Genomic DNA, 57671 nt, shown 5'->3' on the forward strand with positions numbered 1-57671 from the left:
CGAGCAGGTGGTGGAGTCGGGTAAGAACCTGGCGTTCATGGCGCACTTCACCCATCCGCGGGAGTTGGAGCCGCTGATGGTGACCGAGGCGTGCCGCCGGATCCGCGACACCGGCGCGGTGATCCGGACCCAAGCGCCGCTGATCCGCACGATCAACGATGATCCGGCGGTGTGGGAGGGCATGTGGCGGACCCAGACCCGGCTGGGGCTGGTGCCGTACTACATGTTCGTCGAGCGTGACACCGGCCCGCAGGACTACTTCGCGGTACCGCTGGCGCGGGCGTATGAGATCTTCCGGGACGCCTACAAGAACGTCTCGGGGCTGGCGCGGACGGTGCGAGGCCCGTCGATGTCGGCCACCCCCGGCAAGGTCTGCGTGGACGGGGTGGTGGAGGTGATGGGCCACAAGGTGTTGGCGTTGCACTTCATCCAGTGCCGCGACGCCGACCTGGTCGGCAAGCCCTTCTTCGCCCACTACGACCCCGACGCGGTCTGGCTGGACGACCTCAAACCCGCCTTCACCGACCGCTTCCCCTGGGAGAAGTAGCCGTCGCACAGGTGGCGTGTCGCCCTCCCGGGAGGGCGACACGCCACCCGCCCGTCAGCGGAGATGGCGGGCCAGGAGCAGGCAGGCGATCAGCGTGGCGGCGCCGCAGAGCACCATGACGCCGCCGGGCGCCAGGAACTCGCCGAGGGCGCCCGCCGCGCCGATCCCGGCGGCCTGGCCGGTCATCAGGCCGCTTCCGTACAGGCCGATCGCCTGCCCGCGGATCGCCTCCGGCGCCGCGTCCACGAGGCGGCGCTGCACGGCCAGCTCGTAGCCCAGCCCGACCGTCCCCGCGGCCATCAGCGCGCACGCCGCCGCCAGCCCCGGAGTGAAGGCGAACAGCAGGAGCGGCGCGCCGGTCAGCGCGGCCAGCGGCAGCGTGAGGCGCTCGCGCAGGTCCGGGCGGACCCAGCGGCCCACCACGAGGTTGCCCGCGAACATCCCGGCCGCGGCGGCCGACAGCAGCAGGCCGGCCCCGTCCGGGTCGCCCAGGCCGCCCGCGTACGGAACGGCCACGCCCTCGGAGCCGACCGACAACGAGATCGGCAGCCAGCCGGCCAGCAGGAGACCGCGCGTGGTCCGGTCGCCCAGCAGGCGCCGGTTGACCCGCCACGTGGTCCGCGCCGTCCCCGAGGACGGGGCCCGGGACGCCGCGGGGGTCTCCGGGAGGCGGAACCGCGCCAGCCCGGCGGCGACCGCGGCGCCCGCCGCCGCGAGCCACAGCGCCCCGGACGGCGTCACCAGCGACAGCAGCAGCCCGCCCGCCGCCTGCCCGGCGATCTGGGCGCCCGCGCTGGTCATCGTGAACAGCGACCGGCCGAGGACGTAGCCGTCCCCCGGCAGCAGGGCGGGCAGCCGGGCCTGGACGGCCGCGCCGCCCACCGGGGCGAACAGCCCGACCGCGACCAGCAGCGCCATGACCGCCGGCACCGGGAGCCCGCCGGCCGCCAGGACGGCCGTGACCGCGAGCCGCAGCAGGTGGTAGCCGGTGAGGAGCCGCCGGACCGGGACGCGGTCGGCGAGCGACAGCAGCAGCGCGCCGCCCACCACGTACGGGAGCATCCCGGCGGCGAACACGAGCGCCGCCGCGGCGGGCGAGCCCGTCCGCTCGAACGTCTGCACCGACAGCGCGATCGTGCGGACCGAGTCGCCGCCCACCTGGAGCGTCTGGAGGGAGAACAGGGTCCGGAACTCGGCGACGCCGAACACGTCGCGGTAGCGCGCGGAAGCGGCGGGAGGAGCGATCATGACGGCGACTCTGGGGCCGCCGCCCCCGTGCCGGACAATGTTTCGGGGAGGAGCGAAACATGTACCGCATCGAGGTGGGGCCGGGCGACCTCGCGGCCAGCCGGTTCGGGATCGCGCCCCTGATCGAGGTGCACGGCGCGCTCGGGCTGCTCGCCGGCCGGATGCCCGTCGGGCCGCTCGGCCCGTGGGTGGAGCGCACCCGCCCCGCGTACCGGTGCATCGCCGGCGACCCGGCGATACGCGCGCTGGCCTTCCTGCGCCGCCCGCACGGGTACATGGCCGACTTCGTCGTCCCGCCGCCCGCCCGGCCGAACCTGACCGTCCCCGACCAGCTCGCGGTCGTGCGGGCGACGCCGCTCGACCAGGCGCGCCGGGAGATCGCCCGCAACCTCACGGGCCTGCCGGAACCGGACGCCGCCGTCCGGGACGTGCTGGACGCCCCCGACGTGGTCGACCGCCTCGCGACCGGGCTGGAGACCGCCTGGCGCGTCCTGCTGGAGCCCGACTGGCCGGTGCTGCGGTCGATCCTCGAACGCGACATCGTGCACCGCGCCGGGCGCCTGGCGGCCTACGGCTGGGCGGAGGCGCTGGACGGCCTGTCCCGGCAGGTGCGGTGGCGGGACGGGGTCATCGAGGCGGACATCCGCGCCGACGCCACCTTCCGCCTCGGCGGCGCCGGGCTGACGTTCGTGCCCGTGATCTTCTCTGACCTGGGCGCCGCGCTCGAACAGGACTGGCCTTACACGCTCATGTACCGCGCCAGGGGAGTGGCGGCGCTCTGGGAGACCCGTCCGCCGCACGACTCCGACGCGCTCGCGAAGCTGGTGGGGCGCACCCGCGCCGACCTGCTCCGCCTCCTCGCCGACCCGGCGACGACCACCTGGCTGAGCGCGCGGCTGCGGATGAGCCTCGGCGGGATCGGCGACCACCTCGCGGTGCTGCGCGCGGCCGGGCTCGTCACGCGGGAGCGCAGCGGCCGGTCCGTCCTCTACCGGCGGACCGCCGTCGGCGACGTCCTCGCCGGAACGCCCCCGGAGACGCCGGAGGCCGCCCCGGCGCTCCGGGACGGCCCCTGAAACGGTCGGCGGCTCAGGTGCCGTACACGGGGACGATCGTGGCGCGGGCCAGAGTGTGGGCGGTGATGTTGAAGCCCACGACCGCCGGGGACGTGTCGGAGTCCAGGCCCAGCGACTCCACGTCCAGCGCGTGCACGGTGAACACGTAGCGGTGCGGGTCGCCGGGCGGAGGCGCGGCGCCGCCGAACGCCTTGGTCCCGTAGTCGGTGCGGGCGTGCACGCCGATCTTCGAGTCCGCGGTGCCGGCGCCGGTGGGCAGCTCGGTCACCGTCGCGGGGATGTCGAAGAGCGACCAGTGCCAGAAGCCGCTGCCGGTCGGCGCGTCCGGGTCGAAGCAGGTCACCGCGAAGCTCTTGGTCTCGGCGGGGAAGCCCGACCAGCTCAGGTGCGGGGACTCGTTGCCGCCGCTGAAACCCCAGTCATCGAACACATGCGTGTCAGGGAGCCGCTCGCCGTCGGCGATGTCGTCGCTGGTGACGGTGAACGACGGGACCTCGGGCAGGTACTCGTGCGGAAGCGGCGGCTTGCCGGGCATGGCGACCTCCTACATCAGATCTTCGTGTCCCTCCATCTCTATCAGGCCCCCTAGGTCTTGACGGCTCCCATGGTGAAGCCGGTGACGAAGCGGTCCAGGAACAGGTTGAACAGGAACGCGATCGGCACCGCCGTGATCACGGTGGACGCCTGGAGCGACTGCCAGAAGAACACGTCCCCGCGGACCAGCTGGGTGGGCACGCCGGTGCTGACCACCATCTCCGGGCTCGCCGACACGAACGCCAGCGCGTACACGAACTCGCTGGACGTGAGCGTGAAGCTGAACACGACGACCGCCACGATGCCGGGGAACACCAGCGGCAGGACGGTCCGCAGGAACGCGCCCAGGCGGCTGTAGCCGTCCACCATCGCCTGCTCCTCGACGTCCTTCGGGACGGCCTTGAGGAACCCGATCAGCAGCCACACCGACACCGGGACCGTGATCGTCGGATACACGACGATCATCGACCAGAGCGTGTCCTCCAGGTGCAGCGCCACCACCACGCGGGTCAGCGACAGGAACAGCAGCGACGGCGGCACCAGGTAGACCATGAAGATCGCGATGCCCATCGGCGTTCCCCACGGCCGGTCCAGGCGCGCCAGCGAGTACGCGGCCGGCAGCGCGAGCAGCAGCGTGATCGCCACCACCGCCGCGCCGACGATCAGCGTGTTCACCACGAACGTCAGGAACGGCGTGTCGGAGAACAGGAACGTCACGTGGTCGGGCGTCGCGGGCTCGTTGAAGTAGAACGGGTTGCTCTCGGGGTTGTAGAGGTCCTGGTTCATCTTGAACGCGCTGACCACGCTCCACAGGAACGGCAGCGCGCACACCAGCGCCGCCAGGAACGCCGCCGTGTAGACGCCGGCCCGGGCCGCCGCGTGCCGCCGCGCGTACTTGCGCCGAAGCGCGGCCGTCTCCCGCGCGGTGGTGGTCGCCGCCGTCTCGCTGCGTTCCGTTATCCGATCACCTTGTGGGGGGCGACCCCCCACACCCCCCGGCGACCGCCGCCGGATGCCCTCACTTCGCTCGCTGCGCTCGCTGCGTTCCGTCATCCGGCCTCCAGCCTTCGGACCGCGCGCAGGATCGCGACCGCGCCCGCGAGCAGCAGCGGGAACAGGAACAGCGCGATCGCCGCGCCCTGCCCGACGTCGCCGCCCTCGATGCCGCGGAAGTACGCCCACGACGCGAGGACGTCCGTCGAGTGCGTCGGCCCGCCCCGGGTCAGCACGTACGGGACGGTCATGTCGGTGAACGTCATGATCGCGCCGAACAGCCCGGCGACCGCGATCACCGGCAGCGTCAGCGGGATCGTCACCTCGAACATCCGCCGCCAGAACCCGGCGCCGTCGATCCGCGCCGCCTCGTCGATGTCGCGCGGGATCGCCACCAGCCCGGCCATCACGATCACCGCGGCCAGCGGCGTCAGCCGCCATGTCTGCACCGCGATCACCGACGCCATCGCCGTGCCCGGACGGCCCAGCCACACGACGTTCGCGTCGATCAGCCCGAGATGGCGCAGCACCCAGTCGACCGGCGAGTAGATCGAGTCGAGGAACCACAGCCACGAGATCGTCGACAGCGCCACCGGCGTCGTCCACGGCAGCAGCACCAGGAACCGGACGAACCACTTGCCGCGGAAGTCGGCGACCAGGATGTTGGCGAGGATCTTCCCGAACACGACGATCAGCACCATGCTGACCAGCGTGAAGACCAGCGTGTTCCGCAGCGACCGCCAGAACACCCCGTCCGCGAAGATCTCGTCGAAGTTGCGGACCCCGACGAAGTCGAAGGACGGGTCGCCGGTCGTCACGTCCGAGAACGCGAACGCGATCGCCAGCAGGAACGGGACGCCGACCAGCGCGATGATGTAGACGACCGACGGCAGCAGCATCACCCACGCGAGGAACCCCTCGCGGTCGGCGAGCCCCGCCCTGGCCCGCGCCTCGGGCACCGCCGCGGCGGCGGGCTTCGGACCCGTCCGCGCGTGGGTCATGGCGCGTCCCCCAGCGGCACCGCCGCCGTCCGGGCGCCCGACCCGGCGTCGAAGAACCGCAGCCGCTCCGAGGGCACCGCGAACTCGTGCGTCTCCCCGGACTCCAGCGGCGTCGCCACGGTGGCGGGCAGCCGCGCGATGACGCGGGTCTCCTCGCCGACGCCGGTGACCGTCCCGTACACGTGCCGGTCGCCCGACAGGTACTCCATCCGCTCGACCCGCAGCGGCATCGCCAGCCGCGACTCCGCCGGCACGTTCTCGGCGGGCAGCAGATGCTCGGGGCGGAACCCCACCAGCACGTCGTCCCGCCGGACCAGGTTCATCGGCGGCGACCCGATGAACGTCGCGACGAACGTGTCGGACGGGTCGTCGTACACCTCCTGCGGCGTCCCGACCTGCCGGACGCGGCCGTGCTCCAGCACCGCGATCCGGTCGCCGAGCCCCATCGCCTCCGCCTGGTCGTGGGTGACGTAGATGGTGGTCGTCCCGACCCGCTCCTGGAAGCGCTTCAGCTCGTCCCGCGCGGTCGCGCGCATCTTCGCGTCGAGGTTGGACAGCGGCTCGTCCAGCAGGAACACCGCCGGATCCCGGACGAGCGCCCGCGCGAGCGCCACCCGCTGCCGCTCCCCGCCAGACAGCTGGCGCGGCTTGCGGCGCAGCAGCGGCTCGATCTCCAGCAGCTCCGCGGCCCACCGCGCCTTCTTGTCCCTCTCGTCCCGCGCCATGCCCTCCGCCCGCAGCGGGAAGACGATGTTGTCGAGCACCGACTTGTGCGGGTACAGCGCGTACGACTGGAACACCATCGCGATCTGCCGGACCCGCGGCGGAAGGCCGTTCACCACGTTCCCGTCGATCAGCACGTCGCCTTCCGTGGGCTGCTCCAGGCCGGCGATCGTGCGCAGCAGCGTCGTCTTCCCGCACCCGGACGGCCCGAGCAGCACCAGGTACTCCCCGGGCTCGGCCGCGAGGTCCACGCCGTCCAACGCGCGTACATGCTCCGACCGCCCGCGCCGCGCGCGCACATGCCCGTCGAAGGTCTTGACCAGCCCCTTGACCTCAACCGTCTTCACTTGGGGTCAGCCGCCCACGAGGCCGCGGCCGCGCCAGTTCTTGAAGATCGCGTTGACGCGGTCCTCCGCCTCCGCGACGGCCTGCCGCGGGGACGCCTGGCCGCGGGCGGCGCGGCCGAACATCGTCGGCAGCACGTTGGTGTTGAAGATCTCCCCGATCGCCGGGTTGGACGGTCCCGGATAGCCGATGTTCGCGCTCCACGACGTCGCCGTCTTCATCAGGGCCAGCTTGTTCGCCGGCTTCGCGCCCCACGGGTCGTCGTCGAGCCAGCCGTTCAGCTGCGGGACGATCGACGGCCAGCCCGGCAGGTCGTACATCTCCGAGTGGTACGTCACCGCGGGGAAGTTCGCCGTGTAGTGCAGCAGGAACTCCTTCGCCGCGTCCGGGTTGGCCGCGTACTTCGGGACGATCCACTGCTGGATCACGTGCTGCGCCGCCATCGCCGCCTTCGGCCCGCGCAGGGCGGGCACGAAGAAGATGTCGTCGCCGATCGTCCGGTTGGTGCCCATCGCGGTCCGCCACGCGGAGATCGAGTTCAGGATGTAGGACGACTTCCCGGCGATCAGCGCCTGGTTGTTCGACGCGGGCGTCCAGGAGAAGACCTCGCTGGTCTCGGCCTCCTTGAACAGGCGCGCCATGAACTCGACGGCCTCGACGGTCGCGTCCGAGTTGAGGACGACCCGCTCGTTCTCGTCCTGGACGGACCCGCCGTAGGACCACAGCAGCGCCCGCGCCGCCATGTTCGAGTCGGTCTCCGGGGACAGCCCGATCCCGCACGGCACCCCGGTCTGCTTCTTGATCTCCGCGGCGCCGCGGAGCAGGTCGTCCCAGCTCGCCGGCCCGTTCGGCATGCCCACCTTCTGCCACATGGACTTGCGGTAGTCGCCGGGGTCGGGCGACCAGCCGGGGCAGTACGCGTAGAACCGCCGGGTGTTCGGGTTGTAGCTGGACTTGCGGCACAGCTCCAGCTGCTTGCCCCACCGCTTGGTGGCCTCCTGGACGACGTCGGTCATGTCCAGGACGGACGGCTCGTACTGCGAGAACGGCGCGATGTGCTGGATGAGGTCGTGCCCGCGGCCCGCCTGGATCTCCGACGCCGCCCGCCGGGGGACGTCCACGGTGTTGATGTGGTCGACCCGGACCTCGACACCGACCTTCTTGCCCCAGTCGGCGAGGAACGTGTCGAACCACTTGTCGTGCCGGGGGACGAAGTGGCTCCACATCAGGATGCTGAGCGAGCCGCTCAGCTTCTTCGCGGGGGCGGTGAACACCTCCTTCGGCACGTCCCCGGAGTTCTTCGCCTGCGGACCGCTCTTCTCGCTGGCGCACCCCGCCAGCAGGCCGTACGCGCCCGCCGTGAGGGCCGTGGAGGAGAGGAAGCCGCGTCTGCTCACTCCGGCGGAGGCGGATCGGAGGGTGTCGGGGATCGTCCCCTCTCGGGGCGTTCTGAGCCGGTCGGACATGGGAGCTCTCCCTCACCGATGAAGGTCTCCCTCTGACGGTAAGTCCGCCGGGACGCTTCATCGAGAGACGATCCGGTAACTCTGCGCCACTACAGTGACGCAGGCCACACGAGCCCCTCGCGTATCAGACTGCCGGGCGGTCGCCCTACTTACCGGTGGCTTCGATGTAGGCGGCGATGACCTCTTCGGGGTCGCCGTCCATGTGCATCCGGCCCTCGTCGATCCAGATGACGCGGTCGCACATCTCCTTGACCGTGTCGAGCTGGTGCGCGACGAGGAAGACCGCCCCCGCCTCCTTGCGCAGCTCCTCGATCCGGCGCTTGCTCTTGACCTTGAACTTGGCGTCGCCGGTGGCGAGGGCCTCGTCGATCAGCAGCACGTCGTGGGTCTTGGCGGCGGCGATCGCGAACCGGAGCCGCGCCCCCATGCCGGACGAGTACGTCCGCATGGGGTACTGGATGAACCCCTCCTTCAGCCCGGCGAAGGCGACGATCTCCTTGTACTTGGCCTTCGTCTCGGCCGGGGACATCCCCATGGCCAGGCAGCCGAGGACGATGTTGCGCTCGCCGGTGAGGTCCTTCATCAGGGCCGCGTTCACGCCCAGCAGGGACGGCTGCCCGTCGGTGTAGACGCCGCCCCGGTGCGGCGGCAGCAGCCCGGCGATGGCCTTCAGCAGCGTCGACTTGCCGGAGCCGTTCGTGCCGATGATCCCGATGGCCTCGCCCCGGTACGCGACGAAGGACAGCCCCTTGATCGCGTGCACCTCGGTCATCGAGGGGCGGTGCTGGCGCCGCAGGATGCGGGAGAACGCCGACGCGGCGTTGCCCTTGCCGCCCGCGCCGAACACCCGGTAGACGATGTGCAGGTCGTCCACGACGACGATCGGCTCCCGGGTCGGGTCGAGCTCGAGCGTCCCGCGCACCTTCGTGTCAGCCACGGCCGTATCGCTCCTCGGCACGGTAGAAGTACATGAATCCGCCGACCAGCATCACCAGGGCCCAGACGACGGCGTAGAGCCACAGTTGCGCGGTCTCGTGGATCCGCAGGTCACCGGTGACGTAGTCGCGGTACTCGCCGAGGAGCACGTGCCGGCTCAGCTCGACGTACACATAGGCGGGGTTGGCCTTCATCAGCTCGCCGAGCCAGGGGTACTCGGCCAGCTTGTGGCCGGACTGCAGCATCGACGGCAGGCTGAAGATGACGCCGGACGCGTAGAGCCACGTCCGCATGATGAACGGGAGCAGCTGGGTGATGTCGCGGTTGAACGCGCCCAGCCGGGCCATCACCATGCTGATGCCCACGTTGAACATCAGCTGGAGCGTCACGACCGGGACGAACAGCAGCATGTTGAAGTCGAGCGGCTCGCCGAACGCGAAGACGATCGCGAACAGCACGACGAGGGCCATCAGGAGCTGCTGGAGCTCGACGACCGCGATCGCCAGCGGCAGCGTGGCGCGCGGGAAGTGCAGCGCCCGGATGAGCGACAGGTTGTCGCCGACCGACTTCGCCCCGGCCGTCACGGACCGCTGCGTGAACCCGAACAGGAAGACACCCGTCACCAGGAACGGGATGAAGTCCGGGACGCCGCGGCTGGTGCCGAGCAGCAGGCCGAAGATCAGGTAGTAGACCGCCGCGTTCAGCAGCGGCGTCAGCAGCTGCCACACCTGACCCAGCCGGGAGTCGGTGTACATCGAGATGTTCTTCGCGGAGGCGAACGCCCAGATGAAGTTCCGGCGAGCCCACACAGACTGGATGTACTTGCGCAGCGGGGGGCGCGCAGCGCTCTGCCTCAGCCCGTGCCGTGCGGCGTAGTCGGCCAGCGTCTCGTTCACGTGAGGAAGCTCCGCGATCGTTCCGACCGACTCGCCACCCGGGGAACCGAGCCGTTCCGGGTGACTCATGCCGCGAAGCCTATTGCAGTCGGTGAGTCGAGAGTGACGTTCGCCCGCATGTGACCCCCGATTTGAGATCTTTACGGAATCATGTCGGCGTCCCTGGGGATACCCCCGCCATGCGCGTCAACCACTCACGGCGCAGTGCCGTGCCGTCACGTTCCGTGTTCTCGTTCGTCCGGCGGCCGGCGCCGGAACCCCGGCGGCGCCTGGCGCGCGTCCGGCTGCTGCGCAGGCTCGGGCGGGTCGACCGGTGGGCGTTCGACCGGGTGGCGGCGTCCCGGCTGCGCGGCCTGGAGTACGTGCTGCCGCGGCTGTCGCGGTGCGCCGACCACGGGGTGCTGTGGTTCGGGACGGCCGGGGCGCTCGGGCTCGCGGGGCGGCCGCGGCTGCGGCGGGCGGCGCTGCGCGGCTCCATCGCGATCGCGGTGGCCAGCCCGGCCGTGAACATCCTGGGCAAGCAGGCGTTCCGCCGGAAGCGCCCGGTCGTGGACCTGGTGCCGCCGATCCGGATCCGGTGGAAGCTGCCGACCTCGCACGCCTTCCCGTCCGGCCACTCGGCGTCCGCCGCGGCGTTCGCGACCGGGGTGGCGCTGGAGGCGCCGCGGGCGGTGACCGTCCCGGTCGCGGCGACGGCCGCGGCGGTGGCCTTCGCCCGCGTCTACACCGGCGCGCACTACCCGGGCGACGTGCTGGCCGGGCTGGGGATCGGCGCGCTCGCGGCGGTCGGCACGCGCGTGGTCTGGCCCGCGCACCCGCCGGCGGCGCGGGTGGCGACGGCCGAGGACGAGCGGGCCGAGGTCACCCGCGACGGGCGCGGCCTGGTCGTGGTGGTCAACCCCGGGTCGGGTCCCGCCGGGGACGCCGGCGCCGGGATCCTGCCGAAACGCGGGGAGGTCGCGGTCGCGCTGATCGAGCACGAGCTGCCCGCGGCGGAGATCGTCCGGCTGGAGCCGGGGGAGGACGTCGACAAGGCGTTCGCGGAGGCCGTCGAGCGGGCCGCCGCCCTGGCCGCCGTCGGCGGGGACGGGACGGTGAACGCCGCCGCGCGGGCCGCGGTGCGGCACGGCGTCCCGCTGCTGGTCGTCCCGGTCGGGACGTTCGACCACTTCGCCCGCGCGCTCGGCGTGGAGTCCGCCGCGCAGGCGATCGCGGCCTACCGGAGCGGCGAGGTCGGCAGGGTCGATGTCTCCTACGTCGTACCGGTGGCCGCGAGGCGGGGACGCGACGAGGAGCGGCTGTTCCTGAACACGGCGAGCTTCGGCGCCTACGCCGAGCTGGTCGACCGGCGCGAGCGGCTGGAGCGGCGGATCGGCAAGTGGCCGGCGCTCGCGGCCGCCGCCGTCCGCACGCTGCGGCGCTCCGAGCCGGTCGAGCTGATGGTGGACGGCCGGCGCCGGCGCGTCTGGCTGGGGTTCGTCGGCAACGGCGTCTTCGGCTCGCACGGCGCCGCGCCCACCTGGCGCGGGCGGCTCGACGACGGTCGGCTGGACGTCCGGATGATCACCACCGGCCGACGGGTGCCCCGCGCCCGCGCGATGGCCGCCGTCCTCGCCGGGCACCTGCACATCACGCCGGGCTACCACGCGTGGCGGACGACCGGCCTGGAGGTCATCGCGATGGACGGCGCGCTGCGGCTGGCCCGGGACGGCGAGGTGTCGTCGATGCCCGGCACGGTGCGGTTCGGCAAGCACGCCGCCGCGCTGACGGTGTTCCGCCCCGCCGCCCGCTGAACGCACGGTACGTAGCAGCCGAAAACCGACGATTCGCTGGACGGCGTCCGGGTAGGGGAGGGGCGCCCGCGAAGGAGGGAACCGCACGATGACAAGCCGCGAGCTGGGGATCCCGCCCGGTGACCTCGACGACGACGACCTGTTCCGTGAGCTCGGCCACCTGTACGAGACGAGGCTCGACGCACTCCGGCACGCCGCCGACCAGGCCTACGGCGAGCACACCCGCCGCATGAACGAGCTGGAGGCCGAGTACCTGCGGCGCCGGCCCGGCCGGGAGATCGACCCCGAGCGGCTCCGGGAGGGGGCCCGCGCCCGCTGAGGCAACCTCCGGCCCCCGGGTTCCCCGGGAGTTCGTCTGTGTCCGGTAAACACTCGGGCGTAGTTCGGGGAAGGCCGCCACCCGCCATGGAGGATCACCCTGGGGGATCCTCGGGGGGGTGTGAGCTGTGGGGCGGACCCGGCCTGGCCTGAACCGGCTGAGTCATGGAGGACGGGCGGACCGGCGGAGCCAGCCGCCGTTACGGGAGTGCGCCCGGCGGTGGTGGCCGATCGTGGCGGGGGCCCTCGCGACGACGGGGCTGCTGCTGCTCGCGTACCTGGAGTTCCCGAGGGAGCACGGCGCGGCCGCGCTCGCCGTCCCCGGCCGGGCCGCCCGCGCCGGCCCCGGCAAGGTCGCTCCCGACGCGGCGGCGCCGGAACAGCCGATGAGCACCTACACCACGCAGTTCACGTCGGGCGAGCCGCGCGTCCGCAACATCGAGCTCGCGGCCCGGAGGCTGGACGGCCACATCGTCGAGCCGGGAGAGACGTTCTCGTTCAACGACGTCGTGGGCCCGCGCACCAGGAGCCGCGGATACGTGCCCGCGCCGGCCATCATCGGGGCGCGCCTCGTGAACGACGTGGGCGGCGGCATATGCCAGGTCTCCACGACGCTGTTCAACGCCGTGTTCCAGGCCGGGCTGGACATCCGGAAGGCGCGTGCGCACACCATGTGGATGCCGGAGTACCCGGAGGGGAGGGAGGCCGCGGTCTCCTATCCCGGGCTCGACTTCACCTGGAAGAACGACACCGGCTCGCCCGTGCGCATCCAGGTCACCTACACCGGCTCGTCGCTGACCGTGAACCTGTGGGGCGACCGCAGGTACGAGGTCACGTCGCGCAGCTCGGAGCGGTACGGGTTCACGCCGCACGGGACGGGCGCCGGGAACGGGCGCCGGTGCGTCCCGATGACGGGGCGGAAGGGCTTCGAGATCGACGTGTGGCGGACGCTGCTCGCGGAAGGGCGCAAGGTCCGCCGGGAGAAGTTCCACACCGAGTACAGTCCCCAGCCCGAGGTGACGTGCCGCTGACCCCGGTACGGGCCCCGGAACGCCGGGTGGAAGGGTGAAGGGCATGGGAACGTTCGAGCTGGGCCCGGACGCCGGGCGGCTGCTCGTCCGGACGGGCCGCAGCGGGCTCGGCCGGCGGGCGGGCCACGACCTGACCATCGAGGCGACCCGCTGGTCGGCATCGGTCGAGGCCCGCGAGCCGCTGGACGCCCCGTCCCCCGAGGTGTCGATCGAGGTGACCGTCGAGGTGGACGGGCTGGAGGTGCGGGAGGGCACCGGGGGCGTGAAGCCGCTGAGCGACCAGGACCGCGCCGAGATCAAGAAGAACCTGCGGAAGGTGCTGGACGTCCGGCGGCACCCGCGGATCCGGTTCGTGTCGACGGGCGCGGGCGGGGACGCCGTCGAGGGCGATCTCACGATCATGGGGCGGACGAAGCCGGTGCGGGTCCGGGCCGTCAGGGAGGGCGACCGGGTGCGCGGCGGCGCCACCGTGACGCAGAGCCGCTGGGGCATCACGCCGTACTCGGCCTTCTTCGGCGCCCTCCGCCTCGCCGACGACGTGGAGATCGAGTTCGACCTCCGCCTGCCCGCGTAGCGTCCCCCTGAAGATCAACATGCACTAGGGTGCGTGATCGTCGCATTCCGGACAGTCGATCTTCAGGGGGACGGGATGAGCGCACTCAGCAGGAGGGGCTTCGGCAAGGCGGCGGGGCTGGCGGCGGCGCCGGCGCTGCTCGCGGGTTGCTCCTCCGGCTCGGCCAGGACGGCGGGCGCGGTCGCGGCGGCCCGCTCGTGGCGGGTGACCGGCAAGGCCCTCTCCGGTCTCGGCGGCTTCGACTCGACGCTCAAGGCCTTCATGCAGGAGCGGAACATCCCGTGCGGGCAGCTCGCCGTCGTCCGCAAGGGGAAGCTCGTCCTGTCGCGCGGCTACACCTACGCCGGCGACGACGCGCTCACGACCCAGCCGACGTCGCCCTTCCGCATCGCCAGCATCTCCAAGCCGGTGACGGCGACGGCCGTGCTGAGGCTCGTCCAGGACGGCGAGCTGAAGCTCACCGACCGGGCGGCGACGCTGCTCGGGCTGTCCACGTCCGCCGATCCGCGGCTGAAGGACGTCACGGTGCTGCGGCTGCTCCAGCACCTCGGCGGCTGGAACCGCGACGTCACGCCCGACCCGATGTTCCAGGACGCGAAGATCGCGGCGGCGCTCGGCGTCCCGCTGCCCGTGTCGCAGGCGAACATCATGAAGTACGTGTCGGCGGGCAGGCTCGACCACGAGCCCGGGACGGCGTACGCGTACTCCAACTACGGGTTCCTCCTGCTCGGCCGGATCATCGAGAAGGTCACCGGGAAGAAGTACGAGGACTACGTCCGGCAGACCGTGCTGGCACCGCGCAAGATCACGCGGATGCGCCTCGGCAAGACGCTCACCAAGGCGCCCGGTGAGGTGCCGTACCACTCCGGCTACACCGGGGCCACCGTGTTCGACAACAGCGGCACGAAGGTTCCCTACCCGTACGGCGCCTTCAACCTGGAGAACATGGACTCGCACGGCGGCTGGCTGGCGACCGCCATGGACCTGACCCGGTTCGCCGGCATCTACGACGGCGGGACGTCCGTGCTGACGTCGGCGTCCATCAAGCGCGCGTTCGCCAAGCCGGAGACCGGCGTCAACGACGACGGCTGGTACTACGGGTGCGGATGGCAGGTGCGTCCCGTCACCGGCGGCACGAACACCTGGCACAACGGAAGCCTGCCCGGCACGTACACGTTCCTGGTCCGCCGGTATGACGGCCTGTCGTGGGCGGTCCTGTTCGACCAGCGGCAGGAAGGCGACGCGCCGAGCTACAGCGCCATCGACTCGCTGCTCCACAAGGCCGCGAACGCGGTGAAGACCTGGCCGACGGGCGACCTGACCTCTACCTACTTCTAGCGCTTCCGGCGCGGGCCGCGCGCCCGTACTGGTCGTCGAGGCTGCGCGGGAACGGCAGCATCCGGTGCCGTTCCCGCCACGGCGCGTACTGGCGGACGGCGTTGAAACCGGCCGCGGTGACGATCCGTTCGACGTTCGGGCCCGGCGGGCAGGCGGGGTAGGCGTCCAGGTACGCGACGTCCGGCGGCAGGCCGTCCGGTTTGCGGGGCGACACCAGGGTCATCGGCGGACGCACCCGCTCGGCGGACGCCATGTCCCGCGCGTAGGCGACGAGTTCGAGCGTCTCCGCGTCGGGGCCGCTGTGCACGATGAGCCATCCGTCGACGTCCACCGGCTGCGACGGGGGATCGATGAGCGCCAGCGGCAGGACCTCGTCCGAGATCTCGCGAAGGTAGGCGACGTGCGCCTCGTCGAGTTCCTCCAGGACGAACGTGCGGTCGAAGCGGGGCGGCTCAGCGGGGAGCAGCGGCCGGTAGGCGTCCCAGCGCAGCAGCCGCGCCAGGTGCGTCGTCCGCACGCCGGGCGGGACGGTCAGCTCGCCTTTCAGCCCGGCCGGGAACGCGTCCACGATCAGCTCGTCCGGTGCCAGGGCCGCGAGGTCGGCGGTCTCCACGACACGCAGGCCGCCCGTGACGCGGGGATCGTCCGCGAACGGCGACCCGGTGACGACGGTGACCGGCGCGTCGAGGCGCAGCGTGTGCAGAACGGACCGCAGGCGCGTCAGATGCCCCAGCCCGTCCCCCGCCGCGTAGCAGACGATCACCGGACCGCGTCGAGGACGGCCAGGTAGCCGGCGGTCTCGGCGGCCGGGGTGAAGTCGCGGCGGATCCGTTCCGTGCCCGCCGCGCCGAGCTTCGCCAGCTCCGCGCCGCCCGCCCGCGCGGCCCGGTCGATCGCGGCCCGGCAGGCGTGCGCGTCGCCGGCCGCGAAGGTGAAGCCGATCTCGTCGTCCGCCACGTCCGCGAGCCCGCCCGCGTCCGACGCGATCAGCGGCACGCCGAGCGCCGCCGCCTCCAGCGCCACGTTCGGCATCCCGTCGTAGAACGACGGCAGCGCGACCAGGTCGCAGCTCGCGTACACGGCCGGGAGGGCGTAGCGCTCCAGGAACGGCAGGAACGAGTGCGCGACGTCCTCCCGCCCGGCCAGCCACTCCCTCACCGACTCCTCGACCTCGCCGACGAGCAGCAGATGGAACGCCCCGGCGTGGCCCGAGGCCGCCAGGGCGTCCAGGAAGAAGCCCACGCCCTTCTTCACCTTGAGCTGGCCGATGAGCCCGATCGTCCGGCGTCCGGGCTCGACGTTCTCGACCCGCCAGGCCCGGCCCTGCTCCCGCTCGGACGGCAGGATCCGCCACTGCGCGGTGTCGACGCCGTTCGCGACGAACGCGACCTCCGCGCCCGGGGCCAGCGCCGACACCAGCGGCGCGTGCGACCGGGCGACGACGCAGACGCGCGACGAGGCGCGCAGCGCGTCCGCGAGCACGCCGCGCCGCCGCATCGAGAAGATGCCGACGTCGATGTCGTTACCGCGCAGCAGCGTGACCAGCGGCGCGCCCAGCAGCGCCGACAGGACGGGCGCGGCGAGCATCGCGTACACGCCGCCGAACGCGACGACATGGCTGTAGCCAGTGAGGTTCTCCGCGGTGATGGTCGTCCACAGGCGGCGCAGCGCGTGCTCGGCGTCGTCCCCGAGCGGCGCGGTCAGCAGCCGCCCGCCCTGCTCCCGGCGCACGCCCCACGGACGCGACCGCCGGGTCAGGTGCGCGACGTCGACCTCGGCGCCCGCCGCGCGCAGCCCGCGCACGATCCGGTCGCACGACTGCGCCATGCCGCCCTGGCTCGGCGGGTAGTGCTCGGTGATCCACAGGACGCGCGGCATCAGCTGTCCACGAAGCCGGTGTCGTCGTCCGGCCCCCAGTCACCGCCGTAGGAGTAGTCGTCGCCGGGGTTGAACGTCCCGCGGTCGTACTCGTCGAAGGTCGAGTACCAGTACGTGTCGTTGTAGGTCTGCGAGCTTCTCCGGTAGTACCGGCGCCGGCGGGGGCCCACCCAGGCCGGGTGGTGCGGGTCGTCCGTCTGGTACCCCTGCGCGACACCGCATTCGGGGCACAGCCCGCCTGGCCCGGCGTGGGCGGCGCAGACCGGCCGCCCGCACTGCGGGCACGACGCGACCGCGGCCTGGCCGCAGCGTCCGAGCACGAAGAACCCGGTGGTCACGGTGCAGCGGGTCACTTGGCCCTCCTCGCGGTCGCGCCGGGCGGCGTCCACCGGAACGGTTCGGTCGAGACGTCCAGGATGCGGTTGACGATGGCGCGCTCCTCCAGCGGACCCTGGAACTTCGCGTTCGCGCGGATCACCATCCGGTTCCCCTGCTTGACCTGCACCTTGAGCCAGGGCGGCGGGGGCGTCCCGGGCCGCTGGGCGGGCGCGTCCTTCGCCAGCCGCCGGGTGACCCGTACCAGGTGCACCGTCTTCGTCTTGAACTTGAGCTTGACCTTCCCGCGCGGGTTCCGCTTGTTGTACTTGCGCTTGCGGACCCGGTCGGTGAGCACGAGTTCGAGAACGCTGCCGTCGCGCAGTTCCGCCCGCATCCGCAGCCACGGGTCGAACGCGTACCACTGCCGCAACTTGGAGATCGGCGGTCTGGAGGGCAGTTGCTGCTGCGGCCCGTTCTTCTCCGGGACGTTCGTTCCGCGCATGTCCAGCGCCACCGACAGCACGCCGTCCGGCGGCATGTCCGCCGTGAGGACGCGCAGCATCGGCACGAAGACGCCCGGGACCTGCCCGGTCAGCCGCCACTTGCGGCGCCTGACGACGGTGCCGTGCTGGGCGAGACTCTGGATCACCGGCTCCCAGTCGTCGCGCCGCAGCGAGACCGTGAAGCCCTTCTCCAAGGTCAGCGCCTTGTGGAGGGGATGGAACCGCGCGATGGCGGCCTTCTGCTTACGCCAGAACATGACGAACCACCTATCGGACCCGTGCGATGGTGCGGTAGACGCCGGCCAGCCGGGCGCGCGACCGCGCCCAGGTCAGGTTCTCCTCGATGTGCCGCCGGCCGGCCCGCCCCATCGCGGCGGCCTCGTCCGGGTACTCCAGCAGGATCCGGACGGCGCGGGCCAGCTCGGCGGGACGGTCGGCCGGGACCAGCCGCCCGTGCACCCCGTCCGCCATCAGCTCCCGGACGGCCGGCAGGTCCGAGGCGACGACCGGCACGCCCGCCGCCATGGACTCGATCACCTTCAGCGGCGCGCAGCCCTGGTCCAGGTTGCGGGCGCAGCCGGTCAGCGGCGCCAGCGACGCCTCGGCGTGCGCGAGCCACGCCGCCACCTCGTGGTGCGGCAGCGCGAACCGCCAGACGATCCGGCCGTCCACCCCGAGCCGCTCCGCCAGCCGCCGCACCGGCTTCGCCCGCCGCTCCGGGACCGACGAGCAGACCACCAGCCGCAGATCGTCGAGGTCGGCGAGCCGCGCGAACGCGCGCATCAGCACGTCCAGGCCCTGCCAGGGCTGCAGCGCGCCCACGTACACCAGGTAGCGGGACGGCGCGCCCGCCGGCCGCGCCGTCTCGCCGGGGATCTCGGCGCCGTTCGGAACGAGGTGGATCCGGTCCTCGGGGACGTCGCGCGCCCGCACGGCGTCGCCGATCACCCGGGACGGCACCACGACCGCGTCGCTGCGCTCCAGGCAGTGCCGCTCCAGCTCGCGGATCTTGCCGAGCGTCGCCGGCGCCGCCCACGGCCACGTGTGGCCCATCTCGATGGACGGCAGCCCGTTGACCTCGTAGACGACGCGGTGGCGGCGGCCGTCGGCGACCGCGGGCAGCGCGCTCCACGGGTCGCGGACGTGGCAGACCTCCAGCGTGTCCCAGTGCGGTGCGAGGTGCGCGGCCACCCAGGCGGAGAACGCCTCGGCCCGGTCGATGAGGTTCGGGACCTGCTCGTCGAACCGGGCGATCTCCCGCGTCCCCTCCCGCTGGTAGCGGGGCAGGTCGCCGCCGCCGATCGCGGCGAGCAGCCCGCCGCCGTACTGCGCGAACAGCTCGCCGGCCATCTGCGCGATGTGGACCGCCGACCCCTTGCTGGACGGGAACCGGTCGAACGCGACGTACGCCGCCCTGTGCGTCATCCGACCCCGGCCCTCTCTGGAACGGTCCGGCGGCCGCGCTGCCAGGCGATCTGCTCCGCGAGCCCCTCGGCCAGGCCGGTCGTGGCCGTCCAGCCGAGCAGTTCCTCGGCGCGGGTCGTGTCGGCCCAGGTCCGCGCGGCGTCCCCGGCCACCGGTGTCTCCCGGCGGATCTCCGTCCGGACGCCCAGGGTCCGCGTGAGCAGCGCGATCGCGTCCCGCACCGCCACGTGCTCGCGGTGCCCGACGTTGACGGCGATGCCGGGCGGCAGGTCCGCGGCCGCCGCCGCGAGCGTCGCCGCGACCACGTCCCGGACGTGCGTGAAGCTCCGCGAGCCGCGGCCGTCGCCGAACACGGGCAGCGGGCGCCCTTCCAGCGCGGCCTCCACGAACCGGTGGAACGCCATGTCGGGCCGCTGCCGGGGACCGTAGACGGAGAAGTACCGGAGCAGAACGGTGCGCAGCCCGCCGCTCGCGGCCTGCCCCGCCAGCCGCTCCACCTCGACCTTGCTGGCCGCGTACGGGCTCGCCGGGTTCAGCGGGTCGTCCTCCCGGTTCGGCCGCGTCCCCGCCGTCCCGTACACCGACGAGCTGGACGCGACGACGACCCTCGGCCGCAGCCCGGCCGGTCTCCGCAGGCAGGCCTCAAGCAGCCGCCGCGTGGCGCGGACGTTGTCGCGCTCGGCGACCGCCCGGCCCGGCCCCCACGAGTCGCGCACTCCGGGGCGTCCGGCCAGGTGGACCACCACGTCCGCGGCGGCGACGCCGTCGAGCGCGTCCACCGCGAGGTCGATCTCGGCGGCGACCACGCCCGGCCCGGCGGCGACCTGCGCCCACGTCCGCCGCGCGACCTCCGGGGCGAGCGACCGCTCGGGCGCGTCCACGGCGAGCACCTCGTGCCCCGCCCCCGACAGCGCCTCGGCCACATGGCTCCCGATGAACCCCGCCGCACCAGTAACGACCACCCGCACGCGAGGCACTTTATCCGCACTTTCCTCACCGTGAACAGGGCTTTACTCCCAGTTCGGCCGGGTCGGCGGTGTCGCGGCGGTCAGCCGCCGGCCATGGCGCCCACCACCATGAACGGCTCGGTCCCCTTCACCACCGGCTCGGGCAGCGGGGTCGCGGGAGGGTCGTGGGACAGGTCCTCCTGGCAGGCGTAGAAGCGGACGAAGGCGCGGCGGCGGCCGGTGGCGCGGTCGCGGATCGTCCCGCGCAGCACCGGATGGCGGGCCTCCAGCGCGTCCAGCACCGCGGCCAGCGTGACCGGGCCGGGGACGTCCAGCTCCACCTCGCCCTGGACGCCGGCGAGGACCCGCAGATGCGCGGGCAGCACGACGCGGATCATGGCACGGCCTGGACCTCGACCGACAGCACGGCCGGGAGGTCGCGGACGATCGGCGCCCAGGAGTCCCCGGCGTCGGCCGACACGTACACCTGCCCGCCCGTCGTGCCGACGTAGACGCCGCACGAGTCGAGCGGGTCGACGGCCATCGCGTCCCGCAGGACGTTCACGTAGCAGTCCCGCTGCGGCAGGCCGTCCGTCAGCGGCTCCCACTCGTTCCCGCCTACGCGGCTGCGGTAGACGCGCAGCCGGCCCTCGGGCGGGTAGTGCTCGGAGTCGCTCTTGATCGGCACAACGTAGACGGTGTCCGGCTCGTGCGCGTGGACCGCGATCGGGAACCCGAAGTCGCTCGGCAGGTCGCCGCTGATCTCGTGCCACGTCCCGCCCGCGTCGTCGCTGCGCATGACGTCCCAGTGCTTCTGCATGAACAGCACCTCGGGACGCGCCGGGTGCATCGCGATGCGGTGCACGCAGTGGCCTACCTCGGCGTCGGGGTCGGGGATGCCCTCCGAGCGCAGGCCGCGGTTGACGGCCTGCCACGTCCCGCCCGCGTCGTCGGTGCGGAAGACGCCCGCCGCGGAGATCGCGGCGTACATCCGCGCGGTGTCGGACGGGTCGCGCACGATCGTGTGCAGGCACATGCCGCCGGCGCCCGGCGCCCAGGACGGCCCGGACCGGTGCTCCCGCAGACCCGGCAGCTCCCGCCAGGACGCGCCGCCGTCGTCCGAGCGGAACAGGGCGGCGTCCTCGACCCCGGCGAAGACCGTGTCCGGGTCGGCCGCCGACGGTTCGAGGTGCCAGACCCGCTTGAACTCCCAGGGCCTCGGCGTGCCGTCGTACCACTGGTGGGTGCCGGGCTCGCCCTCGTAGGCGAACTCGTTGCCCACCGGCCGCCAGGTGGCGCCGCCGTCGTCCGACCGCTGGATCAGCTGGCCGAACCATCCCGTGGACTGCGACGCGTACAGCCGCGACGGGTCGGCCGGAGACCCCGCCACGTGGTAGATCTCCCAGCCGCCGAAGTGCGGCCCGCTGACCTCCCAGTCCTTGCGCGCCCCGTCCGCGGTGAGGATGAACGCGCCTTTCCGCGTACCTACGAGGACCCGTACTCCAGTCATGGCTGCTCCCTCCATTGGGCGTCCGGCATGACTTCGCCACAGATACCGACCACCGCGCCCCGAAGAACTCATCGCCGCGCTGAACTTCACTGCGGGATACCGCCGATCAGGTCACGCGCGCCCTTGCGCAACAGGTCGCCCGCCACGTAGGCGCCGAGATCCTCGCCCTTGTCCGGCGCCGACCACTCCTGCGAGTGCACGAACGTGGACCCGTCACGGGTGAACACCATCCCGCGCAAGGTCAATTGCCCGTCCCTCTCCAGCCGGGCATGTCCCGCGATCGGGCTGTTGCAGTGCCCTTGGAGCCCATGCAGCATCGTGCGTTCCGCGCTCACGCACCGCCGCGTGTCGCCGTCGTCCAGCAACCGCACCAGTTCCACGATGTCGGTATCGGTGCGTCGGCAGTCCACGGCCAGGACACCGGCCCCCACGGCCGGGACGATGTCGAGCGCCTCGCCCGCCCGGTCGATCCCGAGCCGCGCCAGGCTCGCCCGCGCCAGCACGATCGCGTCGAACTCCTCGCCCGCGTCCAGTCGCCCGAGTCGTGAGTTGACGTTGCCGCGCAGGTACTCCACCCGCAGATCGGGCCGGATCCGCCCGAGTTGCGCACGCCGCCGCACGGCCGACGTCCCCACCCGCGCGCCCGGTGCGAGCTCGGCCATGCGCTGCACCTTGCTCGCCATCGGAAAGAGCATCACGTCGGCCGTGTCATCGCGTTCGACGTAGGCGGCGAACACCAGGCCGTCCGGGCGCGGCACATCGCCGGGGACGTCCTTGAGGCAGTGCACCGAGACGTCCACGCGGCCTGTCAGCAGCGCCCGGTCGATCTCCCGCATGAACGCGCCCTTGCCGCCCAGATCACCCAGGTGACCCCGGTGCCGGTCCCCGGCCGTCTGGATGCCGACGACTTCGACCCGGACGCCCGCCAGCTCCTCCAGACGCGCCGCGACACCGCGCGCCTGCACCATCGCCAGCGGGGATGTACGCGTGCCCAGCCGCAGCGCGCCGCCCCTACCTGACCATGAGAACACCGGTTCCACCGCACTCGCCCCGGTCGGAACGAGGTCCTTACCCGCCCTTTCCGTCACTGCGCACCGCCCCCGAAGATGAGGTGTTCGACCTGCCGGCGGCTGAACCTGCGAACGCCGCCGAGCGTGCGAACGGACGCCGGCTTCCCGTCGTCGGCCCAGCGGGTGACGGTCTTGGGGGCGACGCGGAACATCGTGGCGACGTCGCCGGGCGTCAGGAGCTGCCCCGGGCCGAAGTCCCAGCCGTTGATCATGATGGCATCGTCGATGTCGCCGATCCTCGGGCTCGTGCGTCTCGTGGGCGGGCACTTCGGCAGGTGGCGGTCCACTCGGCGAAGACGACCTTGCCAGCCGTCCCAGACCGTCACCACGTAGACATCGCCGTCCGCGTACGCGTCCACCCGCACCTCATCGGTCACCGCATGCCGGACGGCGTTGCTGACCAGTTCCGAGACCACCGCCCGCACGTTATAGGCATCGACGGGCCGCTTCGACCTCATCGGCTCCGAAGCGTTGTCGGCGTCCGCCTCACGTGCTCATATCGAGCGGATCATGGAGGGCTTTCAGTGATCGAGTGGCGCAAGTCCAGCCGGAGCAATGCGTCCGGTAACGAGTGTGTGGAGGTCGCGGCCCTTGCCGAGGGGCGCGGTGTGAGGGACAGCAAGGCGCCCGACGCCGGGTACCTGGCCCTCACCACCGAGGGGTTCGCCCGGCTCCTGGCCCGTGTCAAGCAGGACGAGGTGGATCTCGACCCGCACGGCTGACGAACGAGGCGGGCGGTCGGGTCAGCGGGGGCGGGCCACGCGGGGCTCGTCCCAGACGGGTTCGGCGGACTCGTAGACGGAGCCGTCGGCGCCGAAGATCAGGTGGCGGTCGAAGGCGCGGGCGAACCAGCGGTCGTGCGTCACCGAGAGGACCGTGCCCTCGTAGGACTCCAGGCCCTCCTGGAGTGCCTCGGCGCTGGCCAGGTCGAGGTTGTCGGTGGGCTCGTCGAGGAGGAGGAGCGTGGCGCCGCCCAGTTCCAGCAGCAGGATCTGCAGGCGGGCCTGCTGGCCTCCGGAGAGGGTCTCGAAGGGCTGCTCCGCGCAGACGTTCAGCTCGTAGCGGGCCAGGGCGTTCATCGCGTCGTTGCGGAGCCGGGCGTGCTCGGCCATGACGATCTCGCACGGGGTGCGCCCGGCCAGGTCGGGACGGGCATGGGTCTGCGCGAACAGGCCGGGGACGACGCGGGCGCCGAGCCGGGCGACGCCGGTGTGGGCGACGGGGTCCACCGGTGTCGCGCCTCGGGGGAGTGCTTCGGCGACGGCCGTGAGGAGGCGCAGGAAGTGTGACTTGCCCGAGCCGTTCGAGCCGAGGACGGCGACGCGCTCGCCGTACCAGATCTCGGTGTGGAAGGGCTTCATCAGGCCCGTGAGTTCGAGGTTCTCGCAGATCACCGCGCGCTTGCCGGTGCGGCCGCCGCGCAGGCGCATCGTGAGGTTCTGGTCGCGGGGCGGGACCTCGGGCGGGCCCGCCTCCTCGAACTTGCGGAGCCGCGTCTGGGCGGCCCGGTAGCGGGACGCGAAACCGTCGTTGACCGTGGCCTTCGCCTTGAGGGTGTTGACGAGTTCCTTGAGTTTCGCGTGCTCCTCGTCCCAGCGGCGGCGCAGCTCTTCGAGGCGTTCGTTGCGGTCGCGGCGGGCGGCGGCGTAGGTCGAGAAACGGCCGCCGTGAATCCATACCCGGCGTGCCTCGACGGTGACGATCCGGTCGGCGGAACGGTCGAGCAGCTCGCGGTCGTGCGACACGAGGAGGACCGTCTTGGGCGTCTCGCGGAGGCGTTCTTCGAGCCATCGCTTGCCCGGGACGTCCAGATAGTTGTCGGGCTCGTCCAGCAGGAGGACCTCGTCGGGGCCCCGGAGCAACGCCTCCAGGGCGAGGCGTTTCTGCTCACCGCCCGACAGAGTCCGAACTTCGCGCCAGCGGCACGAGTCGTAGGAGACGCCCAAGGCCGCGACACAGCACGCGTCCCACAGGACCTCGGCCTCGTAGCCGCCGGCGTCACCCCAGCCCGCGAGGGCCGTGGCGTAGCGGAGCTGGGCCGGTTCGTCGTCGCGTTCCATCATCGCCAGCTCGGCCGCCTCCACCGCGGCGGCGGCCTCGCGCACCCGCGGCGGCGCCAGTGACAGGAGCAGGTCGTGGACGGACGAGTCGTCCCGCATGCTCCCGATGAACTGGCGCATCACGCCGATGCCGCCGCTGTGCGCGACGGTCCCGGACTGGGGTGCCAGGTCCCCGGCGATCAAGCGGAGAAGGGTCGTCTTGCCCGCGCCGTTCGGGCCCACGAGTGCCGCGGTGACGCCCTCGCCGACCCGGAACGAGACATCGTCCAGGAGCGTCCGGCCGTCCGGCAGTACATGGCCGATGTGGCCCACCTCGACGTGTCCCATGGTTCCCGAGTTTCGAGAGGCCCGCGGACAGCGTCAAACCAATTACGCGTCCAGCAAGGCCCGGACGTGCGCCACCACGGAGTCGAGTGCGATCTTGGACGTCTCGCCGGTGGCGCGGACGGTGACCTCGGCGACGCCCTCGGCCAGGCCCCGGCGGCCGACGGTCACCCGGAACGGGATCCCGGTCAGCTCGACGTCGCGGAACTTCACGCCCGCCCGTTCGGGACGGTCGTCGATCACCACCTCCGCGCCGGCGGCGGTGAGCCCGGCGTAGACGTCCTCGGCGGCCCCGGCCACGGCGGCGTCATCGGACTGGGCGGCGACCACCGCGACCTGGAACGGCGCCACGGACAACGGCCAGACGATGCCGCGCTCGTCGTGGTGGGTCTCCACGATCGAGGCCATCGCGCGCTCCACCCCGATGCCGTAGCTGCCCATCACCACGGGGACGCGCCGCCCGTCCGGGGCGAGGACCTCGACGCCGAGCGCGCGGGAGTACCGGTCGCCGAGCTTGAAGATGTGCCCGACCTCGATCGCCCGCAGGATCGCCAGCGGCTCGCCGCAGCGGACGCACGGCTCCCCTTCCGCGACCTCGCGCAGGTCGGCCCACGTCCCGACCTCGATGTCGCGGCCGACGTCGACGCCGCGCAGGTGGACGTCGTCTGTGTTGGCGCCGGTGAACATGCCGCGGCGGCCCCGCAGCGCCTCGTCCGCGATCACCGGGAGCGCGGCGCCGACCGCGCCGAGGCTGCCCGGCAGCGCGCCCAGGGCGTCCCGGATCTCGGCCGGCTCGGCGGCGCGGATGGCGGCGGCGCCGGTCGCGTCCACGAGCTTCTGCTCGTTCAGCGGATGGTCGCCGCGGAGCAGGACCAGTGTCAGCGTGCCGTCCAGGACGTAGACGAGCGTCTTGATCTGCCGGTCGGCGGGCGCGTCGTACGCCAGCAGATCCTCGATGGTGCGGACGCCGGGCGTGTCGAAACGCTCGGGCGCGGGAAGGCCCGGCCCGTCCTGGGCGGGCGGCAGCACGGACACGGCCCGTTCGATGTTCGCCGCGTACCCGCACCCGGGTGAGTGGACGACGAGGTCCTCGCCCACATCGGCGGGGCACATGAACTCGGTCGAGCCGGAGCCGCCCATGGTGCCGCTGGACGCCTCGCACGGCAGCGCCGGGATGCCCAGCCGCTCGAAGATCCGCACGTAGGCGCCGTGGTAGGCGTCGAACGACGCGTCGAGGCCCGCGCGGTCGATGTCGAAGCTGTAGGCGTCCTTCATGGTGAACTCGCGGGTGCGCATGAGGCCGCCCTTGGGGCGCGGCTCGTCCCGGAACTTCGTCTGGAACTGGTACCACTGCTGCGGCAGCTGCCGGTAGGAGCTCAGCTCCCGCGCGACCGTCGCGAAGATCTCCTCGTGCGTCATGCCGAGGGCGTGCTCGGCGCCGCGCCGGTCGCGGAGCCGGAACATCTCCTGCCCCATGAGCTCCCAGCGGCCCGACCGCCGCCACGGCTCGGCCGGATGCAGCGCCGGCAGCAGCATCTCCTGCGCGCCGACCGCGTCCATCTCCTCCCGGACGATCTGGATGACCTTCGCCCGGACGCGGACCGCCATCGGCAGCAGCGAGTAGTGGCCGGCGGTCAACTGCCGGAGGAACCCCGCCCGCAGGAGCAGCCGGTGGCTCGGCGCGTCCGCCTCGGCGGGATCGTCGCGGAGGGTGGGCACGAACAGCCGGGACCAGCGCATCCCGCGAGGGTAGCGAAGCGCCCGGTCGCGCGAAGTGTCATGAGACGGTGCCGCCGGTCAGTACCCTTGTATGCCGTGAGCCGAGAAGGTGTGACGCCGCAGAGCGAGGATTTCTCCGCCTGGTACAACGAGGTGGTCGTGCAGGCCCAGCTCGTCGACCGCGGACCGGTGCGCGGCACGATGGTCATCCGCCCGTACGGATTCCGGATGTGGGAGCTGCTCCAGGCCGACCTGGACCGGCGGATCAAGGACGCCGGGCACGACAACGCCTGCTTCCCGATGCTCATCCCGGAGTCCTACCTCAAGCGCGAGGCCGAGCACGTCGAGGGCTTCTCCCCGGAGCTCGCGGTCGTGACGCACGCCGGCGGCAAGGAGCTGGAGGAGCCGCTGATCATGCGGCCGACCTCCGAGACCGTCATCGGCGAGTACATGGCCAAGTGGATCGACTCGCACCGCGACCTGCCGCTGCTGCTGAACCAGTGGGCGAACGTCGTCCGCTGGGAGATGCGGCCCCGGATGTTCCTGCGCACCACCGAGTTCCTCTGGCAGGAGGGCCACACCGCGCACGCCGACGAGGACGACGCGATGCGCGAGACGATGTGGGCGCTGGACGCCTACGCGGCCGTGGCGCGCGAGCTCGCGGCGATCCCCGTCGTGGCGGGGGAGAAGACGCCCGGCGAGCGGTTCGCCGGCGCCGTCCGCACGTACACGATCGAGGGCATGATGCGGGACGGCCGCGCGCTCCAGGCCGGCACGTCGCACTACCTCGGCACCAACTTCGCCAAGGCGTTCGAGATCCAGTACCAGGACGAGGCGGGCAAGCTCACCCACGCCCACACGACGTCCTGGGGCATGAGCACCCGCATGATCGGCGGCGTGATCATGACGCACGGGGACGACAAGGGGCTCGTCCTGCCGCCGCGGCTCGCGCCCTACCAGGTGGTCGTCGTCCCGATCGGGCGCAAGGAGCAGGGCGAGCAGGCCGCCGCCGAGGCCCGCCGGCTGGGCGCCGCGATCAAGGCGACGGGCGTTCGCGTGCACGTGGACGACAACCGCCCGCAGCTGTCGCCCGGCTTCAAGTTCAACGAGTGGGAGATGCGCGGCGTCCCGATCCGCGTCGAACTGGGCAAGCGCGACATCGAGGCGGGCGTCGCGACCGTCGTCCGGCGGCTGCCGACCGTGGAGGGGCAGGGCAAGGAGCAGATCCCGCTCGACAAGGTGCCCGAGATGCTGCCCGGGATGCTCGCCGACTTCCAGTCGTTCCTGCTCGCCCGAGCCGAGAGCTTCCGCGAGGACCACACCGCGGCCGTCGACTCCTGGGACGCGTTCGCCGCGCAGGTCGCGACCGGCTGGGCGCGGGCGTTCCACTGCGGTGAGGGTGCGTGCGAGGACGAGATCAAGGCCGAGACCGCGGCGACCCCCCGGGTCATCCCGGCCGACGCGCCCGAGGAGACCGGCGCCTGCGTGAAGTGCGGCAACCCGTCCGCCTACGGCAAGCGCGTCATCTTCGGCAAGGCGTACTAGAGGCGGACCAGAGGCCGGGGCCGCGGGTCAGGAGCCCTCGGTTCCGGGCGGGCGGCCGTTCGCCTTCAGCCTCGTCAGGTACGGCTGGACGAACCACACCCACCCGCACAGCACCAGGACGACCACCGCGGTGGCGATCACCGCGCCGTCCACGTCCGACATCGCGTGCACGATCAGCGTGGTGGACGCGGTGATGGAGATCGCCAGCGCGAACGCGCCGAGGATGCCGAACTGGTTGGCGCGGTGGATCAGCAGCGGCTTCTGCCCGAGCCGGAACAGGATCCGGTGCTGGAACACGGGGGCGATGAAGCAGATCGACGCGAGCGCCGCGCCGAACAGCGCGATGTAGAACAGCATCCTGCCCGTGTCGTCGACCTTGCGGTCGAAGTTGGTGGAGAACGGGACGGTGAGCAGGAAGGCGAACAGCACCTGTACACCGGTGGTGGCCACGCGGAAGCCCTGCAGGAGTTCCATCAACTGGCGGTCGAGCCGTTCGTGCTCGGTCTCGTTGCGGGGCTTGTCCGCGGGGTCGACGGTCATAAATGGCATTTACCCGGCAAAGTTCGGATCAGTCCCGGGGCACGGCCCGGCCACGGCGCGGCCTAGTCGAGCGTCGGCGGCTCCACCCGCAACGCGAGCATGGACACGTCGTCGCGCAGATCGCCGTCGCAGTAGGCGAGCAGCGCGCTCTCCACGGCGGCGAGCATCTCCTCCGGGCCCTTGCCCGCGTGCGCGGCGAGCGTCTCCAGCAGCCGCTCCTGGCCGAACTCCTGCCGCGTCATGTCGCACGCCTCCAGCACCCCGTCCGAATGCAGGATCAGCGTGTCGCCGACGGTCAGGTCGATCGTGTCGAGCCCGGCCTCGAAGTCCTCGAACAGGCCGAGCGGGACGCCGCCGCGCGACGCCGACCTGATCACCCCGTCGGCGCGCACCACGATGGCCGGCGGATGCCCCGCGGTGCCGAGCGACGCGATCACCCGCTCGGTCTCCAGCGTCACGCCCGCCATCACGGCGGTGACGAACCGGTCCTCGTCCAGCAGCGCCTCGTTCACGATGCCGAGGACGTCGGCCGGGCGGGCCTTCCACCGCGACGCGAGCCGGACGCAGTGCCGGGCCGTCGCCGTCACGGCCGCCGCGTCCTCGCCCTTGCCGCACACGTCGCCGAGGACCAGGCCCCACCCGTTCTCGGTGCGGAACACGTCGTAGAAGTCGCCGCCGACGTCCGCGCCGTGCGTGGACACCAGGTAGCGCGCCGCCACGCTCACCCCCGGGATGGCCGGGAGCCGCTTCGGCAGCAGCCCCGCCTGCAGGGTGTCGGCCACCTCGGCGCGGCGCCGGTAGAGCCGCGCCGCCCGGATCACCAGCGCCAGGTAGCGGCCGAGCCGCTGGACGACCCCGAGGTCCATCAGGTCGAACGGCCCGTACTCGCCGCCCGTGGCCAGGGTGATCGTTCCAATGGCCCGGTCGCCGTCCTCGATCGGGACGCTGAGCAGCGACGTCGCGCCGATCTTGGCGCAGACGGGCTGCCCGTCCGGGCAGACGCCGAGCACGTCGACGTTCTCCACGTGCGGGCGCAGCGCGCTCTGCCGGGTGACGAACACGGTGTGCGGCAGCGTGTCCTCGGCCGGGTCGACCTCCTCCAGCAGCCGCGCGGCCTCGACGGAATGCTCGTCCTCCGGGCCCATCACGACCTGGCGGCGCAGCCCCGGCGACGTCCCGGCCACGTGCACGCCGCCCGTCGGGGGCCCACCCGGGACGCCGTTGCCCGGGCCGGTCAGGTCGATGAACGCCCAGTCCGCCAGCTCGGCGGCCAGCAGCCGGGCGCACCGCCGGACGGCCACCGTCTCGTTGAAGACCGGCTCGTCCAGCAGCAGCTCGCTGGCGGTCGCGAGGACGTCCATCCGGTGCACGATCGTGGCCACGGCCTCGTCGTCGCCGGGCCCGCCCTCGACGGTCCGCGCCCGGCCGCCCTTGGCGCGGGGGCTCTTGGCGGTCTCGTCTCCGGAGGGGGTCGTCGTCGGCCCGGCGGCCACCACGACCATCGGGTCGGGCTCGCCGCGGATCCACACCCGGGCCATCGTCACCACGGCGTCGACCGGGTGGTCGCGGCCGAGGAAGCGGACGCTGACGCGGCGGCGCCGTCCCGTCCGGACCGCCGCCGCGAGCTGCGACCGCACCGCCGCGCGGGTCGCCAGGTCGCAGAAGGCCGTGAACTGCTTGCCCGACACGTACCCCGACGACGTCCCGAGCAGCGCGGCCGCCTGCCGGTTCACCCGCCGGACGCTCGCCGACCGGTCCAGCAGGAACAGTGGCACCGGGGCGTCCTGGAAGACGGTCCGCAGCACGCGGCGCTCGTTCTCGGCGGCGGTCGAGTCGCCCGCCTCGCCGGCCTGCTCGCCGCCGATCGTACGCATCACGGTCAGCGCGAGCTCCAGCTCGACCAGGGCGGCGTCCAGCGTCGCGCGCAGGTCGGGTTCGGGCACGCCGGCGGCCTGGCGCAGCTCGCCGATGCGCCCTTCGAGCTCCGAGATCTCCTGCGGCAGGGACCCCGGTTCGAGCTGGTCACGCTGATCGTGCATCTGGTCTCCTCTCGTCCGCGTCAAGCGGTGGAACCAGGGCGGCTCGCGCCCGGGCGGGGCCGGACCACGATCTTCGGGGCCGCACCTCGCAGCCTATGCTCCGCGTCCGCACCTAGGGCAGGCCTTGATGACCGACGATACGCTGGGCGAGCGCGGTGAGCTTCACGTGACGTGTCTGCGAGATGCGGCGCATCTCGGCGAACGCCTCGTCGGCGTCGCAGCCGAGCGCGTGCATGAGAATCCCCTTGGCCTGGTCGACGATCGCGCGGGCCTCGACGGCCGCCTGCAGCTGGACGGCGGTGCGGTGCACGTCGTCGTACTGCCGGGAGTTCGACACGGCCGCGCTACCCTGCGCGATCAGCAGGGCGGCGATCGCGTGCCGCCCGTGCCCGAGGGCCTTCGGGCTCACCCCGTACAGCGAGAGCGTGACCAGGACGGGCGGGTTCAGGTGCGGGGTGGTGGTGAAGCAGCGCACCCCGCGGCGCAGCATGTCCGACATGGCCTCGGGCCAGCGGGTCTCGCCGAGGATGTCGTCGGACGTCAGGGCGGCCCGGTCCCGCACCACGTCGAAGATCGGGCCGTGCCCGCGGGACAGCTGCCGGTCGACGACCTCGGCGAGGTCGGGGTGGCTCGCCGCGGAGGCCAGCGGCTCGGGCCGGTCGTCCGGCGCGGACGGCTCCGGCAGCGCCCAGCGCACGCTGCTCGCACCGGCGCACCCCGGCACGGCCCGCGCGGCCAGGTCGGTCACCCGGTGCAGGGTGCCCACGTCGGAGGACTCGCCGACCATCCCCAGCCGGGCGATCTCCAGGGCGAGCTGGTCCGTGAGGACCGTTTCGGTGGACGTCACCCCTCCGAGATTATCCTGGCGGGCGGAATGCCGAGGCGGGGGCGCGTGTGCCGGTGGCGGCATGGGGGGTCCTAGTTGTTGGGCGGCGCCTTGCTGATCTCGGGGAGGGGCCCGACCTCGCCGTTCGCGACGGCGAGGTCGCCGATGGAGACGATGCCGACCGGGCGCTGCTCGGCGTCCACGACGGGCAGCCGCCGGACGGCCTGCTCGCACATCAGCCGGGCCGCGGTGTCGGTGTCGTCCTCGGGGCGGATGGTGGTCAGCTCGGCCGTGCAGACGTCGCCGAGCGGCGTCAGCGCCGTGTCGCGGCTCTCGGCGACCGCGCGGACGACGATGTCACGGTCGGTGACGAGACCGCAGAGGCGGCCGGCGAACGTGACGAGCACGTCGCCGATCCCCTGGTCCCGCATGAGGCGGGCCGCCTCGTACAGCGTGGCGTCCAGCGGAAGCGACTTCGGTGGCGCCGTCATCACGTCACCGACCCTTGGTGGCATCGCGCGCACATCCTCCCGATTCGCCGGCGGCTCGCGTGGCCCGTGTGCGCGCCCTACCCACGGTCGGCGCGCCTATGCGGACGGTTCGGCATCACGTCGCGATCCGCACGTTTAAAACGCGAACACGCTGCCGGTCCGCGACCGCATGACGCAGTCGTTGCCGTACTCGGCCCTGAAACGCGCGGGCTTCCCGCGCCACCGCCCCTCGGCGCGGGCGATGACGGGCGCGTACACGTCGGCGCACATCCGCCCGTCCGGCGCGTGCTCGAACGCCCCGCCGGACCCGCTCAACTCCAGGCACGCCCGCGCGGCGTCCGGATGCCCGCCTCTGGGCGGGTCGCAACGCAACGTGACCGCCCTGGCCCCGGAGGGCTGCTCCCCGGGATGCGTGACGGAGAGCCGCAGCGACGTCTCCGCCCCAGAAGGCGCGGCCACCAGGAGAGCGACCACGGCACCCACGACCACACCGGCGGCCAGATTAGGCATCGACACTCCCGACGCGAAGAGGCTTCGTCGCGAAGTGTACCGACGTGATAACGGACCGTGCGCGAAAACGAACGATCCCGCAGCCACGGGGCAGCTGCGGGACCATGATTCGAAGCAAGGCCCGGTAAGGCGCCCAGCCGCGGCCGAACCACGCAACAACCTCAATGGTTGCGATCGCGTCCGAAGGCAGGGGCGAGCGAAGCGAGACCCTGATCGCGCAGCGAGCCGCAAGGCGAGCCGGAGCGATGCCGGCGATCGCCCGCGGTGCCCGACGATGGAGGGCCGCCAGGCCCGAAGGAGGAGGGCACTGCAATGAACACAGCAGGGCCGCCAGGCCCGAAGGAGGAGGGCACTGCAATAAACGCGCTAAGCAGCCAGAACGTGGTCGGAGAGGGACTGGCGGAGTTGCTTGCGGCCGCGGTGGAGGCGGGACATGACCGTGCCGATGGGGGTGCCCATCAGCTCGGCGATCTCCTTGTAGGGGTAGCCCTCGACGTCGGCGAGGTAGACGGCGTCCCGGAAGTCCTTCGGCAGGGCGCGCAGGGCGGCGATGACCTCGGAGTCGGGGATGCGGTCGAGGGCCTCGGACTCGGCGGACCGGAAGCCCGACGAGTGCGCCTCGGCGTGCGCGATCTGCCACTCCTCCAGTTCTTCGGAGCCGGCGCGCTGGGGCTCGCGCTGCTTCTTGCGGTAGGTGTTGATGAAGTTGTTGGTGAGGATGCGGTGCAGCCAGGCCTTGAGGTTCGTGCCCTCCTGGAACTGGTGGAAGTTGACGTAGGCCTTGGCCAGGGTCTCCTGAACGAGGTCCTCGGCGTCGGCGGAGTTGCGGGTCATGCGGACGGCGCTGGCGTACAGCGGGTCGGCGAGCGGCAGGACGTCGCGCTCGTAGCGCCGCGCGTTCTCGGCCGTCGCGGCGCCCGCGGCGTCGCGGCTCGTGCGGCGGACAGGCGTGGTGACAGCGGTCATCGTCGCTCCCCGTAGTAATGCCCGGTGAAGGGCAGGTTGCATGGCGCGTGTTCGGGGGCACGCGCGGACCGGGCGGATGAACCGCCCCCCGTCAAGTGGTACGTGCCACCGTTCCCGGCGGGTTCGGAGGGGCCTCGGCCTCGCGTGGAAGGTGGGTCGAGGGCTGTGCGCGCTTCGGCGTTGCCAGAGCGACCCCGTTCTCAGGGACGTCGCGGGCCGTGCCCGATCGGGCGCTTCCCCACCCGCCGGTGGGTCTTCCTGCTATGTAAGACGCCTGGAACGGGCCAAAAGGTTGCCATGGAACGCGTGTCGTCCGTCACACCGGGCACCGGCTTGGATCAAGCGGTGCTCATCGGGCGGTATACGGCGAGGTCCCCGGGAGCTTGCTGGACGCAGGCTCCCGGGGACGTGAAGGGGTCAGTCGAGCAGGTGTTCCAGGGCCCTGGTCACCAGGGCCCGTCCGTCAGGGCTCTGCTCGATGCCGAAGCCGAGGAGGACGGTGTCCCTGGTCGCCACCGAGGAGACGGAGTCGATCAGGGCCTGCGAGCGGACGAACTCGGTGCCGTTGCCGGGGCTTCCGGCGGGGGCGCCCTGGATCGTCCAGGGGCCGAGGCCGGTCTCGAAGCCTTCGGCGTCGATCTGGCCGCCGGACGTCGTCAGCCTCGTGTCGTCGATGAACAGTCCGGTTCCGCCGGTGGCGGGGTCGCTGACGTAGGAGATGGACACCTCGATCTTCTTGCCCGCGTAGGCGGACAGGTCGAACGCGGCGGGAACCCAACCGTCGGAGTTGCCGGTGAACGCGTTCCACGCCCCGGACGTCCCGGTGTTCCCGCAGGGATTGCCTCCGGTGAGGTAGTGGGTGAGGAACGGGTGCATGGCGAGGTAGTAGCCCTGCTCGCACTGTTCGGGGACGGTCGTGCTCGTCCGCCCGTTCTTGTCGGGCAGCGTCGTCCAGTCCTCGGCGCCCGTCGTGTGCGCCTCGACGATGATGTTGTCGAAACCGGTCTCGGTGCTGTAGGAGAGCTGGGCCTGGAGGGTGGGCGCCTGTGCGGCGGTGACCGTGGACAGGTCGATCGTCCGGGTCAGCCTCCTGTAGGAGCCGTCTTGGTGCGGGCCCGCGACGTACCACTGTCCTTCGAGGGGTTCGGTGGGTGCCGCCGCGCCCGTGTAGTCGCCGGCCTTCCAGCTGGTGAACTGCGGGAAGTCGGCCTTGGGCAGCACGGTCGAGGTGACCTGGAAGCCGCCCGCCTCGTTCACGGGGTTGGTCGCGGTGCCGCCGACCTTGGCCGTGAGCCCGTCGAACGGCGCCTTGGACCCGGTGAACCCTGTCGGGGCCCCGACGCGCTGCCTGTCGTAGGCGCCCAGGTAGTACTGGAAGAAGTCGTCCGACAGCAGCTCGCAGTCGTCCCGGAAATTGCCGGTGACCACGCAGGGCTTCTCGGGATGGCCTTTCAGCCCGTAGTAGATGCCGCCGCCGTTCAGCCGGCTGATCGGACCGTAGTAGCCGGTCGTCTCACCGGTGTGGAGCAGCTTCCCGCCCTCGTTCAGGTACGACCGGACCGACAGGACCAGGTCCTTCGCCCGGTCGGCCACCTGCGAGTCGGGGGCGTCGCCGAGGAAGGTCTTCACCGGATCGTCGGCCGCGTCCTGGGTCAGGCGGTTGTCGCCGAGCTCCCAGACGACGGCCTTGAAGTGCTTCAGGACGCCGAGGTCGTGCGGGACGCCGTTCTTGTCGATGTCCCAGACGAGCGGCCGGTGCTTGGCGGCCTTGACGAGGTCGGCGTACTGCGCGGCGTAACGGGGCTGGTTCGTCCCGGCCGGGTACGTCGGGTTGATGCCGGTGTAGTCCTCGTCCGCGATGACCAGGACATCGGCCTTGTGCCGGTCGCGCACCGTATAGGTGAAGTGCCGGCTCTCGACCTGCCGGTGGCCCTTCCGTCCGGTGAACCACACCTCGACCTTGTCACCCGGACGCTGCCGCCCGATCTCGCCGCGGTACTCGGCGTAGTAGGTGTCGTTCTCGTTCCCGAAGCGCTCGCCGCCGCGCCATTCGCGCAGGTGCCCGTGACGCGTCCGGCCGCCGTTGACCCGGTAGCGCAGCTCCTTGTTCCGCAGCGATCTGCGGATCACGGACGCGACCTCCTGCGACGAGCCGTAGGACGTGCCGAACGCGTCCGTCTCGAAGTCGGGCGTGGTGCGCCCGACCGGCGAGACCGGCTCGTCCGGCGTGCGCGCGGACTGCCCGACCGCCAGCGCGAACGGCAGGTTCTTCTGGAACTCCTTCTGGACCAGCGCCTCGTCGTCCGGGAACTCGAAGTCGCTGCCGCAGTCGCCCGGCTCCCACGGGTCGTCCGGGTCCTCGTTCGCGGCGGTGGTGCAGGTCGCCATCTCCGGCGTGATCGACAGGGCGCCGTAGGCGTTGTCCGCGAAGCCGTCGGTCTCGCCGTTCGTGGTGTAGAGCTGCGCGCCGAGCTCGGGCGTGTAGCCGGGGACGGCCGGGTGGTCGATGTCGCCGAGGAGCGCGTCGTGGACCGCGTCGTCCGGGCTGCGGGTGAGCGCCTGCCAGCCGACGCCGTGCAGCAGCAGCTCCGCCGCCGAGTGGTAGTTGATCAGGTAGGCCGGCCGGAGCCGCTTGTAGAGGCCGACCTGCGCCGCCGTCTCGGGCTCGGACGTCGGAGCCGGCCCGCGGTAGGTCTGGCTGGTGGGCTGGTCGGACGAGCCCTCGTTGTCGTAGCCCCACTTGTAGGGGAAGTTGCGGTTCAGGTCGACGCCGTCCGCGCCGGTGATCTGGCCGTCGCCGTTGTTGTCGCGGGTGTTCTTGCGCCAGAGCCGGAAGCCCTCCTCGAACGTCAGGTCGTAGCCGTCCACGTTCACCACCGGGACGAACCACAGCTCCGTCGTGTCGATGATCTTGGTGATCCGGGCCTCCGTGCCGTAGCCGCCGACGTAGTGGTGCAGCAGCCTGCGGACCATCTCCGGAGTGATCCACTCGCGGGCGTGCTGGGCGGCCTGGTAGACGACCACGGGCCGCTTGTGGTGCTTGTGCCGCCGCACGTCCTTGGTGACGCGGACGGCCGTGATCGGCCGGCCCTCGCCGGATTTCCCGATGTCCACCGCGGTCGCGATGGACGGATGGCCGGCGGCGACCTTCAGCAGCTCCTCGCGGATGTTCCCGGGGCCGCTGTAGGGACGGAACACCTTCGGTGCGGCGGCCAGCGACCGCTGGCGCGCGTCCTTGCCGTCCACCTTCTTGACCGTGAGGCCGAGGCCGAGCCTGTTCAGCGCGGCGGCCTCGGTGCCGCTGAGGACGGCCTCGACGTGGACGAGGTCCTTCTTCGCGCTCTTGGTGACGCGGACGTCCTCGCGGTCGAGGGCGGACCGGTTCAGGACCCGCACCTGGTCCCGGGTGAGGTCGGCGGCGTAGACGTCCACGGCCGCGCCGGACGCCGGGTTCTTCGGCGCCGCGGCGGCGGGGGCGGCCGTGACCATTCCGATGAGAAGCGCCGCCGTGGCGAGGGTGGGGGTGAGTCGTCCGTGCCGAAACAGATCGCGCGGCCGGAACAGGTTGCGCGGCATTGCGCCCTCCTGGCAGGGATCACAACGGGGGGTCGCGTGATCGTCCGCCGGGACGCGGGTGTCGTCAATGGGGCATGAGTTCCTTATGCCCGCATTCGGTCACGAGGTGCCGGTGTGGCCCGCCAGGACCGTCCGGACGAGCCGCGCCGCGAACTCCTCCGCGTCGGCGGGCAGCCCGGCGCCCGCCGCGACCGCCTCCGGCCCGGCCAGCCGGGTCAGGAAGGCGTGCTGCTGGCACCCTCCGAGCAGGGCCGCCGCGATGTACGGCAGGGGTGCGCCGGCCGCCAGCCGGCCGGCCCGCCGCTCGGCCTCCAGGTACCCGATCAGGGCGGTGTGGCCCATCACCGGCCCGGCCGCCGCCCCTCCGGGATGGCCCGCCGGAGGGCCGCCGGGAGGCGCCGCGGCGGCGTCCTGGCCACCTCCGGCCCGCCCGCGCGCCTTGGCGGCCGCCTCCTTCTGTGCTTTGGCGGGGCCGTCGTCCCGCAGCCAGGCGATCAGCTCCGGGTCGGCCAGCACGGGCCCGGTCATCGGCAGCAGCTCGCCGTAGAAGCCGACCATCTCGGTGGCGAGGCGGACGAGGTTCTCCTCGACCGTGTTCCGGCCGGCGGAGGCGAGGAGCGCCGCCATCGCGGCCCGCGCCGTCCCGGTCACCTCGGCGAGCGCGGCCGCGAAAAGGGCGGTCTTGTTCGCGAAGTGGTTGTAGAGGCTGCCCTCCGAGACGCCCGCGCTGCGCGCGATCTCCTTGGTCGTCGCGGCGACGATCCCGCGCGCCTGGATCACCGTGACCGCCGCGGCCAGGATCCGCTCCCGCATCGGCTCCGTCCCTGTCGCCAACCCCGCGTCACCGTCCCTTCGACGTGGACGCTAGCACGTCCCGAGTGTATTGAGTGAGCGCTCACCCGATACATTTTCGGCGAGTGTCAGCAAACTATTCTCACAGCAGGTAACTTCGCCTTCACCGGGCGTCGCGGGGTGGGACGGCACCCGCGCCGGGAGAGGGGGACCCGCATGGTCATCGCGGACCTGCTGGGGGTGGCGAGGATGACCGCCATCACGCTGAACGGGAGCGGCCGGATCAGCCACTGGGACGGCACCGCCGCGGAGCTGTTCGGCGCCGGGCGCGCACAGGCCGTCGGCCGCCCGCCCGCCGCCCTCCTCGGCCTCCCCCGCGAACACCGCGGCGCCTTCGAGCCGACGGAGTTCGGGCACGTCTGGTGCGGCGCCTGCACCCTGCCGCGCGTCGACGACGGCGCACCCGCCGAGGTCGGCTGGTGGGTCTACCCGATCGACGGCGACCCGGGCGACCACGGCGTCCGGGTGCTCGCGCTCGCCGCCGACCTGCGCGGGCTCCGCCGCAACGGCATGGGCATCACCATCGGCGACCTCCTGCTCGCCCCGTCCGACCGGGACCACCGCCACGCCGCCCGCCTGCTGCGGATCGAGCCCGCCCTCGCGCCCCCGTCCGGCGACGGACCCGACCCCCTCGCCGGCCCCCTCGCCGGCCCCTTCGCCACCCGCCTCGCCACCCTCCTGCCCGCCCTGGCCCCGTCCGCCACCGCCCGGATCACCGCCCGGGTCCTCGGGCTGGGCTGCCCCGCGGTGTCCCTGGGCCTGACCATCCGCCTCCCGATCGTCCCGCACACCGACCCCGCCCCGGCCGCCGCCGCGCGGACGGCCCCCGCCCCGGCGGCCGGCGTTCCGGCACCGCGGCCCGCCGGCGACCGGCCGCACGCGCCCGGCGACCTCGCGCGCTCGCTGGAGCCGCTCACCTACATCGGCAAGGCCGGCGAGCAGATCGGCAGCTCCCTCGACCATCTGCAGGCCGCCCGGACGCTCGCCGAGGTGGTCGTCCCGCGGCTCGCCGACTTCGCCGCCGTCGAACTGCTCGAAGGCGTCGTCGCCGACTCGGCGCCGCCCGCCGACGAGGTCGACGAGACCACCCCGATGCGCCGCGTCGCCGTCGTCCACAACGACGAGCCCGGCCGCTGGGAGGAGGCCGTCCCCGAGGGCGAGGCGCTGTTCCTGCCGTCCGGGACGCCGTCCGTCCAGGCCATGCGGACCGGGCGTCCCGTCCACATTCCGCGCGTCGACGCCGGGCAGGCCGCCCGGTTCTCCGCCGCGCTCGGCGACCGGGACCTCGGTTCCCTGTTCACCGGCCGGGCGCTGCTGATCGCCCCGCTGATCGCCCGCGGCCGGGTGCTCGGCACGTTCAAGCTGCTCCGCAAGCCCGACCGGCCCGGGTTCGACGAGCTCGACCTCGCGATGGTCGACCAGATCGCCCGCCGCGCCGCACTCTGCATCGACAACGGGCGGCTGTACCGGCGCGAGGTCCAGGTCGCCGAGGAACTGCAGCGCAGCATGCTCCCCGACGACCCGCCCGACGTCGCCGGGGCCCGCGTCCGCTATCGCTACCGGCCCGCCGGGCAGGCCGCGCAGGTCGGCGGCGACTGGTTCGACGCCATCCCGCTGCCCGGCTGCCGGCTCGGCATCGTGGTCGGGGACGTGATGGGGCACGGCCTCACCGCCGCCGCGATCATGGGGCAGATGCGCACCGCCGTCCGCACCCTCGCCGCCGAGGACATGCGGCCCGGCCGGCTGCTGCGCCAGCTCGACGGGCTCGCCCGCCGGCTCGGCGAGGACTACCTCGCCACCTGCCTGTACGCGGTGTACGACCCGGTCGAGCGGCGGTGCACGCTCGCGAACGCCGGGCACGTCCCGCCCGTCCTGGTGTCGGCGGGCGGGGAGAGCCGGGTGCTGCCCGTCCCGTCCGGCGTGCCCATCGGCGTCGGCGGCGAGCCGTTCGAGGCCGTGGAGGTCAAGGTCGAGGACGGGGCGCAGCTCGTCCTGTGCACCGACGGCCTCCTGGAACGCCGCGACCGCGACATCGACGCGGGGCTGGAGGAACTGCGCGGGCGCCTCACCGGGGCGTCCGCCGACCTGGACGGGACCTGCGACGACCTGCTCGCCACGCTCGCCGCCCCCACCCCCGTCGACGACACCGCCATCGTCGCGGTCGGGTTCGACGGCATCCCCGCCCCCGACGTCGCCGCCTGGGATCTCGACCCCGAACCCGGCACCGTCAGGTGGGTCCGCGCGCAGGTCGCCGCCCGGCTGGCCGGCTGGGGGCTGGAATCCCTCACCGACACCGCGCAGCTCCTGGTCAGCGAGCTCGTCACCAACGCGCTCGTGCACGGCGCCGGCTCCCTCGGGCTCCGCATGGTCAGGGGCCGGACGCTGCTCTGCGAGGTGCGCGACGACGGCGCCGACCTGCCGCACCTCCGGCACGCCGACGCCACCGACGAGTCCGGCCGCGGGCTCCAGCTCGTCAACCACCTCGCGGCGCGCTGGGGCACGCACCGCGTCGAGGGCGGCAAGATCGTCTGGTTCGAGCAGTGCATCCGCCCGGCACGCTGATCCATGTCGTTGGCCCGCCTCGCGGTTCTGTGAGGTAAATGTCGCGTTCGCGCCAGATACTTTCCAACGTGGCCTTGGATCTGATCGGAAGTGTCGACCTTCACCGAGGCCCACCGGGGGAACGAGTTGGGTGAGACTCTGACGCTGCCGGTTCCCGAGACCCTCTACGGCACCTACGCCCTGGCGCTCTCCGACCCGATCCCCGACCCCGCCGCCCTCGCGCACGCCGAGGTCACCCGGCGCACGTCACCGCCCCTCCGCGACCTCGTCCTCGGCATGCTCGACAGCCCCATGCTCACCCTCGACCAGCGCCCCGCGGGCGACTTCCCGCCGCTGCCGGGCGAGCTGCTCGCCGCCTACGGCGCCTCCCCGTCCACCCTGAAGACCGTCGACGCCGCCGCGCACGTCCTCGCCGTCCGCGCCGCGTACCGCCCCGGCCGCCCGCCCGCGCACGAATGGTCCGCCCGCGCCGTGGCCGGCGCGATCGCCGCCGTCTCCGCCGCGCCGGTGATCGACGTCCTCACCCCGCAGGTGCTCTCGCACGACCACCTCTTCCGATCCCTCCCCGCACCCGACGGCACGTTCCGGCTCACCGACTGGATGCTCCTGCCGCACACCGCCGCCCCCGGCGGCTTCTACTTCACCACCAAGGGCCTCGCCCGCTTCGGCCTCCCCGAACTCCAGACCGAGGACGTCCCGCACCGACTCGTCGAGCCCTGGGGCCGCCTCCTCAACGGCCTCGCCCGCCGCGTCCTGGACATCTGGCTGGACGAGCTGCCCGCCGGCGAGCAGCCCCTGGTCGTCGAGATCCCGGAACTCGTCTCCGTCGGCCTCCAGGACATCGCCGCCGCTCAGGGCACCGACGAGCCGATGCGCCGCGAGGTCTCCGTCCGGCTGCGCCTCGACCCGCGGCCCCGCCCCGTCCTCACCGTCCTGCCCGCCGAGGACGGCCCCGACCGCCTGGAAGCCCTGTGCGCCGCCCTCTTCGGCGCGCCCGAAAGCCACCGATGAGCTTGCCGATGATCTTGATCTGAGCGCAGGATCGACACGTGAGATTCGGCCCGCGTGACCGTCGCACCCCCGAACCCGAGGACTCCGGCCCCCAGTCCTCACCCGACCCCGAGGACCCCGCCCCGCGCCCACCCCACCCCGGGGACGTCCACGTGGCGGGCAAGCGAACGTCGGAAGACCCCCCGTCCACGGAGGAACCCCCTCGTCCAGGCCCCACGCCGACCGAACCACCCCCCACACCCTGGACAACGGCCCCCGACCTCAAACGACCAACGTGGTCCCCACGACCCGAGACCCCCACCCCAGGCGGCGAGCAGCCCCCAGAACCACCCCCGACCACCCAACCGTGGACACCGCACTCCCCATCGTCAGCCCCGCCCCCCACCACAGGCGCCAAGCCGCCTGCGGGTGAGCAGACCTCACCGTGGTCGCCGCAGCCCGCCTCGCCTACCGCCCCAAGCGGCGGACCAACGCCCAAGCCATCAAGCGGCTGGACGGCAGCATCAGATCCATCAGCAGGCCCACCGCCATCCCGGGAGCCCTCTCCGCCCGCCCGACCCTGGACACCACACTCAGCGAGGGGCCCCGTCCCTCCCGCGCCAAGCGGCGAGCCGCCCACCGATCCCTCCACAGACTGGACGCCACCCGCCGCCCCACCTCGGCCGACCGGCGAGCGACCCCCAAGTGAGCAGGGCGCACCGCAACCCACGTCGCCGGGCTCGGCACCTTCCGCCCCAGGTGGCGGATCACCTACCGATCCGTCCGCGGACTGGACGTCACCTGGCGACCCATCTCAGTCTGCCGGTGGACGATCCCCGGGTGAGCAGGGCGCACCGCAGCCCACGTCGCCGGGCTCGGGGCCGTCCGCCCCGGGCGGCGGATCGCCTACCGATCCGTCCGCGGACTGGAGGTCAAGCACCGGGCCACCCCAGCCGAGCGGTGACCCGTCCTCGGGCGACCGGGGCCGGTCGTGGTCGCCGCGCTCGACGCCGGGCGGGGCGCCTTCGCCGTCAAGCGGCGGACCGGCGTCCGAGCCATCGAGGGACTGGACGGCCGCAGCCGGTTCGTCAGGAGGAGTCCCGCCGAGCGGCGAGCCGCCCTCGGGCGAGCGCGGCGCGCCGCAGCCTGCGTCCTCGGGTTCGGGTTCGGGGCCTTCCGCACCAGGCGAAAATTCGCCGCCCGATCCGTCCACGGATTGGACGGCGCCTGCCGGTCCAGCTCAGCCGGGCGGCGAGCCGCCCCTGGAGGAGCCGGGCCCGTCGTGGTCGCCGCGTTCGGCGTCGGGGCCGGTCCCTCCCGCACCAGGCGGTGAGTCGACGTCTGAGACGCTTACGGATTGGGCGGCGGCCGGTCCGTCTGGAGGAGCCCGGTCGGGCGGTGCGCGGTCTCCGGGTGAGGGCAGGTCGCCTTCCGACCCGTCCACGGATTGGACGCCACCTGCCGGTCCAGCCCAGCCGAGCGGCGAGCCGCCCTTGGAGGAGCCGGGCTCGTCGTGGTCGCCGCATTCGGCGTCGGGCGGGATGCCTTCGCAGTCAGGCGGCGAGCCGTCTACGGATTGGACGGCGGCGGCCGGTTCGTCAGGGGGAGACCAGCCGGGCGGTGAGCGCTCCCTGGGTGAGCGGGGCGCGTCGCAGTCCGCGTCGTCGGGTTCGAGGCCTTCCGCGCCGGGTGGCGGGTCGCCTTCGGAGTCGTCCACGGATTGGACGGCGGCCGCAGGTCCAGCACAGCCGGGCGGTGAGTCGTCCATGGGCGAGGGGGACTCGTTGTGGTCGCCGCATCCTGCAGGGGGCTCGGTGCCTTCGTCGTCAGGCGGCGGGTCGGCGTCCGAGCCATCGAGGGACTGGACGGCCGCAGCCGATCCGTCCGCAGGCGCACAGCCATCCGGGGAGCCCTCTCCGGCCGATCGATCGTCCCAACCCTGGAAGCCGCATTCGGCGTCAGGTCCTGCGACTTCCGCAACAGGCGGTGAGCCGGCCACGGATTGGACGGCGGCCCGGCCGGGTGGTGAGCCGTTGGCCGGCGAGGGGGGCGCGCCGCAGCCGTCTGCGGATTGGACGCTGGCCGCAGGTTCTTCGGCAGGGGCGCCGTCGTCGGGCGAGGGGAGTCCCTCGTGGTCGCCTTATGACGCTGGCGCGTCGCCCACCAGGGAGGATTCGGGCGCGGAGTCCACGAGTGAGGGGTCGTCGCCGGCGTCCTGGGCGTCGCACGCGGATTCTCCAGGGGCGGTGCCTCCCGCAGCGGAGGGCGAGCCGCTGCGCGAGGGGGCGGGTGGTCCGGTCACGGGGCGGCATGCGCGTTCGGACGACAACGAGCCGTTCCTGCCGCGCAAGGGGCTGTCCGCCGAGCCGCCCCCGGGGACCGCTCCGGCGTCGAGGTGGACGCCGCCGCCGCGACCGCGGCCCATGGCGGACCCGGGGCGCCGCGGTGCCATGGCCGACGCGTTCGTCGCCGAGTTCGTCGACAGCACCACCTGGCGGGCGACGCTGGCGGTGCTGGAGAGCGCGTTCCCCGGTCTCGGACTGGCGGCGACGCTCACGCGGCGCGCCGACGACCTGCGCCGGACGACGGACGCGCTCGACCGGAAGGCGGCCGCCGGGCTCGGAGTCCCGGCATGGCTGGACGACGCCGGAATGGTGTTCGACCTCAGCGCCAAGCTGGGCGTGCGCATGGTCCGGGCACAGCTGCCGGAGCCGGCCCGTCCCCCGCGCGCGTCCAGGCCCTATGCGGGCGCGTTCGTCATCGACACGCTGGATCCGCTCCGCTACCACCGCGCGGTGGGCGGTCCGCGGGCGCCGCGCGACCTGCCGCGAGAAGGGGGCCTGCCCGTCTCGTTGACGGCGGAGGACGACGACAGCGGCGTCGTGATCGTCGCCAACCTGACGTCCGCGGGGGTTCGGGTGCTGGATTCGGCGGCGCTCTGGCGGTACGCGGGCCGGGTGGTCACGGGGACGCTGCGGGAGCCGGAACGTCCGCACACCCGGGACAGAGCCCGCAGAGCCCTGCACGCCCTGCGGCGCGTCGTGTTCGTCGACCCGGATCTCGGCCTCGGGCTGTGCCTGCAGATCGACGCGGCGCGGGTTCCGCGGTGCCTGCTGGCGTTCAGCGTGGACCGGACGTCCGGCGCGCCCCGGTTCGTCCGTCCCTGATCAGTCCTCCGAGCGCAGCCAGGACAGGTCGCGCTGCCGGTCGGCGGGGAGCTCGCGGATGTGGTCCACGAGCTGCCAGGGTTCGGTCGGCGGCGTGCCCTCGTCCGGCAGGACGCCGCACAGGAGGGCGCTCTGCGTGCTGACCGCGACGAACGGCCCGAACTGCGCGACCCCTCCGCCGCGCAGCGACGCCAACTCGGTGAGCAACGCGGCGACGGCGGACGCGTCCTGCGGGTCGTACAGGCCGCGGACGTACGAGAACAGGTCCTCGGCGAGGACGTCCGACCGCCTTCCCGACATCTGGTACACGGTGCCCCAGTAGGTACCCGTCGCCCGCGCCGACCGCTGGTCCCGCACCCGGACGCGCAACCCGCACTCGGCCGCGCACTGCTCGTACGCCTCCGCGAGAAGCGCCTCCCCCTCGCCCTCCTCGCTCAGCAGCACGCCGGTGACGACGCCCTCCTCCCGGTCGAGCCGGTCGAGCATCTCGCGGTGCAGCTCCATGACGTCCTGCTCGACCGCGTCCAGCGACCGGGCCAGAGCGTGCTGGGCGTCACGGTCGAGGTCGACGCCCGCCAACTCGTCGGAGAAGTCGCCGAACTGCTTCTCCAGCCGCTCGACCCGGCCGGTGACCGAATCGAGCCGCTCCGCGACGTCGCTCGACGGCGTCTCCGGCTCCGCCGGCGGTATGGAAATGCCGACCGGTTCCGTCGCCTCGTCGACCACCCGCTTCAGGGCCTCGTGCTCCCGGACGAGGTCGTTGAGCTGCTTCCGCAGGTTCCGCAGCTCCGCCTGGGCCTGGGGGAGCCGCTTGTCGGAGGCCAGATAAAGCTCGCGCCCGGCTATCGCAAGGCAGAGCAGGACCAGGATCACGGTGGTCATGTGACTCCTCGGGAAGCGGGCTGCGCTCTCGACGATAACCACCCGCGCACCGATTGGCCGACCCCCCACCGCATCTCGTCCGAATCGCCCTCCATTTCCAACCCCACCAACCCCACCGCCCCCCGCACCCGGGCTGGATGAGTGGGTGGCTGCTAATCAGGAGCGGCCCGCGTGCGCCAAACGATGTGTCCGTGGCATCAGGCCCGGTGGGCGGCACCGCGGGACCCAACGCCACCCGAACGCGCCACTGGCGCCGCACCCGGCCGAGCCAACCCGTGGCGCAGGTGGTCTCAGCGTTGGCCGAGCGTGCTGGCGGTGAGCTGGTTCCGCGCGTCGGTGGGGCGGCCGCTGCGAGCGTCGTTGCGGCCCGGCCGTGCGGGAGCTTGCTCGCGCCGAGCGCTGTGGACCCGCGGGTCACCGTCCGGCGGGCTGGCGCGCGGAAGTACACGCGGCCGGAGCCCTTCAGTGTGGGCGACCGGACGCGGGTGGGGTGGCTTGGGGGAGGTTGGTTAGCCGAAGAGGCCGCCCAGGAGGCCGCCTAGGATCTCGGCGGCTCCGCCGGCCAGTTCGCCGGCGACGTCGCCTGCGATGTCTCCGGCCACGCCGCCGGCGGCGTCGGCGATCACGTTGCCGGCGACGTTGCCCGCGTAGCCGGCGACCGCGTTGCCGAAGGCGTCCACTGGGACGCCGGCGACGTAGCCCGCGGCGTTCTGCGCGTAGCCGGCGGCGTCGCCCATGGCGCCGACGGCCATGCCGCCCGCGATCCCGGCCGCGGCGGCGCCGCCGACCAGGCCGGCCGCGGCTACGCCGTGGCCGCGGTGCCCGTGGTAGCCGGGCGGGGCGTGGTGGACGTGCATCGGCGGCGGGCCCGGGTGCCCGTGCACCGCGGGCGGGTAGTGCGGGGCGGGTGGGGGCGGCCCGCCGTGGGGTGCTGGAGGCGGGTAGGGGGTCGGGCCGCCTGGCGCTGGTGGGGGCGGTGCGCCGTGCTGTGGGGGCGGTGTGCCGTGTGGGGGTGGGGGTGCGCCGTGCGGTGGGGGTGGGGGACCGTGTGGCGCGGGCCTGCCGGGTCCCGCGGGGAGAGGGCCGGGCGTGCCGTGTATGGGGGAGTGTGCCGGAGGGGGTGGGGGGAAGGTGCCGGGGGCGCCGCCGTGGCCTGGGGGTGGTGTGGGGGCGGAAGCGGCCATGGGGGCTGGTTGTCGGCCTGGGGCGGGGGCGGGGGGTGGGTACTGGGCGTTGCCGTATTCGCCTGGGCCGCCGTAGGACGCCGCGGCGGGGCGTGGGGGTGCGGGTGGTGGGGGTGGGAACGATGACGGGGAGCCAGGCGGCGGTAGTGGTGCCTGGCCGGGTGGGGGTGTGGGGGCGCCGGGCGAGGAGCTCGGACGGGACGAACGCGGTAGTGCGACGGCGGCTTCCAGCCACTGGCCGATCTTGGCGTTCCAGTCCGTCTCGGCGGCCTCGGCGTGCGGGACCTTGAAGACACCGAAGGACTCGTCCTGCGGGGTGTCGCGGTCTTCGGCGCGCAGGACGAAGGACATGCCGCGCGGGCTGGCGATGAAGCTCAGCCCGATCTTGTCGATCCGGCCCTGGTACGACGTCGGGGGGTTGAGGTGGATCTCCTGGTGGAACGGCAGCTGCTGAGAGACGCCCCGCAGTTTGGACGACTCGAACGTCACGTTGGTGATCTGGAAGCCGAGCCGGGCGATCGAGGCGAGCACCCATTGCTGGGATTCCAGCGGCTCGACGGAGATCGGGTCGACGTCGCCCGGGTCGGGTTGGCCGGCGACGTCGACCTCGGTGCACATGCCGATGGTGAAGCCCGGGAGCTCGTGGCCGAGGACGGTGGTGAACGGCAGCTCGTACGGCAGCGGGATCGAGAACGCCAGGTCGCGCTGCCCGCCGGCGTCCAGCCGGAAACCGCGGGTGAGGGCGCCCCGGTACACCTCCGGCCCGGCCGACTCGCCGCCGTACCCGTTGTGCATGCGCGGCATCAGGGCCAGCGTCACGTGCCGGACCTCCACGGGCCCGGAGCCGCCGCGCAGATGCACCTTTCCCGCCACGACGCCGCCGGGCTTGCAGTTCGGCTCCGACAGGATCGTGTCGACGGTCGGCCCGCCGCCCGCCATCTGCCCGTAGGACACCGGCCGTACCCCTCTCCCGACCGCGGGGACGCAGTCCCCGCGCAAGTTCGCCCGGCGCAAGTTAGGCCGTGCGCTTCAGGCCGCGCAAGTTAGACCTACTCCACCATGCCATTGGTTCACGCCATGAAGGAGAACACCGCACACAATCTGTCCGCGCCGCCACGGCGCGGGTCTCGCGGTCACTCCTCTTTGGCGGTGACGGTCACGGGGGCGTAGCCGAGCTTCTCCAGCGGTTCGCGGATCTGTGCGGCGTCTCCGACGGCGACGACGGTCAGGGCCTCGGGGTCGACGTGCTTGCGGTAGGCGCGGGCGACGCCGTCCGGGGTGGAGGCGCGGACGGCGGCCAGGTACGCGGACGGGTAGTCCGCGCCGAGCCCGTTGGCGGACGCGTCGGCCAGTTCGGCGGCGACGGCGCGTGCAGTCTCGTACTCGGCGGGCGCCCGGTCGGCCAGCGCGCGGACGGACGATCCGTGCTCGTCGGCCTCGATGCCGCGGGAGACGACACCGCGCAGTTCGGTCAGCGCGTCCGCGACGGCGTCGGCGGTGACCTCGGTGTGGACGGCGCCCTGGGCGATGAACAGCCCGCAGTGCCGCATCCGCAGCAGCCCGGCCCGCATGCCGTAGGTGTAGCCCTTCTCCTCGCGCAGCACGGCGTTGAGCCGCGACGTGAGCCCGCCGCCCAGCACGTGCGAGGCCACCATCAGCGACGGCCAGTCGTGGTGCGAGCGGTCGGGGACGCCGTGCGCGAAGCCGAGGTAGGTCTGCACGGACCCGGGGCGGTCGACGACGACGATGCGGGCGGCCGACTCCGGCATGATCCGGTCGGCGGTCGGGAGCGGCTCGCCCGACCCCGCCCAGCTCTCCAGAGCGGCGCTGAGGGCCCCGTCGGCGTCCACCCCTGACAGATCACCCGCGACGACCGCGGTGGCCTCCGCGGGCACCACAGAGCCGTAGAAGTCGCGGACGTCCGACCCCTGGAGGGCGCCGACCGAGTCGCGGGTGCCGCCGGTGGGGCGGGACGCCCGGGCCTCGGTCGGGAAGAGGACCGCGCGGATCTCGCGCATGGCGCGCGAGCCGGGATCGGCGTCCTCCTGCGCGATCTCCTCCAGCCGTTCGCGGACCAGGCGGCGCACGTCGGCGTCGTCCAGCGCCGGGCGCCGCACCACCGAGGAGAACAGGTCCAGGGCGGCGTCGAGCCGCGACGTGGGGACGTCGAGCGCGACCCGCAGCGCGGTCAGGTCGGCGTGGGCGTAGAGGCTGGCGCCGAGCCGCTCGAACGCGGCGGTCAGCGCGGTGCCGCCGCCGGGCTCGGTGCCCTCCAGCAGGGCGCGGGCGGTCAGCGTCGCGACGCCGTCCAGGCCGGAGGGCTCGCGGCCGGCGCCCGCGTGCAGGACGAGCCGGACCGCGGCGAGCCGCCGGCCGGGCAGGTCGCAGCGCAGCGTCGCCGGCCCGGCCGGGACGCGGCCCGCGGTCCCGGCCGGGAAGGCCCAGGCCGGGACGGGCCCCGGGACGGGGCGGGGCTGCAGGACGAGACCGCTGCTCACGAGGTGCCTCCGTAGGTCAGGGCGGCGCGGGCGCCGGGCGCGAGCCAGTGGCCCGCCATCTCCTTGATCGCGTCCGCGGTGACGGCGGCGGCGCGGCCGGGGGCGGTGTAGACCCGGGCCGGGTCGCCGAACTGCGTCGCGTTCTGCGACAGCGCGTTGGCCAGGCCCGTCACCGTCTCGGTCTGCTCCAGGAAGCCGCGTTCGGCCTGGGCGGTGGCGCGGGCGGTCTCGTCGGCGTCCGGGCCGTCGGCGGCGAACCGCTCCAGCTCCTCGTCCAGCACGGCGGCGATCTTGTCCGGTTCCGGCCCGATGGCGTCCACGATCGCCAGGGACGGCCCGGACGCGAGCCGCGTCACCCCGGCCCACACCTCGGTGGCGATCTGGTCGCGCCGCACCATCCGGTCGTACAGGCGGGAGCCGGAGCCGCCGCCGAGGATCTCGACCGCGAGCTCGGCGGCCTCGACGTCGTCGCCGCCGTCGGTGGGCAGCGTGAACATCGCGAAGTAGGCGGGGGAGGGGACCTCCTCGTCGACCGCCTCGCCGCGGACGCCGGGCAGCGGCCCGAGGTCGCCGGGGCGGGCGGGGGGCTTGTCCGGCCCGGCCGGGAGGCCGCCGAAGTAGCGCTCCACCGCGGCCACCGTCTTCTCCGGGTCGACGTCGCCGACGACGGACAGGACGGCGTTGCCCGGCGCGTACCAGGTGGCGAAGAAGTCGGCGCAGTCTTCGAGGGTGGTGGCGTCCAGGTCGTCCATGGAGCCGATCGGGGTGTGCGCGTAGGGGTGGCCCTGCGGGAATGTCAGCGCGCACAGCCGCTCGAAGGCCGTCCCGTAGGGCTGGTTGTCGTAGCGCTGGCGGCGTTCGTTCTTCACCACGTCGCGCTGGTTGTCGAGGTTGGCCTGGGTGAGCGCGCTGGGCAGCGTCCCCATCCGGTCGGCCTCCAGCCAGAGCGCGAGCTCCAGGTGGCTGACGGGAACCGTCTCGTAGTAGTTCGTGCGCTCGAACGACGTGCTGGCGTTGAACGCGGCGCCGGCGCTCTCCAGGAGTGCCGCGTGCTCCCCTTCGGCGACGTTGGCGGAGCCCTGGAACATCAGGTGCTCGAAGAGGTGGGCGAGGCCGGTGCGGCCGGCCCGCTCGTGCCGCGAACCCACCCCGTACCAGATGTTCACGGCGGCCAGTGGTACGACGTGGTCCTCGCAGACCACCACGCGCAGGCCATTGCCGAGCGTGTGCTCATGCAGCGGCTGTTCTGCCACGGAGCGCTCCCGTCCGTTTCGATGGGTCGGCCGGCGGACAGCACCGCGCGCGTCGGCGGGACGTGCCCGGTGCGGCGGGCTTGATCTCGGTCTCACCGTACCGGGTGCGCCGGACGGGAGGCGCGTCCGCGCGAACTGTGGATAACTCGCGCCCAGGAAACGGACAAGCTCGGACGAACCCGGACGAGAAAGCGGGAGCCGAGGGGAAGAAGGCGGGTCAGGAGGCGGCGGACTCGTGCGCCGCGATGGCGTCCTCCAGGGACCGGTGCAGAACGAAGATCTTGGTGAGCTGGGTGACGTGGAAGACGCGCCGCACCCGGTCGTTGACGCCCATGAACGACATCGAGCCGTCGCGCGCGCGGAGCCGGTGGTAGATGCCGACGAGCACGCCGAGGCCGGTGGAGTCCAGGAAGGTGACCTCGCTGAGGTCGATGACCAGGTGCGAACCGCCGTTGTCGATGATGTCGAGCAGGGCCTCCCGCAGCCGGGGGCTGGTGAAGACGTCGATCTCACCGCTGATCTTCACGACCGTGAGGCCCTTCTCGACGCGATGCTCGACGGCGAAGTCCACCGGTGCTCCTCTCTGCCGGTCGTCTCGCGAGGGCCCTAGGGGAGTTCTAGAGCACCCGGAGGGGAACTCATTAGTTACCCCTGTCGGACGTTGTTACGCCCGTCAAGCGTGTGACACGCGTCAGGGAGCCCGGAACAGTGCCCAGACCACCTTGCCGTGGGAGAGGGCCCGCCAGCCCCAGCGGACGCTGAACGACTCGACCAGATGCAGGCCGCGTCCGGTCTCGGCGATGTAGTCGGGTTCCTTGCGGCGTGGCGCCATGCGGCTCGCGTCCATGATTCCGCAGAGCAGCCACGGGCCTTCGTGCCCCAGGCGCAGCCTTATGGCGGACGGAGCGGATCCCAGCGGGTCGGCCGGGTCGCCGTACACGCCCTCGCGGTGCACGTCGTCGCCCAGCCGCCCGCCGGTCACCCTTCCGCTGTGCCTCAGCGCGTTCGTGACGAGTTCGGAGACGACGAGGCCGACGTCGTCGGTGAGCTCGGAGAGGTTCCACTCGACGAGCCTGGAGACCGCGAAGTGCCGGGCGTCGGTGACCGACTCGGGGTCGGGCTCGACGGTGAAGGAGACCGTGGCCCCGGTCAGCTCGGTCAGCGCGGTGACGGCCGTGTCGAGGCGCGGGGGCAGGTCGCACGACTCCGGGACCGGCGTCGAGCGCCCAGCGTGGTCCTGCGGGTCGGCCGGCCCCGCGACAGGGGCAAGCTCCCACCGCGTGTCGTCGTGCGCATGGCGTGACGTCATTCCACCGGACCCCGCAGAGTGATCTCGTTGTGCAGCCGTGGCTCGGAAGTCTCGTGCGTTATCCTGCGCATCGTAGCGTGCGAATGCAAGGCCCAATGCACGTGCATCCGCGTTGTGAGGGTGTGGGGCGACGCGGATCGCATGCGAGTGATCGGAGGTAACCGCAGGACACTGAGGCCAGTGGCACACTAGGTTCGCTGTCCGCCGAATAGCCGGGAGGTTGGGCGTGACTCCAGAGACGCCGGGAAGCGGGTCGACGGTTCGTCGGATCCTGCTCGGGTCACAGCTTCGCCGTCTGCGCGAGCAGAGGGGCGTGACCCGTCAGGACGCCGGCTACGTCATCCGCGCGTCGGAGTCCAAGATCAGCCGCCTCGAGCTCGGCCGGGTCAGCTTCAAAGAACGCGACGTGGACGACCTGCTCACGTTGTACGGCGTCAGCGACAAGACCGAACGCGAGGCGCTGCTACAGCTCGCCAGGGAGGCCAACACCCCCGGTTGGTGGCACCGGTACAACGACGTGCTGCCCGGCTGGTTCCAGACCTATGTCGGCCTGGAGGAGTCGGCGGCGCTGATCCGCACATATGAACTGCAGTTCGTCCCGGGCCTGCTGCAGTCGGAGGGGTATGCGCGTGCGGTGATCCGCCTGGGCAACGCCGGAGCCGCGGAACAAGAGATCGAACAGCGCGTGGAACTGCGCCTGCAACGTCAGGAACGCCTCACCGGCCCGGACGCGCCGCGTCTGTGGGCCGTGGTGGACGAGGGGGCGCTCAAGCGTCCCATCGGAGGTCCGGAGGTGATGCGGGGCCAGTTCGAGCACCTCATCGAGATGGTCCAAGCTGCCCAACGTCACCATCCAGATCATGCCGTTCCGGTTCGGCGGCCACGCCGCCGAGGGGGGCGCCTTCACGATCCTGCGTTTTCCCGAGCAGGACCTGCCGGACGTGGTTTACGTCGAGAACCTCACCGGCGCGATGTATCTGGACAAGCGCGACGACGTCGACACCTACCTGCAGGCGATGGAACGCCTGTGCGTCGACAGTGCGACTCCGGAACGCACGGTCGAGCTTCTCGGTGATCTTCTCAGAGAGACATGATGCTCCAGACCGATTACGACAACGGGATGTCGGCCGCCGAGCTCCTCGGGGCGCGATGGCTGAAGTCCCGGCGAAGCAACTCCCAGGGGAACTGTGTGGAAATCGCCGAACTGCCCGGAGGGCAGGTGGCGATGCGCAACTCCCGTCATCCCGAGGGTCCCGCCCTCATCTACACCCGCCCCGAGATAGAAGCGCTCATCCTTGGAGCCAAGGACGGCGACTTCGACCATCTCATCGCTTCCCGTAACTGAATCCCGAGCGGCGGGTCGGCACCGGTACACCGAACGTCGGCCCCGCCGCCCCAACGAGACACAGGCCACCCCAGGCGCGAGGGTGGCCTTTTTTCTCCAGGTTTTCTCCAGGTCAGCCGCAGTTGCCGTAGGACGAGGTACGGCCGTTGCCGCCGAAGCGGACGCACGTACCAGGCGCCTTCACGTACACCGGCCCCGCGTACCAGGCGAACGACCCGCTGTCACCGATCTTGCTGCCGCCCTTCTTCTGGATCCAGGTCGACACCGGCGACTTCTTGCCGACGTTCGTGGTCTTGATGGTGACGGCGCAGTTGTAGGTGGACGAGTTGTAGAGCAGGTAGGCGACGCCACCGGAGACGGCCATGGAGCGCTGCACGTAGTACCCGCCTCCGTGGCCTCCGCTGTTGCACACGGCCTGTGGCGTGTACTTGTTGGGCGGTTCCTTGGGCGGGGTCCCGCCACCGCCACCGCCGCCGTTCGGGGGTGTCGACCCTCCGGGCTGCTGCGGTGTGCTCGGCTTCTTGGAGCCGTTGGGGTTCGAGGGGCTCCCGCTCTGGCCGTTCCCCGGCTGCCCCGGTTTGGGCTTCGCCGGGCTCTGGGCGTCGGTTCCGGCGCCGTTCGCGGCCCCGGAGCCGCCTTGCGTCCCCTGGTTCTGGTCGGACGACGCGACGGACTGCCCGTCGTCCTTACCGTCGCCGGACCGTGTCGTCGCCCAGGCGGCGCCGCCGGCGATGACCACCGCCACCGCCACGGCCGCCGCGATCGGCACGGCGAGGCGCCCGCCCCTCCTTCCGTCCGCCCGCCGGCCGTGGGGCGGCACGGGAGGGGGCACCGGCGGCATCCCGGGTGCGGCGTGAACCTGGCCGTGACCGTTCGGCGGGGGCGTCGCGTCGCCGAAGGGCGGGGGCTGCGGGGCCGTCCGGTGCCTGACACCGGACGGGTCCGTGGCGCTCTCCGGAGGCAGGACGGCGCCGGCCATGGCGGACGGGGACGCGTGCGGGTCCGTCGAGCCGCGCGACGAGGCCGCGTACGGGGGCGCGGGCAGGTCGGCGGCCCCGGGGAAGGCGGGCAGCGGAGGGACGGGCGACGCGCCCGCCGATGTCCCGCTGGCCGCGCCGACCAGGCGCTCCTGCGCCTCCCGGGCCGTCGGGCGCCGCGCCGGCTCCTTGGTCAGGCATGCCAGGACCAGCTCGCGCATCGGGCTCGGCAGGTCGCCCAGATCGGGCTCGCCCGTCAGGATCCGGTGCATGACCGTGGCCATCTCGTCGTTGCCGAACGCCGGGCGTCCGGTGGCGGCGAACGACATCGTCGTGCCCCAGGCGAACATGTCGGCCGCGGGACCGACCTCGCCTCCCGTGAAGTGCTCGGGGGCCATGTAGGCGGGGGTCCCGACGTTCTGGGTCTCACCGGCCGCGCCCAGCGCGCGCGCCACCCCGAAGTCGATGACGCGCGGCCCGTCCGGCCCCATCATGACGTTGTGCGGCTTGAAGTCGCGGTGCACGATGCTGGCCTGGTGGATGGCGGTGAGAGCCGTCAGGGTGCTGATGGCGAGCCGCTCCAGGGCGCCGCCAGTGCGCGGGCCATCGGTCCGCACGACATGGTGCAGGGACAGCCCGGGGACGTACTCGCTGACTATGTACGGCTGGTCGCCCGCCACGTCGGCGTCGAGAACCTGCGCGGTGCAGAAGCGCGCGACGCGCTTGGCAACTTCCAGCTCCCGGACGAAGCGCGCGCGGGCGGACTCGTCCCCTGCCATGCCGCCGTGCATGAGCTTGATGGCGACGTGGTCCGTGGACCGCGTGGCGCCGCTCTCCCCGGCGGGACGGCCCAGGAAGACCGCGCCCTGCCCGCCCTCGCCCAGGCGGCCCAGGATCTCGTAGCCGCCCAGTCGGGTCGGATCGCCCGACCGCAGTGGAAGGGCGTCCGGCATCGTCCTGTCCGTCACACCACTCGCTCCCCGTCGCTCCCGGCTCATTGGCAAGACTGTCAGCAAGACTATGGCCAGACGAGGGTATGCGCTCCGCCAAGCAGGTGATCTAGCGTCTTGGCTGCGGGGACTTATTGGGACTATAGTCCGCTTAGTGGAACGGGGGAGGGCTGATGGACCGTCGTCCGGCCGCCGGGAGGCGGGTCGACCTGGAGCTGATGCGCACGCCGCCGCCCAAGGAGCGCGCCGACGCCGCCCGCAACCGGGTGAAGGTGCTGGACGCCGCGGCGGCGCTCTTCGCCCGGCACGGGGTCGAGTCGGTCACGATGGACGCGGTGGCGGCCGAGGCCGGTGTGGGCAAGGGGACCCTCTTCCGGCGGTTCGGCGACAAGGCCGGCCTGGCCGTGGCCCTGCTGAACGAGCGGGAACGCGATCTGCAGGACGCGATCCTGTTCGGCCCGCCTCCGCTGGGTCCAGGGGACGGGGCGACGACCGTTCCGCCGTCCGAGCGTCTGCGGGCCTTCGCCGATGCCTACCTGGACTACGTGCTGGACCACCTATCGCTGGTGCGCATGTCGGAGACCGCGTCGCCCGGGGCGCGGTACCGCATCGGCGCCTACGGATTCTGGCATCGCCACCTGACGATCCTGCTGGACGAGTTCGGTGAGGCGGTTCCGGACGGCGAGGCCATGGCGCACGCGCTCTTGGCCGTCCTCGGCGCGGAACACCTCACCGCGATGGTCGAGGGCGTGGGGGCGGAACGCGCGCGCGCCACCGTCCACGCCTTCTTCAACGTGACCGTCCTGTAGGAGGCCCAGAAACACGAAAACCCCCGCACGGGGGGTTTCGCATGCCCAGGCCTCAAGAGGCCGGGGCGAACGGTGGTCAGGCCGGGTCGGGCGTCCGCCGCTCTGGACGGGACTCCGCCCGGCCGTCGGCCTTGCCCGGTGGACCCTCCTGGGCATGGTTGCGTTCCAGCTGCGCCGCGACCGCGAGCGCTCGAAGGGACGTCGTCTTCAGGTGTTTGCGTCCGTTGGTGGAACGGCGAGGAATGCTGCTCGGCACGGATTCACCTCCATGGGCGGTGGACAGGGGTGCTACCCGGGTCGCCGGATCTCGCACGGTAGTTGCAACCGCAAGATCCTTGGCGCTATTCCGAGTGATCGTTCCGTTTAGCGTCGTCCGGTTCCGGCCGCCGCCGCGTGCCTCGGGCGGATCAAGGGTGGGACGCTGGACTCCGTGCGGAAGATGCTCGCCACACCTTCGTCACCGGCGAACTCTCTGACAGGGGGCTAGAGGTAGAGGCCGACGTTCTTCTGGGGAGCACCCTTGGGCGGGGTCAGGTCGGCGGGGTGGAGGGTGGTCAGGGCCTTCGGGTCCGACGTGTCGGTCAGGCGGGTGGACTGGATCGCCAGGGCCGTGTCCAGGATGTTCCGCATGAGGCGGCCGTTGCCGAAGGTCGTGTCGCGGGGGATCTCCCGGAGGATCTCGCGCAGGCGGGTGCGGACGTCCGGGGTGAGGGTGAGGCCCTCCTGGGCGGCCATGCGGGTGAAGATGGCCACCAGTTCCTCGTCGGTGTAGTCGGGGAACGTGAGGTGCTTGGGGAGGCGGGACTTCAGGCCCGAGTTCGCGGTCAGGAAGGCCGTCATCTCGCGCTCGTAGCCGGCCACGATGACCACCAGGTCGCCGCGGTACTCCTCCATCAGCTGGACGAGGGTGGAGACGGCCTCCTGGCTGTAGGTGTCGCCGGTGAGGGAGTAGGCCTCGTCGATGAAGAGGACGCCGCCGAGGGCCTGCTCCACGGCCGCCCGGACGCGGGGCGCCGTCTGGCCCAGGTAGGGGCCGACCAGGTCGGCGCGGGCGGCCTCGACCAGGTGGCCGGACGAGAGCAGGCCGAGCTGCGCGTACACCGAGGCGATCAGCCGGGCGACGGTGGTCTTGGCGGTGCCGGGATTGCCGGTGAAGACCATGTGCCGGGTGGGGACGGGGACCGGGTGGCCGGCGGCGCGGCGCAGGTCGGCGGCGCGGGCCTCGGCGGCGAGGCGGTGCACCTCCTCCTTGACGGCGGTGAGGCCGATGAGCGCGTCCAGTTCGGCGAGCGGGTCGGTGACGGGCCGCACGCGGGTGGTGCCGGTCAGGGTGTCCGGGATGTCGGCGGGCAGGAGGGCGGCGAGGTCGTCCGGGGTGGGCTTGCGCAGGGCGGTGACGCGGCGCGCCTGGAGGGCGGTGGCGCGCTCCACGAGGTTGCGCATCGCGCGGGCGTTGCCGAAGGAGCGCCCGCGCGGGGCGCGGCGGAGCAGCTCGGCGACCTTGCCGGCGGTGGCGTCGGACGGCGCCAGCCCGGCGGCCGCCGTCTGGGCGGTGAAGATCTCGATCAGCTGGGCGTCGGTGAAGTCGGGGAACCGGACGATGGTCGGGAAGCGGGACGCCAGGCCTGGGTCGGAGGTGAGGAAGCGCTGCATCTCGCGGTCGTAGCCCGCGACGATGACGACGAGGTCGTCCCGGTTGTCCTCCATGACCTTCAGGAGTTCGGCGATGGCCTCGGGGCCGTAGTCGTCGTCCAGGTCGGACTGGGTGAGGGCGTACGCCTCGTCGATGAACAGCACGCCGCCGACGGCGCGCTGGGCGACCTGGCG

The 57671-nt window shown here is 72.6% G+C and carries 52 protein-coding genes and 2 pseudogenes (1 of these 54 running past the window's edge); 17 read left to right on the plus strand and 37 right to left on the minus strand.

The features are described from left to right. A pseudogene (locus tag BM339_RS33825) lies at nt 1-547 on the plus strand (lysine 2,3-aminomutase); the annotation flags it as partial. 54 nt (nt 548-601) lie between these two features. On the opposite strand, the gene BM339_RS33830 reads toward BM339_RS33825, so the two are convergent. After that, nucleotides 602-1795, minus strand: a complete 1194-nt coding sequence (locus tag BM339_RS33830) for an MFS transporter (protein WP_075023506.1) — start codon at nt 1793-1795, stop codon at nt 602-604. 59 nt (nt 1796-1854) lie between these two features. Between BM339_RS33830 and BM339_RS33835 the strand changes: the two genes are divergently transcribed. After that, the gene (locus BM339_RS33835) at nt 1855-2871 is read left to right on the plus strand and encodes an ArsR/SmtB family transcription factor (protein WP_075023507.1); all 1017 of its coding nucleotides are present in this window, start codon (nt 1855-1857) and stop codon (nt 2869-2871) included. A gap of 13 nt (nt 2872-2884) precedes the next feature. On the opposite strand, the gene BM339_RS33840 is transcribed toward BM339_RS33835, so the two are convergent. From BM339_RS33840 to BM339_RS33870, 7 genes are all read right to left on the minus strand, one after another. Then, on the minus strand, nt 2885-3406 hold the full coding sequence (locus BM339_RS33840) for a YbhB/YbcL family Raf kinase inhibitor-like protein (protein WP_075023508.1): 522 nt from the start codon (nt 3404-3406) through the stop codon (nt 2885-2887). Nucleotides 3407-3456: 50 nt separating this feature from the next. Beyond that, on the minus strand, nt 3457-4458 hold the full coding sequence (locus tag BM339_RS33845) for a carbohydrate ABC transporter permease (protein ID WP_083598291.1): 1002 nt from the start codon (nt 4456-4458) through the stop codon (nt 3457-3459). Beyond that, a complete protein-coding gene (locus BM339_RS33850) occupies nt 4455-5399 on the minus strand; it encodes a carbohydrate ABC transporter permease (RefSeq protein WP_021598575.1) in 945 nt (314 codons plus the stop codon). Before BM339_RS33850 ends, BM339_RS33845 begins: the two co-directional genes overlap by 4 nt. After that, nucleotides 5396-6469 carry an ABC transporter ATP-binding protein gene (locus BM339_RS33855; protein ID WP_075023509.1) on the minus strand — a complete coding sequence of 358 codons (1074 nt, stop codon included), beginning with the start codon at nt 6467-6469 and terminating at the stop codon, nt 5396-5398. Before BM339_RS33855 ends, BM339_RS33850 begins: the two co-directional genes overlap by 4 nt. Before the next feature lie 6 nt (nt 6470-6475). Next, nucleotides 6476-7933, minus strand: a complete 1458-nt coding sequence (locus BM339_RS33860; protein ID WP_024936393.1) for an ABC transporter substrate-binding protein — start codon at nt 7931-7933, stop codon at nt 6476-6478. A 145-nt stretch (nt 7934-8078) separates the two neighbouring features. Beyond that, a complete protein-coding gene (locus tag BM339_RS33865; protein WP_021598578.1) occupies nt 8079-8870 on the minus strand; it encodes an ABC transporter ATP-binding protein in 792 nt (263 codons plus the stop codon). Beyond that, entirely contained in the window at nt 8863-9765 is a 903-nt protein-coding gene (locus BM339_RS33870) for an ABC transporter permease (protein WP_021598579.1), read from the minus strand. The genes BM339_RS33865 and BM339_RS33870 overlap by 8 nt, the downstream gene beginning before the upstream one ends. Nucleotides 9766-9974: 209 nt before the next feature. Here BM339_RS33870 and BM339_RS33875 point away from each other — a divergent pair, with 209 nt between their 5' ends. The 5 genes from BM339_RS33875 to BM339_RS33895 all read left to right on the plus strand — a co-directional run bounded on the left by BM339_RS33875 (nt 9975) and on the right by BM339_RS33895 (nt 14819). Further along, complete coding sequence (locus tag BM339_RS33875; protein WP_256255585.1) at nt 9975-11558, plus strand: bifunctional phosphatase PAP2/diacylglycerol kinase family protein; 1584 nt, start codon at nt 9975-9977, stop codon at nt 11556-11558. An 88-nt stretch (nt 11559-11646) separates the two neighbouring features. Beyond that, entirely contained in the window at nt 11647-11877 is a 231-nt protein-coding gene (locus BM339_RS33880; RefSeq protein ID WP_021599746.1) for a DUF6158 family protein, read from the plus strand. Nucleotides 11878-12109: 232 nt separating this feature from the next. Beyond that, entirely contained in the window at nt 12110-12907 is a 798-nt protein-coding gene (locus BM339_RS33885) for a VanW family protein (protein ID WP_021599747.1), read from the plus strand. A gap of 43 nt (nt 12908-12950) precedes the next feature. Further along, complete coding sequence (locus BM339_RS33890; protein ID WP_075023510.1) at nt 12951-13481, plus strand: YceI family protein; 531 nt, start codon at nt 12951-12953, stop codon at nt 13479-13481. Between the two features lie 75 nt (nt 13482-13556). Then, nucleotides 13557-14819 carry a serine hydrolase domain-containing protein gene (locus BM339_RS33895; protein ID WP_075023511.1) on the plus strand — a complete coding sequence of 421 codons (1263 nt, stop codon included), beginning with the start codon at nt 13557-13559 and terminating at the stop codon, nt 14817-14819. Here the strand turns inward: BM339_RS33895 and BM339_RS33900 are convergent. The 10 genes from BM339_RS33900 to BM339_RS33945 form a co-directional block, all read right to left on the minus strand. Beyond that, nucleotides 14806-15582 carry a hypothetical protein gene (locus BM339_RS33900; RefSeq protein WP_075023512.1) on the minus strand — a complete coding sequence of 259 codons (777 nt, stop codon included), beginning with the start codon at nt 15580-15582 and terminating at the stop codon, nt 14806-14808. The genes BM339_RS33895 and BM339_RS33900 overlap by 14 nt on opposite strands. Next, the gene (locus tag BM339_RS33905; RefSeq protein ID WP_075023513.1) at nt 15579-16697 is read right to left on the minus strand and encodes a glycosyltransferase family 4 protein; all 1119 of its coding nucleotides are present in this window, start codon (nt 16695-16697) and stop codon (nt 15579-15581) included. Before BM339_RS33905 ends, BM339_RS33900 begins: the two co-directional genes overlap by 4 nt. After that, the gene (locus tag BM339_RS33910; RefSeq protein WP_033333783.1) at nt 16697-17050 is read right to left on the minus strand and encodes a hypothetical protein; all 354 of its coding nucleotides are present in this window, start codon (nt 17048-17050) and stop codon (nt 16697-16699) included. The genes BM339_RS33905 and BM339_RS33910 overlap by 1 nt, the downstream gene beginning before the upstream one ends. After that, on the minus strand, nt 17047-17775 hold the full coding sequence (locus BM339_RS33915; protein ID WP_075023514.1) for a hypothetical protein: 729 nt from the start codon (nt 17773-17775) through the stop codon (nt 17047-17049). Before BM339_RS33915 ends, BM339_RS33910 begins: the two co-directional genes overlap by 4 nt. A 10-nt stretch (nt 17776-17785) precedes the next feature. Continuing rightward, nucleotides 17786-18943 (minus strand): glycosyltransferase family 4 protein, encoded by a 1158-nt coding sequence (locus tag BM339_RS33920; RefSeq protein WP_075023515.1) that lies wholly within the window; start codon nt 18941-18943, stop codon nt 17786-17788. Next, entirely contained in the window at nt 18940-19911 is a 972-nt protein-coding gene (locus tag BM339_RS33925; protein ID WP_075023516.1) for an NAD-dependent epimerase/dehydratase family protein, read from the minus strand. The genes BM339_RS33920 and BM339_RS33925 overlap by 4 nt, the downstream gene beginning before the upstream one ends. Nucleotides 19912-19991: 80 nt before the next feature. Continuing rightward, nucleotides 19992-20288: a MoaD/ThiS family protein gene (locus BM339_RS33930; protein WP_021595415.1), complete on the minus strand. Its 297-nt coding sequence runs from the start codon at nt 20286-20288 to the stop codon at nt 19992-19994. Next, the gene (locus tag BM339_RS33935; RefSeq protein WP_021595414.1) at nt 20285-21400 is read right to left on the minus strand and encodes a WD40/YVTN/BNR-like repeat-containing protein; all 1116 of its coding nucleotides are present in this window, start codon (nt 21398-21400) and stop codon (nt 20285-20287) included. Before BM339_RS33935 ends, BM339_RS33930 begins: the two co-directional genes overlap by 4 nt. A gap of 86 nt (nt 21401-21486) precedes the next feature. Then, nucleotides 21487-22488, minus strand: a complete 1002-nt coding sequence (gene hemC / locus BM339_RS33940; RefSeq protein WP_337959938.1) for a hydroxymethylbilane synthase — start codon at nt 22486-22488, stop codon at nt 21487-21489. After that, nucleotides 22485-22682: a BldC family transcriptional regulator gene (locus BM339_RS33945; RefSeq protein ID WP_075023649.1), complete on the minus strand. Its 198-nt coding sequence runs from the start codon at nt 22680-22682 to the stop codon at nt 22485-22487. Before BM339_RS33945 ends, hemC begins: the two co-directional genes overlap by 4 nt. Nucleotides 22683-22850: 168 nt before the next feature. Between BM339_RS33945 and BM339_RS52535 the strand changes: the two genes are divergently transcribed. Next, on the plus strand, nt 22851-23192 hold the full coding sequence (locus BM339_RS52535; protein ID WP_083598293.1) for a DUF397 domain-containing protein: 342 nt from the start codon (nt 22851-22853) through the stop codon (nt 23190-23192). A 21-nt stretch (nt 23193-23213) separates the two neighbouring features. Here the strand turns inward: BM339_RS52535 and BM339_RS33955 are convergent, their stop codons facing one another. Continuing rightward, nucleotides 23214-24857 (minus strand): ABC-F family ATP-binding cassette domain-containing protein, encoded by a 1644-nt coding sequence (locus BM339_RS33955; RefSeq protein WP_075023518.1) that lies wholly within the window; start codon nt 24855-24857, stop codon nt 23214-23216. Nucleotides 24858-24899: 42 nt separating this feature from the next. Beyond that, on the minus strand, nt 24900-26594 hold the full coding sequence (locus tag BM339_RS33960) for a proline--tRNA ligase (RefSeq protein ID WP_075023519.1): 1695 nt from the start codon (nt 26592-26594) through the stop codon (nt 24900-24902). Nucleotides 26595-26669: 75 nt separating this feature from the next. Between BM339_RS33960 and proS the strand changes: the two genes are divergently transcribed. Next, nucleotides 26670-28118, plus strand: coding sequence for a proline--tRNA ligase (proS, locus tag BM339_RS33965; RefSeq protein WP_235206557.1), 1449 nt, complete (start codon nt 26670-26672; stop codon nt 28116-28118). Nucleotides 28119-28145: 27 nt separating this feature from the next. On the opposite strand, the gene BM339_RS33970 is transcribed toward proS, so the two are convergent. From BM339_RS33970 to BM339_RS34005, 8 genes are all read right to left on the minus strand, one after another. Further along, nucleotides 28146-28658: a DUF6328 family protein gene (locus BM339_RS33970; RefSeq protein WP_021595407.1), complete on the minus strand. Its 513-nt coding sequence runs from the start codon at nt 28656-28658 to the stop codon at nt 28146-28148. A gap of 62 nt (nt 28659-28720) precedes the next feature. After that, on the minus strand, nt 28721-30697 hold the full coding sequence (locus tag BM339_RS33975) for a SpoIIE family protein phosphatase (protein WP_075023520.1): 1977 nt from the start codon (nt 30695-30697) through the stop codon (nt 28721-28723). Nucleotides 30698-30809: 112 nt separating this feature from the next. After that, on the minus strand, nt 30810-31544 hold the full coding sequence (locus BM339_RS33980; protein ID WP_075023521.1) for an ANTAR domain-containing response regulator: 735 nt from the start codon (nt 31542-31544) through the stop codon (nt 30810-30812). A 71-nt stretch (nt 31545-31615) separates the two neighbouring features. Further along, on the minus strand, nt 31616-32014 hold the full coding sequence (locus BM339_RS33985) for a CBS domain-containing protein (protein ID WP_021595404.1): 399 nt from the start codon (nt 32012-32014) through the stop codon (nt 31616-31618). 135 nt (nt 32015-32149) lie between these two features. Further along, the gene (locus BM339_RS33990; protein ID WP_075023522.1) at nt 32150-32524 is read right to left on the minus strand and encodes an SSI family serine proteinase inhibitor; all 375 of its coding nucleotides are present in this window, start codon (nt 32522-32524) and stop codon (nt 32150-32152) included. Between the two features lie 366 nt (nt 32525-32890). Next, on the minus strand, nt 32891-33490 hold the full coding sequence (locus tag BM339_RS33995; protein ID WP_021595402.1) for a sigma-70 family RNA polymerase sigma factor: 600 nt from the start codon (nt 33488-33490) through the stop codon (nt 32891-32893). A 417-nt stretch (nt 33491-33907) separates the two neighbouring features. Further along, nucleotides 33908-37066: a M14 family metallopeptidase gene (locus tag BM339_RS34000; protein ID WP_075023523.1), complete on the minus strand. Its 3159-nt coding sequence runs from the start codon at nt 37064-37066 to the stop codon at nt 33908-33910. Nucleotides 37067-37165: 99 nt separating this feature from the next. Then, nucleotides 37166-37879, minus strand: a complete 714-nt coding sequence (locus BM339_RS34005) for a TetR/AcrR family transcriptional regulator (RefSeq protein ID WP_075023524.1) — start codon at nt 37877-37879, stop codon at nt 37166-37168. Nucleotides 37880-38074: 195 nt separating this feature from the next. On the opposite strand from BM339_RS34005, the gene BM339_RS34010 reads away from it, so the two are divergent. The 5 genes from BM339_RS34010 (at nt 38075) to BM339_RS34025 (ending at nt 44637) form a co-directional block, all read left to right on the plus strand. Further along, nucleotides 38075-40480: an ATP-binding SpoIIE family protein phosphatase gene (locus BM339_RS34010; RefSeq protein WP_075023525.1), complete on the plus strand. Its 2406-nt coding sequence runs from the start codon at nt 38075-38077 to the stop codon at nt 40478-40480. A 126-nt stretch (nt 40481-40606) separates the two neighbouring features. Then, on the plus strand, nt 40607-41491 hold the full coding sequence (locus tag BM339_RS34015) for a hypothetical protein (RefSeq protein ID WP_244938728.1): 885 nt from the start codon (nt 40607-40609) through the stop codon (nt 41489-41491). A gap of 424 nt (nt 41492-41915) precedes the next feature. After that, nucleotides 41916-42179, plus strand: coding sequence for a hypothetical protein (locus tag BM339_RS49035; RefSeq protein WP_143118714.1), 264 nt, complete (start codon nt 41916-41918; stop codon nt 42177-42179). 282 nt (nt 42180-42461) lie between these two features. After that, nucleotides 42462-42803, plus strand: coding sequence for a hypothetical protein (locus BM339_RS49040; protein ID WP_143118715.1), 342 nt, complete (start codon nt 42462-42464; stop codon nt 42801-42803). 913 nt (nt 42804-43716) lie between these two features. Continuing rightward, a complete protein-coding gene (locus BM339_RS34025) occupies nt 43717-44637 on the plus strand; it encodes a hypothetical protein (RefSeq protein WP_143118716.1) in 921 nt (306 codons plus the stop codon). On the opposite strand, the gene BM339_RS34030 is transcribed toward BM339_RS34025, so the two are convergent. The 6 genes from BM339_RS34030 to BM339_RS34060 all read right to left on the minus strand — a co-directional run bounded on the left by BM339_RS34030 (nt 44638) and on the right by BM339_RS34060 (nt 51763). Continuing rightward, nucleotides 44638-45519 carry a hypothetical protein gene (locus tag BM339_RS34030; protein ID WP_075023528.1) on the minus strand — a complete coding sequence of 294 codons (882 nt, stop codon included), beginning with the start codon at nt 45517-45519 and terminating at the stop codon, nt 44638-44640. Between the two features lie 509 nt (nt 45520-46028). Continuing rightward, on the minus strand, nt 46029-47657 hold the full coding sequence (locus BM339_RS50285; protein ID WP_075023530.1) for a sporulation protein: 1629 nt from the start codon (nt 47655-47657) through the stop codon (nt 46029-46031). A gap of 179 nt (nt 47658-47836) precedes the next feature. After that, complete coding sequence (locus BM339_RS34045; protein WP_075023531.1) at nt 47837-49201, minus strand: M16 family metallopeptidase; 1365 nt, start codon at nt 49199-49201, stop codon at nt 47837-47839. Further along, the gene (locus tag BM339_RS34050; RefSeq protein ID WP_075023532.1) at nt 49198-50454 is read right to left on the minus strand and encodes a M16 family metallopeptidase; all 1257 of its coding nucleotides are present in this window, start codon (nt 50452-50454) and stop codon (nt 49198-49200) included. Before BM339_RS34050 ends, BM339_RS34045 begins: the two co-directional genes overlap by 4 nt. A 217-nt stretch (nt 50455-50671) precedes the next feature. Beyond that, entirely contained in the window at nt 50672-51025 is a 354-nt protein-coding gene (locus BM339_RS34055; RefSeq protein WP_021595101.1) for an STAS domain-containing protein, read from the minus strand. 120 nt (nt 51026-51145) lie between these two features. Beyond that, entirely contained in the window at nt 51146-51763 is a 618-nt protein-coding gene (locus BM339_RS34060) for an ATP-binding protein (protein ID WP_021595102.1), read from the minus strand. A 271-nt stretch (nt 51764-52034) separates the two neighbouring features. On the opposite strand from BM339_RS34060, the pseudogene BM339_RS34065 reads away from it, so the two are divergent. Then, nucleotides 52035-52857, plus strand: a pseudogene (locus tag BM339_RS34065) (helix-turn-helix domain-containing protein). Next, nucleotides 52854-53108: a DUF397 domain-containing protein gene (locus tag BM339_RS34070; protein ID WP_021595104.1), complete on the plus strand. Its 255-nt coding sequence runs from the start codon at nt 52854-52856 to the stop codon at nt 53106-53108. The pseudogene BM339_RS34065 and the gene BM339_RS34070 overlap by 4 nt, the downstream one beginning before the upstream one ends. A gap of 112 nt (nt 53109-53220) precedes the next feature. On the opposite strand, the gene BM339_RS50910 is transcribed toward BM339_RS34070, so the two are convergent. After that, nucleotides 53221-55053 carry a serine/threonine protein kinase gene (locus BM339_RS50910; RefSeq protein WP_075023533.1) on the minus strand — a complete coding sequence of 611 codons (1833 nt, stop codon included), beginning with the start codon at nt 55051-55053 and terminating at the stop codon, nt 53221-53223. 155 nt (nt 55054-55208) lie between these two features. On the opposite strand from BM339_RS50910, the gene BM339_RS34080 reads away from it, so the two are divergent. Then, a complete protein-coding gene (locus BM339_RS34080; protein ID WP_177287850.1) occupies nt 55209-55844 on the plus strand; it encodes a TetR/AcrR family transcriptional regulator in 636 nt (211 codons plus the stop codon). A gap of 76 nt (nt 55845-55920) precedes the next feature. On the opposite strand, the gene BM339_RS49065 is transcribed toward BM339_RS34080, so the two are convergent. Next, complete coding sequence (locus BM339_RS49065; protein WP_143118718.1) at nt 55921-56100, minus strand: hypothetical protein; 180 nt, start codon at nt 56098-56100, stop codon at nt 55921-55923. 227 nt (nt 56101-56327) lie between these two features. Beyond that, on the minus strand, nt 56328-57671 hold the 3' end of the coding sequence (locus BM339_RS52365) for an AAA family ATPase (RefSeq protein WP_075023534.1). The gene runs 2118 nt beyond the window's last position; 1344 of the gene's 3462 nt are visible here — the last part of the coding sequence; the start codon falls outside the window, past its right edge; the stop codon is at nt 56328-56330.

Origin of the sequence: Actinomadura madurae (assembly GCF_900115095.1) — a bacterium.
GTDB classification, from domain to species: domain Bacteria; phylum Actinomycetota; class Actinomycetes; order Streptosporangiales; family Streptosporangiaceae; genus Spirillospora; species Spirillospora madurae.

What these genes read in the sequence shown, in the direction of transcription:
- BM339_RS33890 (WP_075023510.1), top strand. Translation starts at nt 12,951, where the DNA reads ATGGGAACGTTCGAGCTGGGCCCGGACGCCGGGCGGCTGCTCGTCCGG.
- BM339_RS33935 (WP_021595414.1), bottom strand. Translation starts at nt 21,400, where the DNA reads ATGACTGGAGTACGGGTCCTCGTAGGTACGCGGAAAGGCGCGTTCATC.
- BM339_RS34070 (WP_021595104.1), top strand. Translation starts at nt 52,854, where the DNA reads ATGATGCTCCAGACCGATTACGACAACGGGATGTCGGCCGCCGAGCTC.
- BM339_RS33830 (WP_075023506.1), bottom strand. Translation starts at nt 1,795, where the DNA reads ATGATCGCTCCTCCCGCCGCTTCCGCGCGCTACCGCGACGTGTTCGGC.
- BM339_RS33915 (WP_075023514.1), bottom strand. Translation starts at nt 17,775, where the DNA reads ATGTTCTGGCGTAAGCAGAAGGCCGCCATCGCGCGGTTCCATCCCCTC.
- BM339_RS33840 (WP_075023508.1), bottom strand. Translation starts at nt 3,406, where the DNA reads ATGCCCGGCAAGCCGCCGCTTCCGCACGAGTACCTGCCCGAGGTCCCG.
- BM339_RS34080 (WP_177287850.1), top strand. Translation starts at nt 55,209, where the DNA reads ATGGACCGTCGTCCGGCCGCCGGGAGGCGGGTCGACCTGGAGCTGATG.
- BM339_RS34030 (WP_075023528.1), bottom strand. Translation starts at nt 45,519, where the DNA reads ATGACCACCGTGATCCTGGTCCTGCTCTGCCTTGCGATAGCCGGGCGC.
- BM339_RS33920 (WP_075023515.1), bottom strand. Translation starts at nt 18,943, where the DNA reads ATGACGCACAGGGCGGCGTACGTCGCGTTCGACCGGTTCCCGTCCAGC.
- BM339_RS34060 (WP_021595102.1), bottom strand. Translation starts at nt 51,763, where the DNA reads ATGACGTCACGCCATGCGCACGACGACACGCGGTGGGAGCTTGCCCCT.
- BM339_RS33945 (WP_075023649.1), bottom strand. Translation starts at nt 22,682, where the DNA reads ATGATCAACGGCTGGGACTTCGGCCCGGGGCAGCTCCTGACGCCCGGC.
- BM339_RS33970 (WP_021595407.1), bottom strand. Translation starts at nt 28,658, where the DNA reads ATGACCGTCGACCCCGCGGACAAGCCCCGCAACGAGACCGAGCACGAA.
- BM339_RS33850 (WP_021598575.1), bottom strand. Translation starts at nt 5,399, where the DNA reads ATGACCCACGCGCGGACGGGTCCGAAGCCCGCCGCCGCGGCGGTGCCC.
- BM339_RS34005 (WP_075023524.1), bottom strand. Translation starts at nt 37,879, where the DNA reads ATGCGGGAGCGGATCCTGGCCGCGGCGGTCACGGTGATCCAGGCGCGC.
- BM339_RS33905 (WP_075023513.1), bottom strand. Translation starts at nt 16,697, where the DNA reads ATGCCGCGCGTCCTGTGGATCACCGAGCACTACCCGCCGAGCCAGGGC.
- BM339_RS33975 (WP_075023520.1), bottom strand. Translation starts at nt 30,697, where the DNA reads ATGCACGATCAGCGTGACCAGCTCGAACCGGGGTCCCTGCCGCAGGAG.
- BM339_RS33990 (WP_075023522.1), bottom strand. Translation starts at nt 32,524, where the DNA reads ATGCCTAATCTGGCCGCCGGTGTGGTCGTGGGTGCCGTGGTCGCTCTC.
- BM339_RS34000 (WP_075023523.1), bottom strand. Translation starts at nt 37,066, where the DNA reads ATGCCGCGCAACCTGTTCCGGCCGCGCGATCTGTTTCGGCACGGACGA.
- BM339_RS33860 (WP_024936393.1), bottom strand. Translation starts at nt 7,933, where the DNA reads ATGTCCGACCGGCTCAGAACGCCCCGAGAGGGGACGATCCCCGACACC.
- BM339_RS33835 (WP_075023507.1), top strand. Translation starts at nt 1,855, where the DNA reads ATGTACCGCATCGAGGTGGGGCCGGGCGACCTCGCGGCCAGCCGGTTC.
- BM339_RS33985 (WP_021595404.1), bottom strand. Translation starts at nt 32,014, where the DNA reads ATGACGGCGCCACCGAAGTCGCTTCCGCTGGACGCCACGCTGTACGAG.
- BM339_RS34010 (WP_075023525.1), top strand. Translation starts at nt 38,075, where the DNA reads ATGGTCATCGCGGACCTGCTGGGGGTGGCGAGGATGACCGCCATCACG.
- BM339_RS33995 (WP_021595402.1), bottom strand. Translation starts at nt 33,490, where the DNA reads ATGACCGCTGTCACCACGCCTGTCCGCCGCACGAGCCGCGACGCCGCG.
- BM339_RS33955 (WP_075023518.1), bottom strand. Translation starts at nt 24,857, where the DNA reads ATGGGACACGTCGAGGTGGGCCACATCGGCCATGTACTGCCGGACGGC.
- BM339_RS33895 (WP_075023511.1), top strand. Translation starts at nt 13,557, where the DNA reads ATGAGCGCACTCAGCAGGAGGGGCTTCGGCAAGGCGGCGGGGCTGGCG.
- BM339_RS33960 (WP_075023519.1), bottom strand. Translation starts at nt 26,594, where the DNA reads ATGCGCTGGTCCCGGCTGTTCGTGCCCACCCTCCGCGACGATCCCGCC.
- BM339_RS33845 (WP_083598291.1), bottom strand. Translation starts at nt 4,458, where the DNA reads ATGACGGAACGCAGCGAGCGCAGCGAGCGAAGTGAGGGCATCCGGCGG.
- BM339_RS52535 (WP_083598293.1), top strand. Translation starts at nt 22,851, where the DNA reads ATGCCGGACGGCGTTGCTGACCAGTTCCGAGACCACCGCCCGCACGTT.
- BM339_RS33930 (WP_021595415.1), bottom strand. Translation starts at nt 20,288, where the DNA reads ATGATCCGCGTCGTGCTGCCCGCGCATCTGCGGGTCCTCGCCGGCGTC.
- BM339_RS33880 (WP_021599746.1), top strand. Translation starts at nt 11,647, where the DNA reads ATGACAAGCCGCGAGCTGGGGATCCCGCCCGGTGACCTCGACGACGAC.